Source organism: Streptomyces sp. NPDC002536 (genome assembly GCF_053594995.1).
The window spans coordinates 1-55616 of the sequence record NZ_JBSFWU010000007.1; the positions used below are offsets into that span (position 1 = coordinate 1).

At 71.8% G+C, this 55616-nt stretch carries 53 protein-coding genes, 1 other RNA gene and 1 pseudogene (1 of these 55 running past the window's edge); 21 read left to right on the forward strand and 34 right to left on the reverse strand.

Going from position 1 to position 55616, the window contains the following annotated elements; translation table 11 throughout:
- Positions 1 to 123 precede the first annotated feature (123 nt).
- From ACWD4B_RS04390 to ACWD4B_RS04400, 3 genes are read right to left on the reverse strand one after another with little or no spacing between them, the layout of a single operon-like run.
- Positions 124 to 2232 carry a PIG-L family deacetylase gene (locus ACWD4B_RS04390; RefSeq protein WP_451419335.1) on the reverse strand — a complete coding sequence of 703 codons (2109 nt, stop codon included), beginning with the start codon at positions 2230 to 2232 and terminating at the stop codon, positions 124 to 126.
- Between the two features lie 43 nt (positions 2233 to 2275).
- Entirely contained in the window at positions 2276 to 5146 is a 2871-nt protein-coding gene (locus ACWD4B_RS04395; protein ID WP_451419336.1) for a stealth conserved region 3 domain-containing protein, read from the reverse strand.
- A 43-nt stretch (positions 5147 to 5189) separates the two neighbouring features.
- A complete protein-coding gene (locus tag ACWD4B_RS04400) occupies positions 5190 to 6221 on the reverse strand; it encodes a hypothetical protein (RefSeq protein WP_451419337.1) in 1032 nt (343 codons plus the stop codon).
- Between the two features lie 406 nt (positions 6222 to 6627).
- Between ACWD4B_RS04400 and ACWD4B_RS04405 the strand changes: the two genes are divergently transcribed.
- Both ACWD4B_RS04405 and ACWD4B_RS04410 read left to right on the forward strand, forming a co-directional pair.
- The gene (locus ACWD4B_RS04405) at positions 6628 to 8475 is read left to right on the forward strand and encodes a stealth family protein (RefSeq protein WP_451419338.1); all 1848 of its coding nucleotides are present in this window, start codon (positions 6628 to 6630) and stop codon (positions 8473 to 8475) included.
- 112 nt (positions 8476 to 8587) lie between these two features.
- Complete coding sequence (locus ACWD4B_RS04410) at positions 8588 to 8926, forward strand: hypothetical protein (RefSeq protein WP_451419339.1); 339 nt, start codon at positions 8588 to 8590, stop codon at positions 8924 to 8926.
- Between the two features lie 64 nt (positions 8927 to 8990).
- Here the strand turns inward: ACWD4B_RS04410 and ACWD4B_RS04415 are convergent, their stop codons facing one another.
- Positions 8991 to 9392, reverse strand: a complete 402-nt coding sequence (locus ACWD4B_RS04415) for a YidB family protein (RefSeq protein ID WP_451419340.1) — start codon at positions 9390 to 9392, stop codon at positions 8991 to 8993.
- Between the two features lie 91 nt (positions 9393 to 9483).
- Complete coding sequence (locus ACWD4B_RS04420) at positions 9484 to 10026, reverse strand: superoxide dismutase family protein (RefSeq protein WP_451419341.1); 543 nt, start codon at positions 10024 to 10026, stop codon at positions 9484 to 9486.
- A 189-nt stretch (positions 10027 to 10215) separates the two neighbouring features.
- On the opposite strand from ACWD4B_RS04420, the gene ACWD4B_RS04425 reads away from it, so the two are divergent.
- Both ACWD4B_RS04425 and ACWD4B_RS04430 read left to right on the forward strand, forming a co-directional pair.
- Positions 10216 to 10779 (forward strand): ArsR/SmtB family transcription factor, encoded by a 564-nt coding sequence (locus ACWD4B_RS04425; protein WP_451419342.1) that lies wholly within the window; start codon positions 10216 to 10218, stop codon positions 10777 to 10779.
- 36 nt (positions 10780 to 10815) lie between these two features.
- Positions 10816 to 12225 (forward strand): alpha/beta hydrolase family protein, encoded by a 1410-nt coding sequence (locus ACWD4B_RS04430; protein ID WP_451419343.1) that lies wholly within the window; start codon positions 10816 to 10818, stop codon positions 12223 to 12225.
- Positions 12226 to 12586: 361 nt separating this feature from the next.
- Here the strand turns inward: ACWD4B_RS04430 and ACWD4B_RS04435 are convergent, their stop codons facing one another.
- From ACWD4B_RS04435 to ACWD4B_RS04445, 3 genes are all read right to left on the reverse strand, one after another.
- Positions 12587 to 13171, reverse strand: a complete 585-nt coding sequence (locus ACWD4B_RS04435) for a class I SAM-dependent methyltransferase (RefSeq protein ID WP_451419344.1) — start codon at positions 13169 to 13171, stop codon at positions 12587 to 12589.
- A 130-nt stretch (positions 13172 to 13301) separates the two neighbouring features.
- Positions 13302 to 13751, reverse strand: a complete 450-nt coding sequence (locus ACWD4B_RS04440; RefSeq protein WP_451419345.1) for a glycine-rich domain-containing protein — start codon at positions 13749 to 13751, stop codon at positions 13302 to 13304.
- Between the two features lie 249 nt (positions 13752 to 14000).
- On the reverse strand, positions 14001 to 14222 hold the full coding sequence (locus ACWD4B_RS04445) for a DUF7848 domain-containing protein (protein WP_451419346.1): 222 nt from the start codon (positions 14220 to 14222) through the stop codon (positions 14001 to 14003).
- Positions 14223 to 14427: 205 nt separating this feature from the next.
- On the opposite strand from ACWD4B_RS04445, the gene ACWD4B_RS04450 reads away from it, so the two are divergent.
- Positions 14428 to 15189, forward strand: coding sequence for an XRE family transcriptional regulator (locus tag ACWD4B_RS04450; RefSeq protein WP_451419347.1), 762 nt, complete (start codon positions 14428 to 14430; stop codon positions 15187 to 15189).
- Positions 15190 to 15357: 168 nt separating this feature from the next.
- On the opposite strand, the gene rnpB is transcribed toward ACWD4B_RS04450, so the two are convergent.
- Positions 15358 to 15759: RNase P RNA component class A (gene rnpB, locus ACWD4B_RS04455), an RNA gene on the reverse strand.
- Between the two features lie 110 nt (positions 15760 to 15869).
- On the opposite strand from rnpB, the gene yaaA reads away from it, so the two are divergent.
- Genes yaaA through ACWD4B_RS04470 form a run of 3 tightly spaced genes read left to right on the forward strand, consistent with a single transcriptional unit; the run spans position 15870 to position 17821 of the window.
- Positions 15870 to 16670, forward strand: coding sequence for a peroxide stress protein YaaA (yaaA, locus tag ACWD4B_RS04460; protein ID WP_451419348.1), 801 nt, complete (start codon positions 15870 to 15872; stop codon positions 16668 to 16670).
- A gap of 57 nt (positions 16671 to 16727) precedes the next feature.
- Entirely contained in the window at positions 16728 to 17369 is a 642-nt protein-coding gene (locus ACWD4B_RS04465; RefSeq protein WP_336414660.1) for a bifunctional 4-hydroxy-2-oxoglutarate aldolase/2-dehydro-3-deoxy-phosphogluconate aldolase, read from the forward strand.
- Between the two features lie 5 nt (positions 17370 to 17374).
- A complete protein-coding gene (locus tag ACWD4B_RS04470; RefSeq protein ID WP_451419349.1) occupies positions 17375 to 17821 on the forward strand; it encodes a hypothetical protein in 447 nt (148 codons plus the stop codon).
- Between the two features lie 61 nt (positions 17822 to 17882).
- Here ACWD4B_RS04470 and ACWD4B_RS04475 read toward each other — a convergent pair whose 3' ends face one another.
- The 3 genes from ACWD4B_RS04475 to ACWD4B_RS04485 are packed head-to-tail and all read right to left on the reverse strand — an operon-like array spanning position 17883 to position 20647.
- Positions 17883 to 19040 carry a bifunctional RNase H/acid phosphatase gene (locus ACWD4B_RS04475; protein ID WP_451419350.1) on the reverse strand — a complete coding sequence of 386 codons (1158 nt, stop codon included), beginning with the start codon at positions 19038 to 19040 and terminating at the stop codon, positions 17883 to 17885.
- Positions 19041 to 19047: 7 nt separating this feature from the next.
- A complete protein-coding gene (locus ACWD4B_RS04480) occupies positions 19048 to 19791 on the reverse strand; it encodes a zinc ribbon domain-containing protein (protein WP_451419437.1) in 744 nt (247 codons plus the stop codon).
- Positions 19792 to 19801: 10 nt separating this feature from the next.
- Positions 19802 to 20647: a Nif3-like dinuclear metal center hexameric protein gene (locus tag ACWD4B_RS04485; RefSeq protein ID WP_451419351.1), complete on the reverse strand. Its 846-nt coding sequence runs from the start codon at positions 20645 to 20647 to the stop codon at positions 19802 to 19804.
- A gap of 467 nt (positions 20648 to 21114) precedes the next feature.
- Here ACWD4B_RS04485 and ACWD4B_RS04490 point away from each other — a divergent pair, with 467 nt between their 5' ends.
- Together ACWD4B_RS04490 and ACWD4B_RS04495 are read left to right on the forward strand one after the other, a co-directional pair.
- Positions 21115 to 22026, forward strand: a complete 912-nt coding sequence (locus tag ACWD4B_RS04490; protein ID WP_451419352.1) for a hypothetical protein — start codon at positions 21115 to 21117, stop codon at positions 22024 to 22026.
- A 250-nt stretch (positions 22027 to 22276) separates the two neighbouring features.
- Entirely contained in the window at positions 22277 to 22447 is a 171-nt protein-coding gene (locus ACWD4B_RS04495; RefSeq protein WP_336414665.1) for a hypothetical protein, read from the forward strand.
- A gap of 34 nt (positions 22448 to 22481) precedes the next feature.
- On the opposite strand, the gene ACWD4B_RS04500 is transcribed toward ACWD4B_RS04495, so the two are convergent.
- From ACWD4B_RS04500 to ACWD4B_RS04510, 3 genes are read right to left on the reverse strand one after another with little or no spacing between them, the layout of a single operon-like run.
- Positions 22482 to 23465, reverse strand: coding sequence for a 3-oxoacyl-ACP reductase (locus tag ACWD4B_RS04500; RefSeq protein WP_451419353.1), 984 nt, complete (start codon positions 23463 to 23465; stop codon positions 22482 to 22484).
- Positions 23466 to 23476: 11 nt separating this feature from the next.
- Positions 23477 to 24559, reverse strand: coding sequence for a Zn-dependent alcohol dehydrogenase (locus tag ACWD4B_RS04505; protein WP_451419354.1), 1083 nt, complete (start codon positions 24557 to 24559; stop codon positions 23477 to 23479).
- Between the two features lie 37 nt (positions 24560 to 24596).
- Positions 24597 to 25460 carry a MaoC/PaaZ C-terminal domain-containing protein gene (locus ACWD4B_RS04510; RefSeq protein WP_451419355.1) on the reverse strand — a complete coding sequence of 288 codons (864 nt, stop codon included), beginning with the start codon at positions 25458 to 25460 and terminating at the stop codon, positions 24597 to 24599.
- Between the two features lie 196 nt (positions 25461 to 25656).
- On the opposite strand from ACWD4B_RS04510, the gene ACWD4B_RS04515 reads away from it, so the two are divergent.
- From ACWD4B_RS04515 to ACWD4B_RS04540, 6 genes are all read left to right on the forward strand, one after another.
- Positions 25657 to 26808 carry a sensor histidine kinase gene (locus ACWD4B_RS04515; RefSeq protein ID WP_451419356.1) on the forward strand — a complete coding sequence of 384 codons (1152 nt, stop codon included), beginning with the start codon at positions 25657 to 25659 and terminating at the stop codon, positions 26806 to 26808.
- The gene (locus tag ACWD4B_RS04520; RefSeq protein ID WP_451419357.1) at positions 26805 to 27410 is read left to right on the forward strand and encodes a response regulator transcription factor; all 606 of its coding nucleotides are present in this window, start codon (positions 26805 to 26807) and stop codon (positions 27408 to 27410) included. Before ACWD4B_RS04515 ends, ACWD4B_RS04520 begins: the two co-directional genes overlap by 4 nt.
- A 98-nt stretch (positions 27411 to 27508) precedes the next feature.
- Positions 27509 to 28156 (forward strand): class I SAM-dependent methyltransferase, encoded by a 648-nt coding sequence (locus tag ACWD4B_RS04525; RefSeq protein ID WP_451419358.1) that lies wholly within the window; start codon positions 27509 to 27511, stop codon positions 28154 to 28156.
- 122 nt (positions 28157 to 28278) lie between these two features.
- Positions 28279 to 29181, forward strand: a complete 903-nt coding sequence (locus ACWD4B_RS04530; protein ID WP_451419438.1) for an N-acetylmuramoyl-L-alanine amidase — start codon at positions 28279 to 28281, stop codon at positions 29179 to 29181.
- 137 nt (positions 29182 to 29318) lie between these two features.
- Complete coding sequence (locus ACWD4B_RS04535) at positions 29319 to 30239, forward strand: hypothetical protein (protein ID WP_451419359.1); 921 nt, start codon at positions 29319 to 29321, stop codon at positions 30237 to 30239.
- A gap of 120 nt (positions 30240 to 30359) precedes the next feature.
- Complete coding sequence (locus ACWD4B_RS04540) at positions 30360 to 31376, forward strand: LLM class F420-dependent oxidoreductase (protein WP_451419360.1); 1017 nt, start codon at positions 30360 to 30362, stop codon at positions 31374 to 31376.
- A gap of 264 nt (positions 31377 to 31640) precedes the next feature.
- On the opposite strand, the gene ACWD4B_RS04545 is transcribed toward ACWD4B_RS04540, so the two are convergent.
- Entirely contained in the window at positions 31641 to 32087 is a 447-nt protein-coding gene (locus ACWD4B_RS04545) for a DUF6083 domain-containing protein (RefSeq protein ID WP_451419361.1), read from the reverse strand.
- Between the two features lie 266 nt (positions 32088 to 32353).
- Here ACWD4B_RS04545 and ACWD4B_RS04550 point away from each other — a divergent pair, with 266 nt between their 5' ends.
- Positions 32354 to 32701 carry a hypothetical protein gene (locus ACWD4B_RS04550; protein ID WP_451419362.1) on the forward strand — a complete coding sequence of 116 codons (348 nt, stop codon included), beginning with the start codon at positions 32354 to 32356 and terminating at the stop codon, positions 32699 to 32701.
- A 12-nt stretch (positions 32702 to 32713) separates the two neighbouring features.
- On the opposite strand, the gene ACWD4B_RS04555 is transcribed toward ACWD4B_RS04550, so the two are convergent.
- From ACWD4B_RS04555 to ACWD4B_RS04565, 3 genes are read right to left on the reverse strand one after another with little or no spacing between them, the layout of a single operon-like run.
- Entirely contained in the window at positions 32714 to 33286 is a 573-nt protein-coding gene (locus tag ACWD4B_RS04555; protein ID WP_451419363.1) for a Uma2 family endonuclease, read from the reverse strand.
- Positions 33287 to 33847, reverse strand: coding sequence for a class IV adenylate cyclase (locus tag ACWD4B_RS04560; RefSeq protein WP_451419364.1), 561 nt, complete (start codon positions 33845 to 33847; stop codon positions 33287 to 33289).
- Between the two features lie 18 nt (positions 33848 to 33865).
- Positions 33866 to 34717, reverse strand: a complete 852-nt coding sequence (locus ACWD4B_RS04565; RefSeq protein WP_451419365.1) for a helix-turn-helix domain-containing protein — start codon at positions 34715 to 34717, stop codon at positions 33866 to 33868.
- Between the two features lie 1034 nt (positions 34718 to 35751).
- Between ACWD4B_RS04565 and ACWD4B_RS04570 the strand changes: the two genes are divergently transcribed.
- Positions 35752 to 36057 carry a hypothetical protein gene (locus ACWD4B_RS04570; RefSeq protein WP_451419439.1) on the forward strand — a complete coding sequence of 102 codons (306 nt, stop codon included), beginning with the start codon at positions 35752 to 35754 and terminating at the stop codon, positions 36055 to 36057.
- Positions 36058 to 36118: 61 nt separating this feature from the next.
- On the opposite strand, the gene ACWD4B_RS04575 is transcribed toward ACWD4B_RS04570, so the two are convergent.
- The 5 genes from ACWD4B_RS04575 to ACWD4B_RS04595 form a co-directional block, all read right to left on the reverse strand.
- Positions 36119 to 36910 carry a maleylpyruvate isomerase N-terminal domain-containing protein gene (locus ACWD4B_RS04575; RefSeq protein WP_451419366.1) on the reverse strand — a complete coding sequence of 264 codons (792 nt, stop codon included), beginning with the start codon at positions 36908 to 36910 and terminating at the stop codon, positions 36119 to 36121.
- Positions 36911 to 36962: 52 nt separating this feature from the next.
- Positions 36963 to 37523 carry a hypothetical protein gene (locus ACWD4B_RS04580; protein ID WP_451419367.1) on the reverse strand — a complete coding sequence of 187 codons (561 nt, stop codon included), beginning with the start codon at positions 37521 to 37523 and terminating at the stop codon, positions 36963 to 36965.
- 110 nt (positions 37524 to 37633) lie between these two features.
- On the reverse strand, positions 37634 to 38701 hold the full coding sequence (locus ACWD4B_RS04585) for a prenyltransferase (RefSeq protein ID WP_451419368.1): 1068 nt from the start codon (positions 38699 to 38701) through the stop codon (positions 37634 to 37636).
- Complete coding sequence (locus ACWD4B_RS04590; RefSeq protein WP_390777823.1) at positions 38698 to 39432, reverse strand: class I SAM-dependent methyltransferase; 735 nt, start codon at positions 39430 to 39432, stop codon at positions 38698 to 38700. The genes ACWD4B_RS04585 and ACWD4B_RS04590 overlap by 4 nt, the downstream gene beginning before the upstream one ends.
- A 58-nt stretch (positions 39433 to 39490) precedes the next feature.
- Positions 39491 to 40813 (reverse strand): glycosyltransferase family 4 protein, encoded by a 1323-nt coding sequence (locus ACWD4B_RS04595; RefSeq protein ID WP_451419369.1) that lies wholly within the window; start codon positions 40811 to 40813, stop codon positions 39491 to 39493.
- A gap of 209 nt (positions 40814 to 41022) precedes the next feature.
- On the opposite strand from ACWD4B_RS04595, the gene ACWD4B_RS04600 reads away from it, so the two are divergent.
- Both ACWD4B_RS04600 and ACWD4B_RS04605 read left to right on the forward strand, forming a co-directional pair.
- A complete protein-coding gene (locus ACWD4B_RS04600; RefSeq protein ID WP_451419370.1) occupies positions 41023 to 41655 on the forward strand; it encodes a TetR family transcriptional regulator in 633 nt (210 codons plus the stop codon).
- 339 nt (positions 41656 to 41994) lie between these two features.
- Positions 41995 to 42369: pseudogene (locus tag ACWD4B_RS04605) on the forward strand (LuxR C-terminal-related transcriptional regulator); the annotation flags it as partial.
- Here ACWD4B_RS04605 and ACWD4B_RS04610 read toward each other — a convergent pair.
- The 7 genes from ACWD4B_RS04610 to ACWD4B_RS04640 all read right to left on the reverse strand — a co-directional run bounded on the left by ACWD4B_RS04610 (position 42295) and on the right by ACWD4B_RS04640 (position 52935).
- Positions 42295 to 44187, reverse strand: coding sequence for an ATP-binding cassette domain-containing protein (locus tag ACWD4B_RS04610; RefSeq protein ID WP_451419371.1), 1893 nt, complete (start codon positions 44185 to 44187; stop codon positions 42295 to 42297). The pseudogene ACWD4B_RS04605 and the gene ACWD4B_RS04610 sit on opposite strands and share 75 nt — an antisense overlap.
- 2 nt (positions 44188 to 44189) lie before the next feature.
- Positions 44190 to 45938: an ABC transporter ATP-binding protein gene (locus tag ACWD4B_RS04615; protein ID WP_451419372.1), complete on the reverse strand. Its 1749-nt coding sequence runs from the start codon at positions 45936 to 45938 to the stop codon at positions 44190 to 44192.
- A 94-nt stretch (positions 45939 to 46032) separates the two neighbouring features.
- Complete coding sequence (locus tag ACWD4B_RS04620; protein ID WP_451419373.1) at positions 46033 to 46152, reverse strand: SapB/AmfS family lanthipeptide; 120 nt, start codon at positions 46150 to 46152, stop codon at positions 46033 to 46035.
- A gap of 93 nt (positions 46153 to 46245) precedes the next feature.
- Complete coding sequence (gene lanKC, locus ACWD4B_RS04625) at positions 46246 to 48795, reverse strand: class III lanthionine synthetase LanKC (RefSeq protein WP_451419374.1); 2550 nt, start codon at positions 48793 to 48795, stop codon at positions 46246 to 46248.
- Positions 48796 to 48933: 138 nt separating this feature from the next.
- A complete protein-coding gene (locus tag ACWD4B_RS04630; protein WP_451419375.1) occupies positions 48934 to 50265 on the reverse strand; it encodes a DUF1266 domain-containing protein in 1332 nt (443 codons plus the stop codon).
- A 57-nt stretch (positions 50266 to 50322) separates the two neighbouring features.
- A complete protein-coding gene (locus ACWD4B_RS04635; protein ID WP_451419376.1) occupies positions 50323 to 51363 on the reverse strand; it encodes a hypothetical protein in 1041 nt (346 codons plus the stop codon).
- A gap of 240 nt (positions 51364 to 51603) precedes the next feature.
- On the reverse strand, positions 51604 to 52935 hold the full coding sequence (locus tag ACWD4B_RS04640; protein ID WP_451419377.1) for a tetratricopeptide repeat protein: 1332 nt from the start codon (positions 52933 to 52935) through the stop codon (positions 51604 to 51606).
- Between the two features lie 162 nt (positions 52936 to 53097).
- Here ACWD4B_RS04640 and ACWD4B_RS04645 point away from each other — a divergent pair, with 162 nt between their 5' ends.
- Positions 53098 to 53343, forward strand: coding sequence for a DUF7848 domain-containing protein (locus tag ACWD4B_RS04645; protein ID WP_451419378.1), 246 nt, complete (start codon positions 53098 to 53100; stop codon positions 53341 to 53343).
- A gap of 187 nt (positions 53344 to 53530) precedes the next feature.
- On the opposite strand, the gene infA is transcribed toward ACWD4B_RS04645, so the two are convergent.
- The 3 genes from infA to ACWD4B_RS04660 form a co-directional block, all read right to left on the reverse strand.
- Positions 53531 to 53755, reverse strand: a complete 225-nt coding sequence (gene infA / locus ACWD4B_RS04650; protein ID WP_390777832.1) for a translation initiation factor IF-1 — start codon at positions 53753 to 53755, stop codon at positions 53531 to 53533.
- Positions 53752 to 54543: a GNAT family N-acetyltransferase gene (locus tag ACWD4B_RS04655; protein ID WP_451419379.1), complete on the reverse strand. Its 792-nt coding sequence runs from the start codon at positions 54541 to 54543 to the stop codon at positions 53752 to 53754. The genes infA and ACWD4B_RS04655 overlap by 4 nt, the downstream gene beginning before the upstream one ends.
- Positions 54544 to 54755: 212 nt before the next feature.
- Positions 54756 to 55616, reverse strand: partial view of an aldehyde dehydrogenase gene (locus ACWD4B_RS04660; protein ID WP_451419380.1) — the 3' portion only. 588 nt of this gene lie beyond the right edge of the window; the window shows 861 of its 1449 coding nt (coding positions 589-1449); its start codon lies beyond the right edge, outside the window; it ends in the stop codon at positions 54756 to 54758.

The window sequence follows — 55616 nt, forward strand, 5'->3', positions numbered from 1 at the left end:
CGCGCCCCGTCAGGGGCGCGGGGGAAGCGCGGTGCGTGATCGCGCCCGGAAGGGGCGCGGGGAACTGCGCGACCAGCCCCCAGACGAGCCCGCAGACGGCGCACGGCGCTCCCCGCGGAGCGCTCAGCGGCGCGTCACCCGCAGCGTGCCCTCCGGAGTGAGGGCGGCAACCACCAGCCGCCCCTTGGCGTCCGCGGCGATCGCCGGTGCGCCCACGGCCTGTTCGCCGAAGGTCGCCCACTTCGGGTGGGTGCCCTCGCCGAGGCCGCTGGCACTGAGACTTCCGGCGTTGTTGCGGCTGACGAGCAGCGCCCGGTCGCCCTTCGCCGGGTCCGCCGCGGCGGCCATCACGCCGTAGCCGCGGGCCGCGAGGCCGAGGGCGAGCTCCTTCCACTGACCGTCCTTGCCGTCCTTGCCCTCCAGGCGGTAGGCCAGCGGCTTGGCCGTCTTCGGCTGCCGGAACGCCAGCAACAGGCCGCCGTCGGGCTGGGGCAGCAGCGTCGGCGGGTCGGCCGGCACCGGCAGCTTGCCGTGCTCGGCCAGGGCGAAGTCGCCGCCGGGACGTTCCTGCGCCCAGTGGTGGACGGTGTCGTGGCCCGAACCGGCCACGTGGATACGGCCGTCGGTGCCCGTGACCGCGCTGAGGCCCTCCTGGACCTCGGCGCCGCCCAGGTCCGTCCACTTCTCGTCCCAACGCCCGTCAGCACCCTGGCGCTTGGTGCTCACACCCTTGGCCCAGGTTCGGACGAACACCTGCGCGCTGCCGTCCTCGTTGCGGGCGACCACGGGCGCACCCACACGGCGGCCGCGGACCGGGTCCGCCTCGGGGTTGCCGAGGGAGGTCCAGGAGCCGAAGCGGCCTCCGGGGCTCTCCTGCTCCAGGGCGACGATCTCGCGGCGGTTGCCCGCCGCGTCCCCGCCCAGTCCGGCGAACCGCTCGGCGAACAGCTGCCAGCGGCCGTCCTTGGTCTGCGAGACGGCGAGGGCGGGCGCGAGCATGCCGCCGCCGAGCAGCTGGGGCGCGCCGAAGCGGCCGCTGCCGGGGGCGGTCTCGGTCCACATCGCGGCCTGCTGGTCGAGCACGCCGAACGCGGTCAGCCGGTCGTCGCGCCCGCGCTGCAGCCACGTGGTGGTGCCGGGGTAGCAGACGGTGGTGCTCTGCAGCCAGCCGGTGCCGTACGAGCGGTCCCGGCCGACGTCGTAGTCGCCGCAGCCCGCGGCGAAGCCGCAGCCGAGGGAGGGGTCGCCGCCGTAGGCGTTGAGGACGTCCGCCTTGCCGCGCACGAGGCCGGGCGGCAGATTGAACGGCCAGCGCTCGTTGTAGTAGCCGCGGTGGGCGGTGACGGTGAAGTGCTTGCCGTCGCCCGGGCCGCGGTAGCGCTCCAGGGCCGCGTAGGTGAAGAGGGCGACCGCCGTGTGGTCCGGGTGGTCGGAGTAGCCGGCCTGGTCGTGGTGCTGGCGGTGCCTGTGGTCGTGGACCTGCATGTCCGGGTCCGGGTCCATGGTGCGCACCAGGGTGGGCTTGAACCGGTCCAGTACGCCCGCGAGTGCGTCGATGAGTCCGGCGCGGGTGACGGGGCGGGCGTCGCGGACGGTGGAGCCGGTGGACACGCGGGTGCGGGTGGCGGCCTTCGGTTCGGACCACAGGTCCGACAGGCTGGTGTCCTTCTTGCCGGGAGGGTCGTCCTGCGGGACGGCTCGGTTCTTCCCGGCCGGGCCCTCGCCGGTGTCGGCCTGGTCCGCCGTGTGCTGGGCGACGCCGAGGAAGACCAGGGTGACGCCGGGGTGGTCGGCCAGGCTGTCCATCTCGCACTGGATGCCGCCGGGCAGGTCCAGGACGGTGCGCTTCCACTCGGCGAGCGGCTTGCCGGCCGCCATCAGTGCGTAGGCCTGGCGCAGGCCCTGCTGGCGGGAGCCGGCGTAGCCCGCGTAGTCCGGCTTCGGCTTCTCCTTCTTGCCGGGCACCTTGTTGAGGCCGTCGGCCTCGCCGCTGGTCACGTAGACGCTCACCACGCGGTGGTTGGCGTCGATGGAGTGACGGACGTCGGGGTTCATGAAGTACAGGTCGTCGTCCGGGTGGGCGATGATCTGCATCGTGACGGCACCGCCGGTGCCGTCGTCGCCGGCCGTCACCTTGGCGCGCACGGCCGGTTCGGTCTTCGCCGCCTCGGGCTTCTTGCCGTGGCCGGACGTGCAGCCTGCTGCGGTCAGGGCGACCATCGCGGACAGCACCAATCTTCTGCTGGGGCCGGAACCTTGACGTCCCGTCACTCGATCATCCGTCCTCTCGGGCGAAGCGCCGGTTGCGCACCGAGCCCTTCTCGTACTGGGAGGCGACGGGGAAGTAGCCGTCCAGGAAGACCGCGAGCGCGTCGGCCTGCTCGTCCTCGGGGACGTCACCGTCGTGGTAGTCGTTGATGCAGAACACGTCGTGGGAGCGCAGCGCCAGCAGGCGGTGCAGGCGCACGTGGTGCTCGCGCAGGCCGACGTTGACGAAGGCGGAGCTGACCGAGCCCGGCATGCTGGTGCCGGTGAAGAGCCCGTACCAGTGGTGCAGGGACGAGGGGATCGCCAGGTCCTCGCGGCTGCGGAACTGTGCCTCGGCGGTGCGCGCCACCTCCTCGGGGAAGCGCTCCTCCAGCTCCGCCAGGACGCTGCGGCGCAGCGGGTGCGGGGCGTGCAGGAAGGTGTTGGCGATGGTCTTGCCGAACTCCCGCTCCATCAGGGCCCGGTTGTTCTTCGCGGCCGCGAAGACGAGGTCGCTGTCGAGCGACGGGTCGCCGGCCGGGATGGCGGTGGGCGAGATGAAGCACTTGGCCTTGCCGGAGCCGTGGAAGAAGGACTCGGGCTTCATCGGGCGGCCGAGGAAGACGTCGTCGTTGAAGTAGAGGATGTGCTCGGCGATGCCCTCGATGCGGTGGATGCGGCTCTCGATGGCGTGCGAGTTGAAGGAGGGCAGGCGCCCGGTGTCGCCGAAGATCTCCCGGTGGCTGACGACGTGCACCCGGGGGTGGTCGGCGTCGAGCCAGTCGGGGGTCTGGTCGTCGGTGACGAGGTAGATGTTGCGCACCCACGGGGCGTGCAGGTCCAGCGAGCGCAGGGAGTAGCGCAGTTCGTCGCGGCTGCGGAAGCGGGCGGAGCTGCCGGCCGACTCGGCGGCGAGGATGCCGTGTTCGGCCTGGGTGCGGGCCTTGCGCTCCAGCCAGGCCTCGTCCGTGCCGTCGACCCAGGTGTAGACGACGTCGACGGGGAAGTCGATGTCGTCGACGAAGGTCTTGGTGAACGCCTCGACGGTGCGGTACTTGCGCTCGCCGATGGTGGTGTCGGCGGTGCGCTCCAGCTCGACGCGCGGGAAGGTGGCGCCGTAGCGGGTGCCGGCGGGGACGGTGACGGTGGTCTCGTCGTCCTCGGTGTCCTGCCAGAACACGATGTTGCAGCCGTAAATACCGCTGATGCGCAGCTGCTCCTTGCCGGTGAGCACCGGCCGGAAGACGCGGACGATGTTGCAGTCGCCGGGGACGGCCGTCGAGGTGGCGAACGAGGCGAGGACGGTGCGCAGCACGGCGCCGCGGTCGTTGAGGAAGCCGGCGTAGACGGGTTCGTCGCGGTAGCGCTCGGCGAAGGCGCGCAGGAACGCGTTCCGGTGGGTGCCGTCGACGAGGACGGAGTGCCGCAGCTGCGGGTTCGGGGTGAGGACGTACGGGATCCCCAGCTCGTCCAGCACCGCCACCGTGAGGTCGAGGTTGTCCTGCATGACCTCGAACGGCGTGGTGTTCTCCCGGATCAGGGAGATCTGGCCGCCGGCCCGCTTGACGTCGGGGCGGGCCGCCTCGATGCGGACCTCGTGGGCCTTGTGGGCCACGTCGGAGTGCGGGCGGTCGATGCCCTGCGGGACCGCGGCGCCGGTGATGCCGCCCTGGGCGTCGGCGGCGGCCTGGAGGGTGCGGCGGCGGGCCTTGTCGGCGGTGCGCGTGCCGCCGGCGCGGTGGGCGGCGAGCTCCTTGAGCAGGCCGTTCCACTCGTCGGCGACCTCGCCGTCGGTGTACCGCTCGGAGGTCTTGAGGGCGGCGGCGCCCATCTGCTTGCGCAGCTCGTCGTCGTCCATCAACTTGGCGAGCGCGTCGGCCAGTTCCGTCTCGTCGCCGAGCGGGACGAGGAGCCCGTCGTGGCCGTCGGTGAGTATCTCGGCGGGGCCGTTGGGGCAGTCGTAGGCGACGACCGGGACGCCGGCCGCCTGGGCCTCGACGAGCACCAGGCCGAAGGCCTCGACGCGGGAGGTGAGCATGGCGACGGACGCCTTCGCCCACTCCTCGGTCATGTTGGGGGTGCTGCCGACGAGTTGCACCTGGTCGGCGATGCCGAGCTGGTTGGTGAGGTTCTTGAGCGCCCGCATGCGGGGGCCGTCGCCGAGGATGCGCAGGGTCCAGCGGGGGCGGTCGAGGGCGACGGTGGCGAAGGCGCGCACCGCGTGCTCGATCTGCTTCTCGGTGGCCAGGCGCGCGCCGAGCACCACGGTGCGGGTCTGCAGCGTGGACTGCGGGCGGTAGCCGCTGGGCAGGGCGTTGCCGATGGCGGCGAGGCGGGGGGCGCAGGCGCCGAGGGTCTCGGCGAACCAGTCGCGGGTGGCCCCGGTGAGGGCGACCAGGGCGTCGATGGCGGAGCTGTACATCCGCAGCGGCTCGCCGGAGGGGCCGCGCAGCTCGGAGACGCGGTGGTCGAAGTGGACGGTGAGGACGTGCGGCGGGGCGAGCTGGGCCATGTAGGCCATCAGCGCGGGCGTGCTGGAGATCAGCACGTCGCTGTCGATCGTGCGCAGGGCCTCGGTGAGCTCGACGTCGGTGAGGCGGCTGAAGTCCGACTCCCAGGAGGCGTCGACCAGTTCGCTGGGGGTGGCGGCCAGGCGCTTGTAGGCGGCGGCCATGCCCTCGGCGGTGTCGGGCTCGACGGGGCGCTGCTGGTCGCCCTTCTTGTCCACGAGGTAGCGCACGGGCACTGCGCCGCTGCCGAAGAACGTCTCGCCGGTGGTGCGGAAGATGCTGAGGATCTCCACGTCGTGCTGCTTGGCGAGCAGCTCGGCGAGGGTCATCGTGGCGCGTTCGGTGCCGCCCATCAGGTCGGCGTAGGTCAGCAGAAAGGTGATTTTCACGTGCGGCCTTCGTGGTCTGCGGCGGTCCGGGTGGCTGGGGCCGTCATGGGGTGACGGAGGTGCGCGGGGTACAGACGAGCTGGAGCGCGCCGCGGCGGGTGTACTGAGGCTTGACGCGGACGAAGGTGCCGTCCGCGGCGCGCACGGTGAACGCGGCCGGGGTGAGCACCTTGCGGGGCGTCCGCAGGTCGTGGTCGTGGCGGCCGAGGTCCAGTGCCCGCCCGCGGCGGTTCCGGCCGGGCAGGCGGAACGTCCAGACCTGGCGGCCGGAGGTGCCGGTCATCTCGGCGAGGGGGACGGAGACCCGCCAGGCGCTGTCGTCGCCGGGCAGGGGTTCGGCGGTGCGGCGCAGCACGCGGCGGCGCTGCTGCTCGACGACCTCGACGACGGGCCGGGCACCGCGCGCGGTGTCGGCGGCCGGGCCGTGGACGGCGAAGAGCAGGCCGGCCCCGGTGAAGGAGCGCTCGATGCGCAGCACCTCGGCCCGGGAGAGGGCGGGGGCGACGGTGAGCCGCAGCTGGCCGGAGGCGGTGATGCCCATGTGGTGCCGCCGTCCGGTGTGCGGGCACACGGCGAGGGCGCGGGTGGGGCCGGAGAAGCCGGGCGCGCCGTCGCCGAGCAGGCGCAGGCGGACAGGCGTGGCGGCGTCCAGTTCCAGGGCGAGGGTCCAGCGGCCGGTGCCGAGGGGCAGGCCGCCGATCGTGTCGCCGAGCAGCACGGTCGCGCTGACGCAGGGCCGGCCGGCGTCGTCGCGGTGGGCCCGGGCCTCGGCGCGCAGCTCCGTGGCGCCCTGGGCGAGGACGAGCCGGACAGGGGCGTCCTCGGGGGCGCCGGCCGGGAGCTCGGCGTGCAGGTTCAGGGTGTGGCCGTCCAGGACCGCCGCGTAGCGGACGCGGGCGGCGGAGCCGTGGGCCGCGGGCATGAGCACGGAGTCGACGAGGGTGTCGCGGCCGGTCGCGACGCCGGAGCGGACACCGTCGCGCACGGCGGCGCCGACCTTCAGGACGGGGCTGCGGCGCAGGGCGATGCGCGCGGACTTCTTGATCACGCGCAGGGCGTGGCGGGGGGCGCTCACGGGCGTACCCCGCGCGCGCTCGGCCGGTCCTCGGGAGTCATGATCTGGAAGTCCACCCCAACAGGGTAATCGGACCCCCGAAGTGGAGCGGAGCGGTTCCGGCCGGGCGGCCGAGATCCGTTACGGGTCTACAATCAAAGGAAAGGTAAATTTTTCGGACGGGTGCCGCAGCCCGCGAAACCCCGCCGCAACGCATCCGCCCTTGCCGCGACAGCTGATCGTCATTCCGGGGCCACTACAGTGCGCCCCTGGGGGATCCCCAAGGAAATTGCACCCAGTTGAGCATCTCTGATAGTTACTTGGAGATCTGTTTGCCGACATAGACCGCTTTGGCATGCCGGTAAGCAAGAGAGGGTGCCCCCACAGCGCACGACCGCGGCTCACCACGGGAAGATCTGGAACGGCCATGACATCGGAAGCCCAGTCGTCACTGCCCGGACGTGGTGAAGCTCTCGTCCCCGCAGCCCGCGCGAACCCCGAGAAGTCCGGCCTGGTCAAGGCCTACCGCCGTCTCCTGCCCGCGAGCACCCGGCGCGCGATAGCCCAGCGGGTCTCCGTGGAGACCCGCGGCGCCCTCATGCAGCACATGGCCAATTCGCTCGACCTCCAGCAGCGCGGCCAGAAGCTCCGCGGCAAGGTCCTCCAGCGCCGCTACGCCGCCCACCTCGACGAGGCCCTGCCCCGTGTGGTGCTCGTCGACGGCAAGGCCCGTATCGCCCTGGTCGACCCTGCCCCCACCCCGCAGGCCGCCCGCGCCGACGCGCTCGCGCTCGTCTGCACCACTCTTGAGCACGCCGGCATCGACCACTTCTGCGTGCGCACGGAGCCGGGCGAGGCCCCCTCCGTCGCCGTCTCCGCCGCCGACCGCGGCCGGGTCCAGCAGGAGCTGGCCCGCCTGTGCCGCCGCATCCCCGGCTACGCCGCCCCCGTCGGCCGCGAGGGTGCCCCCGGCCTGCCGCACCCCGGCTTCGTCCACGGCACCTGGCGCCGGCTGCAGTCCGCCCCCGTGACCCGCGTCACCTGGTACCGCACCCTCGCCGACGGCGAGCTGGTGCTGGGCCAGGAGCACGGCTGCGACATCGAGTACTGGAAGCCCGAGAACGGCCCCGAGGGCGCCTGGCTCGTCGCCCCGCGCCGCAACGTCGTCACCGCGGAGGTCGCGGCGGACGCCGCCCCCGTGGACGCGCCCGCCGAGCTCTTCACCGGACCGCTCGCCCTCGGCGGCGAGGACGCCGCGGCCCCCCACCGCACGGTGCACACCCGCCCCGAGTTCACCATCCGGCTGCCGCAGGACATCCCCTTCCCCATCGACGTCGTCTACACCTGGGTCGACGGCGCCGACCCCGCCTGGGCCGAGCGCCGCTCCCGCGCCCTGCGCGAGGCCGGCGGCAGCGAGTCCCACCACGAGGAGGCGGTGAACGCCGCCCGCTTCCTCAGCCGCGACGAGCTCAAGTACTCCCTGCGCTCGCTCCACCAGTACGCCCCCTGGGTGCGCAAGGTCTTCCTGGTCACCGACGACCAGACCCCCGCCTGGCTGGACACCTCCCACCCGGGCATCCAGGTGGTCGGCCACAAGGAGATCTTCTCCGACCCCGAGGTGCTGCCGACCTTCAACTCGCACGCCATCGAGAGCCAACTGCACCACATCGAGGGCCTGTCGGAGCACTTCCTCTACTTCAACGACGACGTCTTCCTCGGCAACCCGCTGACCCCGCAGACGTTCTTCCTCTCCAACGGCCTGACGAAGTTCTTCCTCTCCCCCGCCCTCGTACCGCTGGGCGACCGCAGCCCCGCGGACGCCCCCGTCGCGGCGGCCGCCAAGAACAACAGGGCCCTGGTGGAGGAACGCTTCGCCACCACCCTCACGCAGAAGATGCGGCACGTCCCGCACGCGCTGCGGCGCTCCATGCTGGACGAGATCGAGGACCGCTACGCCGAGGCCCACGCGGCCACCGCAGCGGCCCGCTTCCGCAGCCCCGACGACCTGTCCGTCGCCTCCTCGCTGCACCACTACTACGCGTACCACCAGGGCCGGGCCATACCGTCCGACCTGCGCTACATGTACATGGACCTGGCCCACCCCAACACGTCCCGCCGCCTCAACCGGCTGCTGGCCCACCGGGACCTGGACATCTTCTGCATCAACGACACGGTCTCGACGGAGAAGGACCTGCAGCGCACCAACGCGCTCATCAGCCCCTTCCTGGAGGGCTACTTCCCGGTGCCGAGCCCGTTCGAGAAGCAGGGCAGCTAGCCGGACGGAGGGGCTCACCCGATCGGGTGGTCGTATAGCAATACTCGGGCGCGGCCCGCGCGGAAGATCCAGCCTGCTGGAGGACGCAGCCGCCGAGGAGAGCCCGATCCCGATGTCGCCCGAGACCCGCACCCATCCCGACATCCTGATCTCCAAACGCGCCGCCGACTTCCTCGGCCGGACGCCGGAGACCCAGCTGACGCCGAAGCAGGTGCAGAAGGCCCTGCAGATGTCGCACGACACGGAGGGCCGGATCACCGGCCCGCTGAGCGTCGCGCAGTTCCGGCTGCTGCTGGTGCAGCCGCCGGAGTGGCTGCTGGAGCATCACCGCGGGCTGGTCGCCAAGGGCATTCCGCAGCAGGGACGCCCGGCGGCGGCGCCGCGCCCCACGGCCTTCGGGCCGCTCTTCCGCGAGCCGGAGTTCGCGGAAGAGGATTCGATTGCCGACTGAGCGGTCCGTCGGCTGCGAGCCGTCTGTGGTTGCTCGCGCAGTTCCCCGCGCCCCTTACGGGGCGCTAGAGCTGCTGCTTGATCAGGTCCTCCAGCTCGCCCTGCGGCACCTCCCCCTGCGGTGTCAGCCGGTCGACGGCCCTCGGCAGGGCCTCGGCCAGCCGGTCGGCGGCCTGCTCCGGGGAGCAGCCCGCCTGCTGCGCCACGTGTTCGAGCGTCTGGTACGGCAGCGCCTGCGCGACCTCGGGCCCGCTGACGGCCGTGTTCGCGCCCGGCCCCACCCACGACCGGGCCTGCTCCCCCAGCCCGCCCTCGGTCAGCTCCCTCACCAGCCCCTGCAGCGGATTCCCGCCGAGCTGCCCGCTGTCCCCGAGCGTGCCGAGCAGGGTGGCGAGCAGCTTCCCGGACCCGCCCTCCCCGTCACCGATCAACCCGCCGAGCAGGCTTCCCAGGTCGTTCCCAGCCATAGCGGTTGCCTCTGCCTTTCGTGGACGCGGTGACACCAAGGGGAAGGCCTACCCCTTGCGGGGCCGGACGGCGGGGCGTGCCCCGGCAGGTTCACCCGAAGGGCACGTTGACGCAGGCCAGGCGTGCGCCGGCCATTCCGGCGTGACCGGGGCTGGTTTCGGTGGCGTGCTCATGGATGACGACCGAACGTGCCTCTCCTGCACGGAAGAAGAAGTCGACGGACGACGTGGCAGAGCCGTTTCCCCGCCCGTCGGTGGTGAAGTCCAGCCACACCTCGTTGTCCGGGTTGGCGTACTTCGGATCGGCCGAGGGCTGCTTCGGATCCACGATGTCCTGATAGTGCGCGCCGGAGTCGGCAGGCTTGGTGCCGCACGGCTTCTGGTGGACATGGGCGCCGAACGTACGGTCCGGCTGGAGACCGTGCAGGCGCAGCTCGATCTCGGTGCCGTCGCGGTGGGTGCTCTCCAGCACCACGACGCGGCTGCCCTCGGGCACGGCCTTCGCGTCGAACGTCACCGCCTGGTACGTACCGCCACCGGCTGCGGACTCGAACCGGCCGTGCACGGCCGTTCCGTCGCACGTCACGCCGGTCATGGACGAGGCCACGGCCATGGAAGAGGCAAGCACTGACATGAGAAAGGACATCTTCCGCCCCTTTCAGCGCAGTTCCCGCTGTCGACCCCTCGCTTTGCGAGGGCTGTCGCACAGCCTTGCATCACTCCCCGCGAACCGGACCCTTGTCTCCACGATATCCGGCCAGCTGCTCTCCGGGAGTTGCAAGGACTGCTTGCAAACACTCTTTGCAACTCGTAGCCTTCCGGCATGGCCGAACAACCGCCCGCCCGGGAGATCACCGATGCCGAGGCGCTGCGCACCTTCGCGCACCCGATGCGGCAGAAGATCGAGCGATGCCTGCGCCGGGGGCCGGCCAATTCGGCCGCGCTCGCACGTGAGTTGGGCGAGAGTACGGGGCTGGTCAGCTACCACCTGCGGCAGTTGGCCAAGCACGGCTTCGTCGAGGAGGTCCCGGAGCTGGCGAAGGGGCGGGAGCGGTGGTGGCGGGCCGTGCCGGGGGACCGGCGGTTCCCGCCGTACAGCCGGCAGACGCCGCAGATGCGCGAGGCGCTGACCGAGATGCACCGGCACAGCCTCGCCGAACTGGTCGACTCCGCCCGGCGTTTCGAGGAGGCACGCGACACACTCGGCCCCTGGGCCGACGCGGCACTCTTCTCGCGCGCCACGCTCCGGGTCGATCCCGGTCAACTCCGTGCGTTCTTCGAGGAGTACATCGCGCTTCTCTACCGGTACTCGGCCCCGGAAGGAGAGGAAGCGCCCGAGGCGCGAAACGTGCTCGTCCGGCTGCTCGGAATTCCCGAGACCGACTGACTCGGCAGACGACCGACCACGAGGGGGACGCACACCGTGTCCGCATCACTGATACGCACCGTACTGGCCGCCCTGTCCGCGGCGTTGGCCGGCGTCCTCCTCCTGCTGACCGCGCCAGGGGCGCACGCCGCCGGGGACGGTCTGGTCCGCCAGGAGGTCACCTTCCGGGGCGGCGGCGGGCTCGTCCTGCACGGCACCGTCCTCGGCAAGGACGGAGCGCCCGGCCCGGAACCCGGCATCGTGCTCGTCGGCGGCTCGGGCCCGGGGCCCCGGGTCGAGTACCGCCAGGAGGCCGAGGCGTTCGCCCGGGCCGGGATCACCACGCTCGTCTACGACAAGCGGACCGTCGACTACTCCCGGCTGCACCGGGACTTCGGCCTGCTGGCCGACGACGCGCTCGCCGGAGTGCGGCTGTTGCAGGGCAGGAGCGGGGTGGACCCACGCCAGGTCGGGCTGTGGGGGCTCAGCGAGGGAGGCTGGGTGGCGCCGCTGGCCGCGTCGCGCTCGGCGGACGTCGCCTTCGTCGTCACCATCGGCGGGCCCGGCTACGACCCGCTGCGCACCCAGGCCTGGAACCTCGCCACGCATCTGCACCACCGCGGGGTGGGCGGACCCTTCCGTCGCACCGTGACCGGCCCGGCCGCCCGATTCATGGGCGCCACCGGCCTGTTCGCCGCGGCCGGTTACGACCCCGTGCCGGTACTGGAGCGGCTCCACCGGCCCCCGGTGCTGGCGCTGTGGGGCGATCACGACACACAGGTGCCGCCCCGGGAAAGCGCACGGATCTTCCGCGAGGCCCTGGCCCGTGCGGGCAACCGGCACTCCGTCATCGGCTTCGTCACCGACGGCGCCCACAACGGGCACCGCACGTCGGACGGGTTCGACCGGATCGGCGGCCCCCGCTTCCAGGGCAAGAAGCTGGGGGACATGCCCCCGAGCTATGTGCAGACCATGACCTCATGGGTACGGGCCGTCGCCACCGGCCACCCACCGGCGTCGAGCGCCGCCCCCGCACCGGAGCAGGCACTCGCCACGACCCCCGTACCGGGCCACGCCTGGTACGCCTGGCTCGCCCCGGCGCTGCTGCTCCTCGGCTTCGCCGCCTACCCGGTGAGCGCCCTCCTGCGGCGGGACCCGGTCCTGCGCCCGGCGCGGTGGACGGCCGGGCTCGGCCTGCTGGCGGTCGTGGCGACGGTGGCCTGCCCGTTCGCCGTCTACGTGGCGGGAGACGGCGCGGCGACACCCGTCGTGTGGGGCCGCCCGGCGGCGTGGCTGGTGGTACAGGGCCTCGCCGTCGCCGTGGTGGTGTCCGCCTGCGCCTCGGCCGCCGCACTCCGCCGCCGACGACCGGCACCGAACCGGGCGTCCTGGCTGCGCCTGGCCCCGGTCGGGCTGGCCGCGGTCGGGTTCGTGCCGTGGGCGGTGTGGTGGGGCGTTGCTGCGTGAGGACCGTCGTCGGTCGGTCAATCGACGGGCCGCATCCCCGGAGACCGCCGCTCACGCAGCCTCTCCGTACTCCTCCACCTCCACCACGGCGGGCGGCGGCACGAAGCGGGTGCCCGTGAGGGTGAAGACGCTGTCCAGGAACTTGCGCCCAGCCGTTGCCCCGGGCACACAGCCCGAGCCCCTGCAGCGTCCGCACCTCCGGCTGGTCCCCTCTTCCGCCCCCACGCCCAAGAAGCGGTCAACTGGTCACGCCCTTGGTGACAACCCGTTCCTCGCTCTCCTCTGACTCAGTGAAGAAGCCCCCGGCTTTGATGCAGCCGGGGGCGTATTCGTTGCTTGTGCAGGGGGCGATCCGTGCCCCTCATGTCTCGGCGCGTACGACCAGCGTCCCTTCACGTTCACTGGCTGGGGGTCCGATGATCTCCGCTGTGATGTCGGTGAAGCGGGCTGAGGACAAGAGAGTTGCCCACTCCTGGGGCGAGTAGTCCCAACGCGACACTGCCCGTGCTTCTCGGAGTGATCCCCTTGGTTTCTGATCAGGTCGGGCTGGCCGTTGCGAAAACGCGAACACGCCACCGGGTGACAGGCTTTGCCGAACCAGTGGCAAGAGGGTGGCCGGGTTGGTGAACCACACAGGGCCGAAGATCGACAGCACCACGTCGAAGCTGTCGGGGTGACCGGTCAGAAACTCCGTCGCCTCTGCCGTCTGGAACGTGAGGCCAGGAAGGTCCCCCCAGCGCGCCTCCGCCTTGGCTCGTTGACTGGGTGCGATGTCGATGCCGACACAATCGGCTCCCAAAGTCGCAAGGTGGGCAAGGTTGCAGCCCGTACCGCAGCCGAGCTCCAGCACTCGACGACCATGCACTGAGCCAAGCAGGGATTCGCTGGGGCCGTGGTCCGGGTACTGCGTCCAGTTCAGCCACGTGGTGGCTCCCACAGCGTTCATGGTCCTTCTGGGCGCCCTCCCTGCCGCGTACCGTTCCCACGCTGCGGCGACTGCTTCCATGCGGTTCCTTTCACGCGTGATGGCTCCCCCCGGTCCCGGAGGGAGCCACCTCACCTGGCGGATCGTGCTGTTACTTGCCGCCGACCGGGCTGTCGCTGCACCCGGCGTGGCACTGGGAACAGTCGGATTCGCTGGCGTTCCACAGCTCGTGGTCGATGGCGAACCCGGCATTCTTGATCGCCTGGACGGTGTCCCTCAGCGACGGCGACTGGCTGCCGTTCTCCTGGGGAAGGTGCGGGACGTGGTGAATGTAGTGTCCGGCGACCGCGTTGCAGAAGGCCGCGTAGTTGATCGTGTCGAGCACGAACGAGTGAACACCGAGGTCGACGCTCGGAGCCGGGCCCATGTGAACGTCGGGGCGTTCACCGGACGTTACGAGGTAGGCGACGGTCTGGCCGAATGTGCGATCGGCGAGATCACGGTCCATCTCGTGGTCGCGCATGATGAGCCGTACCACGCGCTCCCAGACGTCCGGGGCCACACAGGCCCTGGGGTTCCGGGTTTCGACTGCTGTTGCCATCGTGCGTCTCCTTCTCCTGTCGGAGTGGTGCACTGCAGTTGCCAACCCGGTCGGCTGGGGTCTCCCGGGCCGCCGGGGGTATGGGGGCGCCTGCTCTCCGCCAAGGGGCGCCTCAGCCTCGCTCGGGGAGAGGCAGGAGTCAGTGGTGATACGGGTCGCTGATGATCGCGAGCGGGATCACCAGGACGACGGAGACGACCACGGCTGCGGCCCGGATGGGCCCAGCCCACCGGAGGACCGCGCGGCGGATCACGACTGCCTCACCACCTGGGCGAAGGACGTGCGGATACGCCGAAACCCCTGGTGGTCGCTCTGGCCCGCGTGCTTCAGGCACTCCACGTCCACCGGATCGGGGTTATCAGCCGGTATCGCCTTCCAGTTACACCACGGGCACTCGGCTTCGTATGTGACATCGGTGTCCGGGTGCTCCCTGATGGTGTGGTCCACGTGACGGAACCTCGCCCGGCTCACAGTCTGACCTCACTGCGTCTGTTCGCCTCGCGGACCTTCCTGATGAGTTCCGCGTCACACTCACCCGTGTTGGGCTCCGGCTCCTCGGTCGTCTCCATGCCCGGAGCATGGCCCGCACTCAGGGACGTTTCCATCGACGTTCCGCGGACGTGGCGGCCTTCTCATCGGTAACGTCAAAAACGCCCAAACGACCGGGGAGGGTCCCTTGAACTTAGCCCTGCGCAACGCTATGGCCGACAAGAAACTGTCACCCCGTCAACTAGCCACCCGCGTAGGGGTGTCAGCCAAGACAGTGGAACGATGGATCGCAGATGGGGAGCTGATCCCGCACGCGCGAAACCGTGTGGACACGTCAGGTGTGTTGGGAGTTGATGAAGCGATGTTGTGGCCCAAGGCAGTCGGATCGGTCGTGAAGACCGGCCCGGATCGAGAGATCATCTCCGCTTATCCGTACCGTTCAGCATGCCCATCGTCGGTGTGGCGGCAGCTCATCAGCGAGAGCAAGCGGGACATCGTCCTCGCCGGGTACACGAACTATTTTTTCTGGATCGAGCAGCCAGCTTTCCACGCCACACTTCGCGCCAAGGCCGACGCGGGTTGCCGGATCCGCTTCCTGCTCGGCGACCCCGACGGCCGGGTGACCGGGCAGCGCGAGGCCATCGAGGATGTGGCCTTCAAGGTGTCCACGCGCATCCGCATCAGCCTGGACGAGCTGGCCAAGCTCTCCGGCCTCTCCGGCCTCTCCGGCCTGGAGGTGCGCTTCTCGTCCGAAGAGGACGCCACCAACCACGTCGGGCTGTCCGTCTTCCGGTTCGACGAGCAGGCCCTTGTCACACCGCACCTCGCCCGGCTTGTCGGCCACGATTCGCCGATGCTGCACCTGCGCAGGCTCCAGGAAGGCGGTCTCTTCGACCGCTTCACGGAGCACGTCGAGGAGCTTTGGGAGCGCGGGCGAACCGTCAGCTGAGCCAGGAGGGAAGACGGCTCCCCCACCGCCACATCATCGCCACACGACGGGCAGAAAAGGGCTGAAACGGCCATGATCACTCAGGAACAGCGAGGTGGGCAGCTCAACAGCAAGAAGCCCCCTGACCTGCGATTTTGCAGATCAGAGGGCCTGCCGCTAGATGAGCGACGGACGAGTCGGCTTATACGCCGGGTTCTGTCTCCCGGGGGCCTTGCGGCCCTCGGGGAGGCGGCCATCCATCTAGGCCTGCCGTTGCCGACAGGCTCGTGCGGTCTACCCGCGGACTCGGGCGGGCAGCCCTCGATCATCCGCGCAGGGACACCGGGGTGTCCCCTCTTGACCTTGCTCCGGGTGGGGTTTACCTAGCCGGCCGGGTCACCCCGGTCGCTGGTGGTCTCTTACACCACCGTTTCACCCTTACCGGACGCCTTGCGGCCTCCGGCGGTCTGTTTTCTGTGGCACTGTCCCGCGGGTCACCCCGGGTGGGCGTTACCCACCACCCTGCCGTATGGAGCCCGGACGTTCCTCGGGGGACCGAAAACGATCCCACGCGGCCGCCCGGCCGGCTCGTCCGCCGTGACGACCATGCTACCGGCAGGCTGCGCGGGGACGAACCACACCAGGACCGCACTAGGCTCGGGAGGGTTCCGCCCCCGACCCCCGAAGGAGACCGATCCGCCGTGCTCGTCCTGCTGCCGCCGTCCGAGGGGAAGGCCACCGGAGGCGCCGGTGCCGCGCTGACGGTGGGGTCGTTGTCGCTGCCGGGGCTCACGGAGGCCCGGGAGGCCGTGCTCGCGGAGCTGGTCGAGCTGTGCTCGGGCGACGAGGAGAAGGCGGCCGAGGTACTGGGGCTGAGCGCCGGTCTGCGCGGCGAGGTCGCCAAGAACGCCGGGCTGCGCACGGCCGGGACCCGGCCCGCCGGGGAGATCTACACCGGCGTGCTCTACGACGCGCTCGGGCTCGCCACCCTCGACGGCCCGGCCCGCAGGGCGGCCGAGAAGTCGCTGCTGGTCTTCTCCGGGCTCTGGGGCGCGGTGCGGATCACCGACGCGATCCCCTCCTACCGCTGCTCGATGGGCGTCAAGCTGCCGGCGCTGGGGGCGCTGGGCGCGTACTGGCGCGAGCCGATGGCGCAGGTCATGCCTGCAGTGGCGGGTGACGGGCCCGTCCTCGACCTGCGCTCCGCCGCGTACGCCGCCGCCTGGAAGCCGAAGGGCGAACTCGCCGAGCGCACGGCGACGGTGCGGGTGCTGCACGCGAAGACCGTGAACGGCGTGGAGAAGCGGTCGGTCGTCAGCCACTTCAACAAGGCGACCAAGGGGCGGCTGGTGCGGGACCTGCTGACGGCCGGCGCACAGCCCTCGGACCCGGCCGAACTGGCCGTGGCCCTGCGCGACTTGGGGTACGCGGTGGAGGGCGACACCCGGCCCGCGAAGGGCGGCAGGCCCTGGGCGCTCGACGTGGTGGTGTCCGAGCTCTAGCGCATGCCGTTGCACCCTGTGCAACGGCCGTTGCGACGGGTGAGACCCGGCGGCAGGATGACCGCCGTGACCGTACTCGACCTGGCCCCCGTGCTCCCCGTCGTGGTGATCGACGACGTGTCCAGGGCCGTGCCGCTGGCGCGGGCCCTGGTCGCGGGCGGGCTGCCGGCGATCGAGGTGACGCTGCGCACGCATGCCGCCCTGACGGCGATCCGGGCCGTCGCGGAGGAGGTCCCCGAGGCGGTGGTCGGCGCGGGGACCGTGCTGCGGCCCGCCCAGGCGGAGGCCGCGGTGCAGGCCGGCGCCCGCTTCCTGGTCAGCCCCGGGTGGACGGAGCGGCTGCTGGACGCCATGCGGGCCTCGGGGGTGCCGTTCCTGCCGGGGGTCTCCACGGCGTCGGAGGTACTGGCGCTGCTGGAGCGCGGCGTGCGGGAGATGAAGTTCTTCCCGGCGGAGGCGGCGGGCGGGGCACCGTATCTGAAGTCCCTGGCCGCGCCCCTGCCGACCGCCCGGTTCTGCCCCACGGGCGGCATCGGGCCCGGTGCCGCCCGCGACTACCTGGCCCTGCCCAACGTGGGCTGCGTGGGCGGTACGTGGATGGCGCCCCCGGAGGCGGTGCGCTCGGGCGACTGGGGGCGCGTCACGGAACTCGCGCGGGAAGCCGCACAGTTGCGGCGACCCGGCGCGGTAGCCTGCTGACCGCCATGAACGATTTCGTTGACGAAGCGCGTTCGCGGGTCGCCCACCTGCTGCGGATGGCCAATACGACGGACGACCGCGTCCGGGCGCGGATCATCGAGTACGCCGACTCCACCCCCGAACCCCCGGTCATGAGCCGGGCCGGGATCGCCACCACCGGCTGCCCCCAGTGCCGGCGGACGGCGTGGCGGCAGCAGGACGCGGAGGGGCCGGTGTGGGTGTGCGCGTCGTGCGGGCACGTGGAGGGGATCACCGTGCGGTGTCCGCAGTGCGACGTGGCGATGGACCCGCCGGCCGTCGGGACTCCCGACCGCTGGCAGTGCCCGTCCTGCCCCAGGGTCGCGGCAACCGGCGAGAGTGCAGGGGAAATCGAGCAGCGGGAGGCGCAGCGCCTACGGGCGATTGCGCTGCTGGACAAGGTACTTGCGGCAAGAGCCCGCCGCGCCCCGTAGGGGGGCGCCCCGAAGGGGCGCGGGGAACTGCGCGACCAGCCACAAACGACCCGCACCCGACCTACCGCAGATGCCCCGTATCGTTCAGCAACCGCAAACTCGCATTGCCGTCCGCGTAATACGCCACCGCACTCAGCGACGCCGCCGACAGCTCCATGCGGAACAGCGACTCGGGCGGCGCGCCCAGCGCAAGCCGCACCAGTGTCTTCACCGGCGTCACGTGCGACACCAGCAGCACCGTGCGCCCCGCGTACTGCTCCAGCAGCCGGTCCCGGGCCTGGGACACCCGTCGCGCCACCGCGGCGAAGCTCTCGCCGCCGCCCGTGGGTGCCGCCTTCGTGGAGGCGAGCCAGGCGTCCAGGTCCGCGGGGTGACGCTCGCGCACCTCGGCGAAGGTCAGCCCCTCCCAGGCGCCGAAGTCCGTTTCGCGCAGGCCCTCTTCGGCCCGGACCTCCAGGCCGAGCCGGGCCGCCACCGTGGCGGCCGTCTCGCGGCAGCGGCGCAGCGGTGAGGTGACGACGGCCTGGATGGTGCCCCGGGCCGCGAGCGCGGCGGCCACCGCGTCCGCCTGGCGGCGGCCGGCGGGCGACAGTTCGGGGTCGCTGCCGCCGCTCCCCGAGAACCGTTTCTGCGGGGTCAGCGCCGTCTCGCCGTGCCGCAGCAGGACGAACGTCGTCGGCGCCCCGAGGTCGGCGGGCGCGGCCCACCCCACGGGCGCGGCCTTGGGCTGCCCGGCAACGGCAGCGGCAGCGGCAGCCGCAGCCGCAACAGGCTCGGGAGCAGCGGCCCCCGGCTCCCACTGCTCGCCCCGCTTGCCGGCGTCCATGGCCTCGTTGGCCAGCCGGTCCGCGTGCTTGTTCCGCTCGCGCGGGATCCACTCGTAAGTGACCTGGTCCGGCGGGAAGACGGTCTGTGCCCGGGCGGCGAGCGGCCGCATGTCCGGGTGCTTGATCTTCCAGCGGCCGGACATCTGCTCGACGACGAGCTTGGAGTCCATCCGGACCGCGATCTCGGCGTCCGGGTCGATGGCCCGGGCCGCCTCCAGCCCGGCGATCAGGCCGCGGTACTCGGCGACGTTGTTGGTCGCCGTGCCGATGTACTCGGCGGCCTCCGCGAGAGCCTCGCCCGTCGCCGCGTCCAGGACGACGGCGCCGTAGCCGGCGGGACCCGGGTTGCCCCGGGAGCCGCCGTCCGCTTCGACGATGAAGCGATGGGCCACCGCGGGCCTACAGGCCCGACTCGGGCGTACGGACCAGGATCCGGCGGCAGTTCTCGCACCGCACGACCTCGTCGGCGGCCGCGGCCCGGACCTCGTTGACCTCGGTGATGTTGAGCTCCAGCTGGCAGCCCTCGCAGCGGCGCTGGTACAGGCGGGCCGCACCGATGCCGCCCTGCTGGACGCGGAGCTTGTCGTAGAGCTTCAGGAGCGCGTCGGGGATGGTGCCGGCGACGAGCTCGCGCTCCTTGGTCACGGTGGCGACCTCGGCGTCGATGGCCGCGGTGGCGGCGTCGCGGCGCGCGGCGGCGTCGTTGACCTTGGCCTGAACGGACTCGACGCGGCCGGTCAGCTCCTTGACCCGCTCCTGGGCGGCCTCGCGGCGCTCCATGACCTCGAGGACGACGTCCTCCAGGTCGCCCTGGCGCTTGGCGAGGGAGGCCACCTCGTGCTGGAGGTTCTCCAGGTCCTTGGGGGACATCCCGGCGCCGGAGTCCAGGCGCTGCTGGTCGCGGGCGGCGCGCTGGCGGACCTGGTCGACGTCCTGCTCGGCCTTGGCCTGCTCGCGGGCGGTGTCGCTCTCCTGGGTCTGCGCGGCGACGAGGAGGTCGCGGTGCTGGGCGAGGTCGCCCTCGAGCGCCTGGATCTCGGCGTGCTCGGGCAGGCTCTTGCGCTTGTGGGCCAGCTGGTTGAGGCGGGTGTCCAGGGCCTGGAGATCGAGGAGGCGGATCTGGTCGGCGGGCGCGGCGTTCAGTTGGGGGCTCCTAGGAGTGATGAGAAACGGTGGCGGACGCCGCGTGGGCGGTCCAGGGGTCGGTGACCGTCCGCGAGACGTGGGTGCGCAGGCCCCAGCCGTGGCGGTCGGAGATCTCGTCGAGCTGGGCGGCGGCCTGCTCGGTCCAGGGCCACTCGGTGGCCCAGTGCGCGGCGTCGACGAGGGCGAGCGGACTGTGCTGTTGCGCCTCGGACGCGGGGTGGTGGCGCAGGTCGGCGGTGACGTAGGCGTCGACGCCGGCGGCACGCACCTCGGTGAAGAGGGAGTCGCCGGAGCCGCCGCAGACGGCGACCGTACGGATGGTGCGTGCGGGGTCCCCGGCGACGCGGATGCCCTGGGCGGTGGCGGGCAGCCGCTTGGCGGCGCGCGCGGCGAAGTCGGCCAGGCTCATCGGCGGGTCGAGCTCGCAGATGCGGCCGAGGCCGCGGCGGCCCGCGGGGTCCGTCGGGTCGGGCACGAGCGGCCCGGTGACGCGCAGGTCGAGGGCGCCGGCGAGGGCGTCGGAGACGCCGGGGTCGGCGCGGTCGGCGTTGGTGTGCGCGACGTGCAGGGCGATGTCGTGCTTGATGAGCGTGTGCACGGCACGGCCCTTGAACGTGGAGGCCGCGACCGTCGTCGTCCCGCGCAGGTAGAGCGGGTGGTGGGTGACGAGCAGGTCGGCGCCGAGCTGTACCGCCTCGTCGACGACCTCCTGGACGGGGTCGACGGCGAAGAGCACGCGGCCGACAGGGGCATCGGGCTCGCCGCAGACGGTGCCGACGGCGTCCCACTGCTCGGCCCGCTCCGGGGGCCAGAGAGCGTCGAGGGCGGCGATGACTTCAGACAGTGCGGGCACGGAGGAAAGGCTACCTGTCCCCCGGCCCGGGCTTCACTGCCCGGACACAAGGCTTTGCGGCGTCGTGGCGGCGGGGAGGGCGGCGGGTCAAGGGGGCTCGTCCGGCCAATGAGGTGTGCCTCCCCTCACCAACCCCCCGGAGACAGAGCACACCTGCTTCTCGTCCCTCAGGCGAACCGGACAAGAGCCACCCTTACGCGTGAAGCACCCCCGCCCGGAGGGTTCGGATCGCGGGCCGAAAACTACGTTCTGTGCCGGAGGTGACGTTTCTCATGACGGTCTGTGCCCCACAGAGCAGTCCTCAGAGCGCTCCGGCCGGCATTCCACCGGGTGCCCGGACGGACGGACGACATACGCCATTCACGGTCACAGCGGACGGATCGTACGCGGCGTGGCTGGCCCTCGGGCGGGGGACGGATGGCTGGTTTCCGGAGCGCTGGACGCTCGACGGCCCCGAGCCGTACACGGTGCCGCTGCCCGGCAAGCAGCCGGAGGAGCCCGACAGCCAGGTCCTGCCGCTCAGCGACGGCCGCGTGCTCATCCGCCGCCGGGTCGCCGAGCGGTTCGCGCTCGCGCTGCTCTACCCCGCCGGGCCCGGCACCGGCGAGCTGCCGCTGGGGGCCATCGAGTGCCCGCAGCTGACGCTACTGCCGCCCGCTCCGGACGGCACATCCGCCTACGCCCTGGTGCACGGCGCCGAGTCGACCACGCTGTGGCAGGTGCACGGCAGCACCTCCTGCCCCGACCTGCTGGCCACGGTGCCCGGCCGCTGCGAGGGCGGCGCCTGGCTCGACCGCTCGGGCCGGCTGCTGGCACTGGACCGCGAGCTGGAGGGAGTGACCAAGACCGTCGTCGTCGACCTGGGGCGCGGCGGCGAGACGAGTCCGCTGCTGCAGATCACGGAGCAGAGCAACGACCGGCTGCTGCTGGCCGAGCCGGACAGCGGGCTGCTCGTCGTACGGTCCGACGCACCCGGTACGGACCGGCTGGGCTGGGGCGTCCTCGGCTCGGCACGGCCGGTGCGGTTCCCCGAGTGCCTGGTGCCCGACGGCGTCTCGCTGCGGCCGATCGCGGCGCAGCCGGGGCAGGGGCTCTCGCCGGAGGGGTGTGCGGTCGCCTTCGCCGTCCATCGTGACGGGGCGGCCGGGCTCGGGGTGTGGCGGCCGGTGACGAAACGGTTGCGGCAATTGGCCGCGCCGGAGGGGTGGTTGACGGGGGCGGGGCTGTGGACGGCGGACGGGGGGCTGCGGTTGCCGTTCGTGACGGCGGCCGTGCCGTGCGGGTTGGCGCACGTGGCGTGCGCCGAGGAGGAGGCGGAGGCGTTAACGCCTCCGCGGCCGGTGCCGTTGCGGCTGGCGCCGCAGGCCAGGGCGCGGTAAGCGCGGGGGCCGCTGTGTGACGGGTGCGGGTCGTCCGTGGCTTGTCGCGCCCACGCGGCGGAGCCGCATGATGTAACAGCCCCGCGCCCCTTACGGGGCGCCCCAACACGCCACTGCCCCGATTGACTCCGGTGATCAAGGCCCCGTTAAACTCGGGCGGGGGCTGCGCCGACGTATGGTCACGCGCGGAAAGCGAAGCTGTCCCCCACGCGCACAGCCCGCATCCACATCCGACGGAGTGACTTCCCACATGCCCGATGTCCGTACCGACACGACCGAGGCGCGCCCCGGGGCGTCCGCCCAGGCCGCAGCCGCCGGCACCGGCAGGCACCGCGGTCCGCAGGCGTCCTCGGACGACGACCGCGCCCCCGCCCACGGCAAGCACCGCCGCAACGCCGAAACGGAACAGGCGGCGGCCTGAGCGCAGCGCCACCGCATCCGACCGGCCGCCGGGCTCATCCGGCGGCCGGTCGGCCTTTGTGCAGTCCCAGCACCTCGACCGCCGCGAACGTCTCGTGCGGCGGCCGCCCCGCGTAGTACGGACCGAGCACGGACTCCAGCTCCGCGACGCTGAACGCCCCGTCCTCCGCGTCGAACTGCGCGGCCACCCGGGGCCGTTCGACCACGGCCACCATCCCGCCGTGCACGACGAAGACCTGACCGCTCACCTGCGCCGCGCCCGGCGAGGCGAGGTAGGCCACGAGCGGAGCGACGTGCTCCGGCGCCAGCGGATCCAATGCGCCGTCCTCCCCCGTCTTCCCCGGCTCTCCGGTCCCGGCGAAGACGTCCGCGGTCATCCGGGTCCGGGCCCGCGGGCAGATGACGTTCGCCGTGACCCCGTACTTGCGCAGCGCCTCGGCCGTCGACGTCGTCAGCCCGACGATCCCGCCCTTGGCGGCCGCATAGTTGGGCTGCCCGGCCGAGCCGGCGAGGAACGCCTCCGAGGAGGTGTTGACGATCCGCCCGTAGACCGGGCGGCCGGTGGCCTTGGCCCGTTCCCGCCAGTGCGCGGCGGCGAAGCGCGTGGTGGTGAAGTGCCCTTTCAGATGGACGCGGATGACCGCGTCCCACTCCTCCTCGGACATCGAGAAGACCATTCGGTCGCGCAGGATGCCCGCGTTGTTCACGAGGATGTCGAGCGAGCCGCCGAAGCTGTCGAGGGCGAGCCGCACGAGGTCGCGGGCCTGCTCGAAGTCGGCGACGTCGCCGAGGTGGGCCACGGCCCGCCCGCCCGCCACGCGGATCTCCTCGGCGACGGACTCGGCGGGCCCGGCGGACGCCGCGCCGGTGCCGTTGTGGCTCTCCTGCCCGTAGTCGTTGACGACCACGGCGGCGCCGAGCCGGGCCAGCTCCAGCGCCTCGGCCCGGCCGAGGCCGCGCCCGGCGCCGGTGACGATCGCGGTCCGGCCCTGCAGCGGCCGGGGGTTGACGGGCTTCATGGCGGCCCCCTTCACAACTCGATGCAGGTGCGCAGCGCCTGCCCCGTCCGCATCTGCTCGACGGCGTCGTTGACGCCCGCGAGCGGGACGCGGTGGGTGATCAGACCCGCGAGGTCGATGCGGCCCGCCCGCCAGAGGGCGATGGCCCGTTCGTAGGAGCGCAGCACGTCCCCGCCGCCGTACAGCGAGGGCAGGATCCGCTTCTCGTCGAAGAACAGCTCGAACATGTTGATCTGCAGGTTGTCGTCCATCGCCCCCGCCCCGACCACGCACAGCGTGCCGCCGCGGCGGGTCGTCTCGTAGGCGGTGCGGGCGGTGGCGGAGGAGCCGACGACCTCGAAGACGTAGTCGAAACCCTCGCCGCCGGTGACCCGGGCCTTGGCACCGGGCAGTTCGTCGGGAACGACGGCCTCCGTGGCGCCGAACCGCAGCGCGGCCTCGCGGCGGGAGGCGACCGGGTCGACGGCGACGATCTGTGCGGCACCCGAGAGCCGCGCGCCCTGCACCGTGGAGATGCCGACGCCGCCGCAGCCGATCACGGCGACCGACGAACCGGCCGCCACCTGCGCGGTGTTGAGGGCGGCGCCGAGCCCGGTGGTGACGCCGCAGCCGATCAGGGCGGCGATGTCGTAGGGCACGTCGTCGGGGACGGGCACGGCGCACCCGGCGTCGACGACGGCCTCCTCGGCGAAGGTGCCGGTGCCGGCGAAGCCGAAGACCTCGCTCCGGGGGGCGGCGCGGCGGAAGTTGGGGGTCGCGGAGTTCATGAAGCCGGCGAGGCACAGGTGGCCCTGGCCGCGCCGGCAGGCCCTGCAGTCCCCGCACGGCGGCAGCCAGCAGACCAGGACCCGGTCACCGGGCTTGACGGAGGTGACGCCCTCGCCCGCCTCCAGCACGTCGCCCGCGCCCTCGTGCCCGGGGACGAAGGGGGCGGGCTGCGGCAGGACGCCGGACATGGCGGAGAGGTCGGAGTGGCACAGCCCGGCGGCCCGGATGCTCACCCGGACCTTGCCGGGGCCGAACCCCACGGCCTCGACGTCGTCGAGGACTTCGAGCTTGTCCCGGCCTGTCTCGAGCTGAACGGCGGCACGCATGACGGTGCTCCCTTCGCAGCAGTACGGGCGGTACGGCTCAGGTGTGCTCGACGAACGTGTCGGTGAGGACGGACGCGTCCGCACGCTCCACGGCACCGGCCGTCACCCGGATACGGCCGTCTCCCTCGCGCCACATGCGGATCCGCAGCGTCTCGCCGGGGTAGGCCACGCCCGCGAAGCGGGTGGCGTACGTGCGTACACGCGTGACGTCGCCGCCGAGCGCGGTGTCCACGACGGCCTTGAGGACGATGCCGTACGAGCACAGGCCGTGCAGGATGGGGCGTTCGAAGCCGGCGAGCCGGGCGAACTCCGGGTCGGCGTGCAGCGGGTTCCAGTCGCCGGAGAGCCGGTAGAGGAGGGCCTGGTCCTCGCGGATACCGCGCTTCACGGTGAAGTCGGGCGTCCTGGCGGGCGGTTCGCGGCGCTCGGCCTGCGGCCCGCGATCGCCGCCGAAGCCGCCTTCGCCCTTGACGTAGATGGAGGCCTCGGAGGTCCACAGCGGCCCGTCGGCGTCGGCGGCGTCCGTGCGCAGGACGATGACGGCGGCCTTGCCCTTGTCGTACACGGCGGCGACGCGCGAGGTCTGGGTGACGTCCGTGCCGCGGACCGGGATGGGCCGGTGGAGCGCGACGCTCTGCCCGCCGTGCAGCACGGCGGCGAGGTCGACGTCGATGCCGGGCGCGGAGAGCCCGCCCGCGAGGGCCATGCCGCCGCCCGCGACGGTGGCGAAGGAGGGGAGCACGTGCAGCCGGCTCTCCAGGGTGTAGCGGAGTTCGCCGGGGTCGGTGGCGGGGGTGCCGGCGCCGATGCCGAGGTGGTAGAGCTGGACGTCCTTGTGGTCCCAGGCGAGGGGAACCGCCTGCGGCGGGGCGGAGACGGCCTTGACGGGGTCGATGGGCATGGCGGAGGTGCCCTTCAGGTCGTGCCCCGTAAGGGGCGCGGGGAACTGCGCGATCAACCACGAACGACCCGCAGTGTAGAACGCGTTCTAAACAGGCGGAAGCCTGCCGGCACCCGGCTTTGGGACAAATGTCACCGGCACCTCGTCGACATTCACATCTGCCCAGCTCAGCACACCTTTTCGTACAGTCTCCGGTATGAGCAGCGGAGCAATGAAGGCGATCGAGCGGATGAACGCGCCGACGTGGCGCACGTTCACCCCCTGGCTCCTGGCCCTCACCGGGGACGTCATCGACATCTTCCGGGGCAGGATGCCCCTGCCGTGGCTGGCCGGCGCGGGCGTGGTGGCCTTCGTCGCCTGCTACGTCACCGCGATCGTCACCAGTCTCGACGAGCGCCGGCGCGAGACCCGCACCCCGTTCGCCGCCCTGGCCGGGCTGGTCGTCGTCAACTACGCGCTGACCATCGGCTACGGCGGCGACTGGATGCTGTGCTTCCCGCTGCTCTCCCTGGCCATGGGCGTCGTCCTGCGCCTCAAGGGCCCCTGGCTCGGCGGCGCGTTGGCGGCGACCGGGCTCTCGGTCTGGGCGATCACCACGTTCCAGGACCACCCGCAGAACACGCTGGCCATCGCCTGGGGCACGTCGCTGTCCGGCGTCGTGGCGGCCACGCTGCTGAACTTCTTCGAGACCGTCACCCGGCTCAAGGCCACGCAGGAGGAGCTGGCCCACGCGGCCGTGGAGCGCGAACGGCTGCGGTTCTCGCGGGACTTGCACGACCTGCTCGGCCACACCATGTCCGTCATCGTCGTCAAGGCCGAGGCGGTGCGCCGCCTCGCGCCCCGCAACCTGGAGGCGGCGCTCGGCCAGGCCGCGGACATCGAGGCGGTCGGCCGGCAGGCCCTCACCGAGATCCGCGAGGCGGTCACCGGCTACCGCGAGGGCAGCCTGGCGACCGAACTCGACCGCGCCCGCTCCTGCCTGGACGCCTCCGGCATCACGACGGACATCCGCCAGTCGGGCCCGCCGCTGCCGCCGCAGACCGCGGCCCTGCTGGGGTGGGTGGTGCGCGAGGGCGTCACCAACGTCATCCGGCACAGCGGCGCGGCCCGCTGCGCGATCGAGGTCCGGGGCGAACCCGGCCGCGTCCACCTGGAGATCACGGACGACGGCCGCGGCGTAGGCTCGGACCAGGGCGCCGGCAGTACCGGTGGTACGGGCCTGAAGGGCCTGACCGAGCGCCTGGCCGCCGCCGGCGGCTCCCTGACCACCGGCCCCCACAGCAAGCGCGGCTTCCGGCTCGTGGCCGAACTGCCCGTGGACGACGAGGAAGAGGGACGCGCGGCATGATCAAGGTACTGCTGGCGGAGGACCAGGGCATGATGAGAGGAGCGCTGGCGCTGCTGCTCGGCCTGGAGGAGGACATCGAGGTCGTGGCCCAGGTGGGCAACGGCGACGAGATCCTTCCCGCGGCCCTCGACGCCCGCCCCGACGTCGCCCTGCTCGACATCGAACTCCCCGGCCGCAGCGGCCTGGACGCCGCCGCCGATCTGCGCACGCGGCTCCCCGGGTGCCGCGTCCTGATACTCACCACCTTCGGCCGCCCCGGCTACCTCCGCCGCGCGATGGAGGCGGGCGCCTCCGGCTTCCTGGTCAAGGACGGCCCCGTGGAGGACCTCGCGGCGGCGATCCGCCGTGCCCTGGCCGGCGAGCGCGTCATCGACCCGGCCCTCGCGGCAGCCGCCCTGAGCGCCGGCCCGAACCCGCTCACCCAGCGCGAACGCGACGTCCTGGCCGCGGCGGTGGACGGTGCGACGGTGGCCGACATCGCGGCGAAGGTGCACCTCTCGCCGGCGACGGTGCGGAACTACCTGTCGGCGGCGATCGGCAAGACGCAGACCCGCAACCGCATGGAGGCGGTGCGGGCGGCCCGCCAGAACGGGTGGCTGTGAGCCCCGTAAGGGGCGCGGGGAACTGCGCGACCAGCCACGAACAGCCCGCACTTAAAGTGTCACGAGCCACACCCACCCGCGCAAAGGACGCAACCACCATGCCGCCCAAGCCCGACATACTCGCCGCCTTCGAGGCAGCAAAGGGTTTCATGCCCGTCGACGAGGGCCTCGCCCTCTACGCCGCCGCCGAGCAGGCCGCAGGCCTCGGGCTGCCGCTGCTCGAAGTCGGCACCTACTGCGGGCGGTCCACCATCCTGCTCGCCGCCGCCGCGCGCGAGGCGGGGACGACGGCCGTGACCGTCGACCACCACCGCGGCAGCGAGGAGCAGCAGCCGGGGTGGGAGTACCACGACGCCTCCCTCGTCGACGGTGGCGACGAGGGCGTGGGCCTGATGGACACGCTCCCGACGTTCCGCCGCACCCTGCACCGGGCCGGGCTGGAGGAGCACGTCGTCGCGATGGTCGGGCGGTCGCCCCGGGTGGCCGCGCTCTGGCGGGCGCCGCTGGGGCTGGTGTTCATCGACGGCGGGCACACCGACGAGCACGCCACCGCCGATTACGAGGGGTGGGCCCCGCACGTGGCGCCGGGCGGGCTGCTCGTCGTCCACGACGTCTTCCCCGACCCCGCGGACGGCGGGCAGGCACCGTACCGCGTGTATCTCCGGGCCCTGGAGTCCGGGGCGTTCACCGAGATCTCGGTGACGCACTCGCTTCGCGTTCTGCAGCGCTCGGGCACCGGGATCTGAACCTGTGCGCCCCGTAAGGGGCGTAAGGGGCGCGGGGAACTGCGCGACCAGCCTCAACGGACCTGCAGCCGCAGTACCGCGCTCCCGGCGGAGCGCCTAGCATCGCGGGGGTGTCGAGTCGTATGCGCCGCCCCGCTGTCGTGTTCCCGGCCCTGACCGTGACCCTGCTGTCCCTCGGCCTCGCGGGCTGCTCGGACAGCCCGGCCAAGGCCGGTCCCGGCTCCGCGGCGCCCTCCGTTCCGACGGGCGGCGCCTCGGTCGCGTCCAGGCCCAAGCCGTCGGAACGGCAGGAGCCGTCGTCCGCCGCCCCGTCCCCGACGACCGCGTCGGCGGCGACACCCGCCGCCGACGGGCCCCTCAAGGGCAGGACCGTCGTCATCGACCCCGGCCACAACATCCACAACCAGGATCACCCCGCGGAGATCGACCGCCAGGTCGACGTCGGCAACGGGCACAAGGAGTGCGACACCACCGGCACCTCCACCAACTCCGGTTACGCGGAAGCCACCTTCAGCCTCGACGTCGCCCACCGCCTCCGCACGATCCTCCAGGGCCGCGGGGCCACCGTCGTCCTCACCCACGACGGCGACCGGCCGTACGGGCCGTGCGTGACCGAGCGCGCCGAGATCGGCAACAAGGCGCACGGCGACGCGGCCGTCTCGATCCACGCCGACGGCGCCGCGGCCGGCGACCGCGGTTTCCATGTGATCCTGCCCGCAGCCGTCCACGCCGGGAGCGTCGACAACTCGGCCATCGTGGCGCCCTCCAAGGAGCTGGGCGCACGGATTGCGGGCAATTTCGTCCGGGCGACCGGAAGCGCGCCCTCCAACTACATCGGCGGCGGTACGGGACTGGATACGCGCAGTGACCTCGGCGGTCTCAACCTGTCCACCATTCCGAAGGTTTTTATCGAATGCGGCAATATGCGCGACTCGCAGGATGCCGCTCTGCTCACCGACGGATCATGGCGCGAGAAAGCGGCGCAAGGGATCGCGGACGGCATCACGGACTTTCTGCACGGGTAAGAGCAGCAGGCCACAGGCGTGTCACGAGGGTGATACGAACCGGGCGCCCCGGGCGACCGGGCGATAGGTTCACCCGTACGATGGGGGGCCGCCACCCCCGAGCGACGATTACTGACAGCACTGACAAAGGATTTTAGGTGAACATCCGCTCCCTCACTCGAGGTGACGGCGGGGTGATCGGAGCAGCGGTGTTGCTGTTCATCGCCTCGTTTCTCAGCTTCTACTCGTTCGACTGTGGATCGGCCACGATCGGCTGCCCCAGCGAGCCGAACGGCTGGAAGCCCGATTACTTCCCTGCGCTGCCGTCGATCTTCCTCGCCGGAATCATCGCCGCTGCTCTCATCGTCGCCTCCCGTTTCCAGCCCGAGGGCCGCAAGCTCGTGGGCCTGAGCCTGGACCAGTGGGGCAGCGCGCTGGCCGTGTTCGCCGCGTGGTCCTCGCTGTGGACGATCTTCGGCGGGCCGTCCAGCGACCGCATCTCCCCCGGAACCGGCCAGATCCTGGCGCTGATCGCCAACCTGGTGCTGGCGGCGATCGCCCTGCTCACCCCGCGTACCCCGGCCCTGAAGGCCCCGCTGATGCCGGCCCCGTCCGCGCCGCAGCCGGTGCCGGGCCCGTACGGCATGGCCCCGCAGCAGGGTTACGGCTACCCGGGTCCGGGTGCCGTGCAGCAGCAGCCCGGCGCGGGTGCGCCGTCCCCGTACGGTGCGCAGCCCCAGCAGCCGTACGGTGCGGCGCAGTCCGGTGAGACGCGGGTCCAGCCGCCGATCGGCGGGCACGACGCGGCGGCCCCGGCCGCCGAGGGCATGGGTGCCGGTGCCGCCGCCGCGGCTCCGCAGCCGGCGGCTGCCGCGCCCGCGGACTTCGCCCCGTTCTGGTTCGCGGTGCCGGTGAACCGTCCCCTCTACGCGGAGGACGGCTCGCCCACGCCGATCGCCGAGCTGGCGCCCGGTACCTGGTACCTGGCGGTCGACCAGCGCGGCCAGGCGCTCGTGGCGCAGACGCAGGACGGCCGGCGCGGCGTCCTGCAGGACACGACGGGCATCCAGCGCGGCTGACCGTTCCTCCACCTCTCCAGGGCAGCGGCCCGCCGGCTCCGGCCGGCGGGCCGCTGTCTTGTCCCGGGCCGCCTGCCTGACGTACCGTCAGTTCCCTGCCGCCGCCCGGGAGGAGCTCCCATGCGACTCGGCCTCGCGCTCGGCTACTGGGGCCGCCGCCCCGACCCCCGCCACCTCGAACTCGCCCGCCACGCCGAGCAGCTCGGCTACCACTCCGTGTGGACCGCCGAGTCCTGGGGCTCCGACGCCTTCACCCCGCTGACCTGGATCGCGGCCCGGACGCGCCACATCCGGCTGGGCACCGCGGTGGCCCAGATGGCGGCCCGCACCCCCACGGCCACGGCCATGCACGCCCTCACCCTCGACCACCTGTCCGGCGGGCGCCTGCTGCTCGGCCTGGGCCTGTCGGGCCCGCAGGTGGTGGAGGGCTGGTACGGACGCCCGTTCCCCGCAAGCCCGTTGACGGCGACGCGGGAGTACGTGGACGTCGTCCGCCAAGTCCTGCTCCGCCAGGGCCCGGTGGTCCTGAACGGCCGCTTCCACCGGCACCCGTACCAGGGCCCGGACGGCACGGGCCTCGGCAAGCCGCTCCGCTCGATCACCCACCCCCTGCGGCGCGGCCTCCCGCCGGTGCTGCTGGGGGCGGAGGGCCCGAAGAACGTCGCACAGACGACCCGCATCGCGGACGGCTGGCTCCCGCTGTACTGGTCCCCGACACGGGCCGACGCTCTGTACGGGGACGCCCTGGCGACCGCGCCCGCGGGGTTCATGGTGGCGCCGATGGTACGGGCGCAGGTGTGCGCGGACGTGGCCGAGGGCCTGCTGCCGGTCAAGGCGATGCTGGCGTTCTACGTGGGCGGCATGGGACACGCGAGCCGCAACTTCCATGCGGAGCTGATGGCCCGCATGGGCTTCGAGGAAGCGGCCCACCGGGTACGGGAGTTGTTCGCGGAGGGCCGCCGGGCGGAGGCGGTGACGGCCGTACCGGATGCCTTCGCGGACGAGATCTCCCTGGTGGGCCCACGGGAACGGATCGCGGAACGCCTGGAGTCCTGGCGCCGGGGCCCGGTGACGGACCTGCTGGTGGTGGCACCGGACCGGGGGACGTTGCGGGTGCTGGCGGAGGTGAACGGGTAGAGCCTGTCCGGCGGATCTTCGCTCATCGGTGCGGTGCGCCCCGTCAGGGGCGCGGGGAACTGCGCGCCCAGCCGCCGACGGCCTGCAGCCGAGTGTCTCCAGGGTCCGGGGCGGAGCCCCGAGAACCTCGGCTGCGGGCGCGTCGTGGCTGGTCGCGCAGTTCCCCGCGCCCCTGACGGGGCGCTGCGGTACCGGGACGACGGCACGGACGCGGATGTGCGCGGATGCCGGTGGCGACGGGCACAGTCATGCTGCCGACGCTGGTCAGGCGCCGGGAGCAGCGGCCCGGCGATTCATTTCCCAGATTTCGAGAATCTCTGTGCCCACATGTACCGGTGAGTCCGCACGACCACAGACTGCGTCATGAGGGATGTGACATTCGGAGTCCGCACAGGCCCAGTTGACGGCGCGCTCCTCGGAGTCGACGGTCCAGCGGAGTTCTACGGGCACGAGGTTGACATGCAGAAGGACGGGCTCAAGGAAGATCCACCATCCGTACCAGGTCTCGAACCGATCCTGCCGCAGGCCGCATGTGGAACAGACCGGCGGATCATCCGGCCAAGGAGCCGTGGCCCCTTCGCGTATCGCCCGCGTAAAGTACAAGGAGCGCCGGACTCCGGTCCAGCACTCCGAGCAGAGCGGCCCGCAGCCTCGCTTTCGCTCCGTGACCTCTGCGCCCTGCGTGCGGCATACGCAGCAACAACCCCCCATGCTCGAAGGTTGCGCGTGCAGACGACCCGTGAACAGGGCCTTTGCCGGACGTCCGCCGAGACACTGCGGCTGCGGAAGGGGCAGGGAACGCCAAACGGGGCGCCAGCAGCCTCGCCCGTCGGCAGAGGTGACGGCTGGGCCGACGGCCTTGACGGCCACGGCTTGCCCGGGACCGTTGACCGGCAACGACCTTTACACCGTGCCTGGTTGGCCCCTCAATAAGCAATGGCGAACAGTACGCGACCGGATCGGCAAGGAGGCCGGCCATGAAAGCACGCAGACGCACCGCCGCAGTGCTGACCACGCTGACGCTCGCCGCGGCCGCTGCCCTCACGAGCACCTTCGCAAGCGCGGCGGCTCCGGCGTCGGACCTGTGCCCCGAAGGGAACCTCTGCCTCTATTACAGTGGGATCGGCATCCCCGAACCCTTGCCGATCCCGCAGTGCGAAGGCAGGACCTTCGACCCGCCCTTCCCGGCAAGGGCGGTGGAGAACAACACCCACACACTCGCACAGCTCGGGTTCACCACGGGCTCCTTCCTGGTACTGATGCCGGGCCGGCTCGTCGACTTCTCACCGGAGATGCAGATCTCGTCGGTGAAGCAGGCCTGTTAGGGCGTGCGCACCTCAGTGGGTGAGTCGCACGAGGTCGATGTCAATATCGAACGGCACAGAGGTTTCGATCCGTTCACGGTGGATGCCGGTGGCGACGTAGGCCTGGGTCGTCTCGTCCAGCTCGTAGGAGTGGACGACGGGAAGACCGTGCTCTTCCTCAACGCGCCAGAAATGAGGGATGCCCGCTCGGGCGTACTTGAACGGCTTGGTCTCCCGGTCGCGCTCCTGCGATTCGTCGGACACGACCTCGACGACGAGCGCGACTTCTTCCGGCAGGAAGCACGTCCGGTCGGGGTCGTAGGGGACGCTCGCGGCGATGACGTCCGGCCCGGGGCGGCTTTTCACGCTCAACCGGACGGTCATCTGCGCCTCGACGGTGTGCTCCTGCGGCGTCTGGTCCTCCAGGGCGGAGGCGAGGCGATGGGTGACACGACCGTGCCAGGATCGCTGCGGGCACGACCTGAAGACCAAGGCACCGTCGATGAGTTCCGCATGGCGGGGAAGACCGGGGACGGTGTCGAGGTCGTCGGCTTCCCAACCGCTGTCGCGCGGCGGGCGGAGCCACTCGGGGAGTGCGGCGGTCAACTATGGCCTTCCGCGCTTGGCCGCGACAGCGTCTGAGTACAGCTCGGTCGTCACGTCGTGGCCGGCAAAGCCCAGGTCCGCGAGAACAGCTCGCACGTCATCGAGCGCGGGGCTCAGCCCGTCCTCCTTCGCCATGGTCTCCACCTCGAGGAACGTACCGTCGAGCTCCGGCACCCGGACCAGGGTGGCGAGCATATGGCGGCCGTACGCCTCGAACTCATAATTGCGGCAGTGCTTTTCGAACGCGATCGAGACCACGTACCCGAGGCCACGGAGCATGGCATCGACCGCTTCCGGGGCATCTACGCGAGTCTCATGCTCGGGCTTCGACCCTGATGCGTCGTCGACGCGCGCTTCCTTGTAGGTGAGGATCGAGCGAATGCCATCGGGCCCCTCGACCGTACGGAGGCGCAGCTCCCGGTCCTCTGCGGCGAGGGTTCCATCACCAGTGTCGTAGTACGTGTCCTGGTAGACCTCGACACGGCCAACGGCTCGTTGTCCGAGGCGGTCCAAGGCGTTCTCCGGGTTCTGCACGCGAACCTTCAACTCCGCTTCGATCACCAGCTGACCTCTTTCCGCTCAGGCGGTGCAGACCGCCTCGACCGCGATGGATTCGAGCATGCGTCGAAAGCCCCGGTACAGCGGACCCTGCGACGTCTCCACCAGCCTGTACGTCGCCGATTCATGACCTTCCCACCCGGCATCGAAGGCAGATACGAACATGGTGGTGTCGAGGCGGATGATGCGCCATGTCGGGAGCATCCGGTACCGATAGAGCTCGAGTTCGCATGTCTCCGCAAGCTCACGCAACCGTGACTCCGCCAAGTGCACGCCACTGGACAAGGATTCCGGAGATTCTCCGATTTCGGCCGCTCGTTGCGCGATGGCAGGTGCGTCAGGGGCAAGCAGAAACACTCTCACCTTCTTCCGAATGCCCTCCGGACGGCTGAGCAGTCCCCGCAGCAGCGAGTCGTTGAGACCCAGCAGGCCGAGGCCACGCACAGCCAGGACGTCCAGCTCTGATGCGGTCTGTGCTTCCCTCCGAATGTCCTGCGCAGCTGCAGCCTGGGACGGGTAGACCCGGACAACCTCGGGAAACGCGTCGAGTTCGAACGTCACACCGGCCGGATGCGGCCGCCTGGCGGAGGCCAGACCCAGCAGGTGACGCGCCGCGTCCGGCATGTCGAGTCCGTCCGCGATCCGCTCGTACACGTCGAGCCGGGACACCTCACGCCGTCCGTTGATGACCTCGTTCACCCGGGGCTGTGCCATGCCGGTGGCCGTGCCGATGCGCGCCTGGCTCGCCCCGGTGCACTGCTGTACCTGTCTGAGCACGGCCCCGATGTCGCGCGATCGCAGCGCCTGTCGCATGTCTGCTCTCTGCCAAGCCCACTCGGGCAGTTCGATCGGCACCAGTGCCACCGATGTCACTCGGCCCCACCTTTCCCACAGCGGGATGACAAGTCATCTCACGGTGAGATTACCGTCGGGGTATCGAGCACGTGCGGCGAATCACAAGATCCTGCACGCATGAGACCGATGACAACGGCAGCGTTGCCCGGAGCTTCCACGAACCCTGATACGAAGGCGTGGAAGGCAAAGTCGATCCGCTGGCTGTACAAGGCGGCGTCCGACCCGAAGCTCGTCATCGAGCTCTGGGCTGCCGGCAAGACCGCGCCACTCGTTACCGGGCGGCAGTGGGACCTGGCCCGGATCGACTTCACGTTGGCCACTGCGGCCATCACCCAGCTCAGGGCCGGAAAGCGACACATCGGCCCATACGTGATGGGTGGACTGGAACGATCCACATGGTGGCTGGCTACCAGTTGGAGCCCGAATCCATCTGGCCAAGACACCAGGGCTCAGCGTCTACCCCTCTGGTGCCGAGCTGTTCGTACCACCGCCAGGCAGGTACCTCGGGGACCGCGTGTGGGTCGTCCCGGAACAGGACGACGGCAGGACGACACCCACCCTCACATCTCCCGAAGACCTTGGTGATGCGGTCAGGGCTGCCGTGCGGGAGATGGAGCGTAGGGCCAGGAACCAACCATGACCGCGTTGCTCGCAACTCGCGGGTAGAGAGCCAACGTTCAACGAGACCACAACGCGGGCCGGAACCGCCGTCCGGCCCGCTGCATGGGCGAACCGCGAATCTCTCAGCACGCAGAAAAGGTAGTGTACTTACCGGCCTTGCCTCGCTGGGAGTGCAACGACGCGACGTAGACCAAGCGCTTGGCTGTGCCAACGCCGCGATCGAGCTGGCCCACCAAACGGGGTCAGATTACGTGGCGCGCAAGTTGAACGGTCTGCGCGCCCAGCTGGAATCGCTGATGCCGGACAGTCGCGTCTCTGAACTCATCTTTCGCATCTCAACATTGAATGTCGCTGGATAACCCAGGAGAGGAATCACCGTGCACGAGGAGCAAGGTCGCGCATTCCGTGAGGCATGGATCGCCGGGGTCAAGATGCACTATCCGGGCGAGCCCAAGCCCGGATACGTCACCCCCTGGGAGGAGACTCCCGACTGGGAACGGCAGTCCGCCGCCGCCGTGTACGGGCAGGTAGCAGCGTTCGTCGACGTCAGCGCGGGCAACACGGCCAAGCTCACGCGCGAACAGAAGGGACGGTTCGTCGCGACGTGCTGGATCGCCCAGATCCACAAGCACATTGACGACCCGAAGCCCGGCTACGTCGCCGACTGGGACCAACTGCCCGCATGGCAGCGCGAGACCGATTCCGACATCTTCGAGGCCATCGAGCGCACGATGTGACGGCAGCCCCGGCCGGGCGCTGTGCTCGCCGCCCGGCGTAGGGGCAGCGAGCACACCAGGCTCAGAACCGCGCCTTCTCCAGCCAAAGATCCAGCACCCCGCGGTCCCCCGCGACCGTCACCGTGTCGAAGTCCACCGGCAGGCGGCGGTAGAGGACGCGGAGGACGTCCGCGACCGGGCCGCGGACCGCCACCGCCGCCTTCTCGTGGGCGTGGCGCCAGGCGATCCCGTCGCCCGTCAGGTCGAGGAACCACTCGCCCTCCGCCTCCGGCGGAGTGTCCGTGGTGTGCAGGTGGATCGTGCGGCCGGGGCCCAGGAGGTCCTTCAGTTCCGGGCGGATGCCCAGGGTCATGATCAGGGAGACCATCTCCAGCCACTCGTCCAGGCAGTCGGCCGCCAGCGCCGCATCCACCGTGTAGTCGGCGCCCGTCGTCGCCGCCGCGTCCGCCCGGTGGATCACCGTTTCGTGGGCAGCGCGACGGGCCCAGAACGCCGCGCTCCGGTCGATGCCGAAGGGCTGGATCCGGGCGTCCGGGCCCGCGTCGCGCAGGGTGCGCGCCAGTGTCCTGGCGCCGTCCGCCAGCCAGACGTCGAGGGCGTCCGCATCGGCGGGGTCCGGGCCGTCCGCGGGGGTGAGGGGGATCGCGTCGGCGAGAGGCTCGCGGGCCCGCTCGCGGGCGGCCTTCTCGATGTTGCGGTGGGCCGTGCCCAGGTGGAGCAGGAGGTCCGCCAGGGTCCAGTCGGGGCATGTGGGGACGGGCGCGGAGAGGTCCGCGCCCTGGAAGGCTGCCCTCAACAGGCCCGTCTGGGAGACGATCTCCGAACAGTAGCGTTCATACGGGAAAGCGCTCATGGGCTCCACTGTATGGGGCGCCTCTGACAACGCCCCTGCCCGGACCGGCCGTTCAGCCCTTCTGGACCTCCGAGTACGACGGGACCTTGTCCTTGACCTCGGCCCCCGCGCTCTTGCCCGCGTCCTTCACCCCGTTGATGACGTCGCCGAACGAGTTCACGTCGGCGTCCGACGCATCTCCCTTGCGGATCTTGGTGGAGAGGTTCTTGAGCGAGTCGATCCCCGCGGTGAGCGGTGCCAGGGCCTTCGTCAGCGTCGGGTCGCCCTTCGCGTTCTCCGTGGCGGCCTTCAGGCGGTTGTACGCGAACGTGCCGGCCAGGCCCGCCTTGACGAGGGCGACCGTGCGGCCGTCCGCGCCCTTCTTGAACGAGCCGCTCTTGAAGGGCTTGATGATCCACTGATAGGTGGCCCCGGCCGCGAGGCCCGCGTTGGCGACGAAGCGGGTCTTGGCGAACTTCTGCTTCTCCGCCGAGCTCGTCGGCGTCGCCTCTTCCCCGGCCTTCTCCTTCTTCTTGCCGCCGCAGGCCACCGCACCGCCGAACAGCAGGCAGCAGGCGAGCAGGGCGGCCAGGGCGGTGCGGGCGCGGCGGTTCACAGGTGCCACGGATGCCACGGGTGCCTCCGGCGGGGCTCGGGGACAGGGACGCGTCCCTCAGCCTTACCCACGCCGCGGGCCGCCGCCATCCGGAACGGGCCGTTCGGAGGAGGCATACGGGAGCACTCTCAGCAGCAGTCCGGCTCCAGGCCCGACGGCAGCCGCTCTCCCCCGAACACCGTCACCGTCGCCTCGTCCCCGCCCAGCGCCGCCACCGCCAGCAGCAGCGAACCGGCCGTCCACGACGTGCACTCCCGCGGCCAGATCGCCTCGTCGTCGAAGACGTAGCCCGTCCAGTACATGCCGTCCTCGGCCCGCAGGTGCTGGATCCACTGCAGGATCTGCACCGCGCGGTCGGACTCGCCCATCGCCCAGAGGGCCAGGGCGAGTTCGCAGCTCTCCCCGCCCGTCACCCACGGGTTCGGCACCACGCAGCGCACGCCCAGGCCGGGGACCACGAAGCGGTCCCAGCCCTCCTCGATGCGCTCCTTGGCAGCCGGGCCGGTGACCGCGCCGCCGAGCACCGGGTAGTACCAGTCCATGGAGTAGCGGTTCTTGTCCAGGAACCGCTCCGGGTGGTGCCGTATCGCGTGCGCGAGCAGGCCGGCCGCCAGCTCCCAGTCCGGCTGGGGCTCCTCGCGGTGCTCGGCGATGGCGAGCGCGCAGCGCAGGGCCTGGTGGACGGAGGAGGAGCCGGTGAGCAGGGCGTCGGTGACGGGCGTGCCGTCGTCCTCCCGCTTCCAGCCGATCTGCCCGCCGGGCTGCTGCAGTTGCAGCACGAACTCGACGGCGGCGTAGACGGTCGGCCACATGCGGTCGAGGAAGGCGTCGTCGCCGGTGGAGAGATAGTGGTGCCAGACGCCTACGGCGATGTATGCGACGAAGTTCGATTCGCGGCTGCGGTCGGTGGGTTCGTCGGCGTCGCCGTCGGCATAGGCCGCGTACCAGGAGCCGTCGGGGTTCTGGTGCCGGGCGAGCCAGGCGTACGCGGCCTCGGCGCGGGCGTGTTCGCCGGCGGCGTCCAGCGCCATGGCGGCCTCGACGTGGTCCCACGGGTCGAGGTGGTGACCGCGGAACCAGGGTATGGCGCCGTCGTCGCGCTGGGTCGCGGCGATGCCGGCCACCGTGCGGGTGGCCTGTTCCGCGGTGAGGACGCCGGGCAGGACCAGGCGTTCGGTGCGTCCGGGGCTGGTCATTCGGCGGCCTGCGCAGGGAGGTGCGGCTTCGTGGCGTAGGCGACGAAGCTCTTGCCGATGACCGGGTTGAGGGCCTGTTCGGCGAGCCGGGTGGCCAGCGGCTTCTTCATGATGTCCCAGACCAGCAGCTTGTGGTACGCGCGGACCGGCAACACCTTGTCGTTGTCCACGCCGAAGGCGCACTTGAGCCACCAGTAGGGGCTGTGCAGGCCGTGCGCGTGATGGGTGCCGTAGGGCTTGAGGCCGGCCTCCTCCATCTTGCGCAGCAGTTCGTCGGCCTTGTAGATGCGGATGTGCCCGCCCTCGACCTCGTGGTACGCGTCGCTGAGCGCCCAGCAGACCTTCTCCGGGCCGTAGCGGGGCACGGTGACGGCTATCCGGCCGCCGGGCTTGAGGACGCGGACCATCTCGGCGAGGACGCCCTTGTCGTCCGGGATGTGCTCCATGACCTCGGAGATGATGACGACGTCGAACGAGGCGTCGGGGAAGGGGAGCGCGAGGGCGTCGCCCTCCATGGCCGTGGCGGTGGCCCCGGCGGGGGCCTCGCCGGCCTCCTTCATGGCGGCGAACCACTTGGCGACCTCGCGGATCTCCTCGCTGCTGCGGTCGAGGGCGACGACGCGCGCTCCGCGCCGGTAGCACTCGAAGGCGTGGCGGCCCGCGCCGCAGCCCAGGTCGAGGACGCGGTCGCCCGCGGCGAGCGGGAAGCGGGAGAAATCGACGGTCAGCACGGGTCCTTGCCTTCTGGGCTTGCCGCCCGGGAGAGGGTTGCGGTTCGGGTCCAGCACCTCAACGGTTCGCCCTCAGGGCGGCACGGTACTGCTGCACCGTCCCCAACGCCGCCTGGCGCCACGTGAAGTGCGCCAGGACCCGCTCCCGCCCGGCGGAGCCGAGCCGGCGGCGCAGCTCCTCGTTGTCCAGCAGGCGGGCGAGGCCCGACGCCAGGGCGCCGGGGTCGCCCGGCGGGACGGCCAGGCACGTCTCGCCGTCGGGGCCCGCGACTTCGGGGATGGCCCCGCCCGTCGTGGCCAGCAGCGGCGTACCCGTGGCCATGGCCTCGGCGGCGGGCAGCGAGAAGCCCTCGTACAGCGAGGGCACACAGGCGACCTGCGCGGAGCGCACCAGGCCGACGAGTTCCGCGTCGCTGATGCCCTTGACGAACTCCACGGCCCCGTCGAGCCCGCAGCGCCGGATCGCCGTGGCGACCGGGCCCTTCTCGGGGCGCTTGCCGACCACGACCAGGTGGGCCTGCGGGTTGCGGGCCCGTACCACCGCGAGGGCCTCCACCAGGTGGACCAGGCCCTTGAGGGGGACGTCCGCGCTGGAGGTGGTGACGATGCGTCCGGGGACCTCCGGCACCGACGGGTCCGGCGAGAAGAGGTCGGTGTCCGTGCCGATGTGGACGACGTGGATCCGTTCCCGCCGCACGCCGAGGTGCTGCACGATCTCGTCGCGCGAGGAGCCGGAGACGGTCAGGACGGACGGCAGCCGCCGGGCGACCCGCTTCTGCATGCGCGTGAAGCCGTACCAACGGCGCACGGAGGCGCGCCGCTTCCAGTCCGGCGCGGCGGCGAGGTCGAGCTGCCGGTCGACGGTGATGGGGTGGTGGATCGTGGTGACGAGCGGGGCGCCCAGCAGGTCGGGGCCGCCGAGGAGGCCGTAGCCCAGGGTCTGGTTGTCGTGGACGACGTCGAAGTCGCCGCGCCGCGCGGCCAGATGGCGCCGGGCGCGCAGGCTGAAGGTGAGCGGCTCGGGGAAGCCGCCGGTCCACATGGTGGAGACCTCCAGCGCATCGATCCAGTCGCGGTACTCGTCGCGCGCGGGGGTGCGGAAGGGGTCGGGCTGCCGGTAGAGGTCGAGGCTGGGGAGTTCGGTGAGGCGCACGCCCTCCTCGGGGTCGAGGACGGGGTACGGCTGGGAGCCGATGACCTCCACCGTGTGGCCGAGGCGGGCGAGTTCGCGGGAGAGGTGGCGTACGTAGACGCCCTGGCCGCCGCAGAACGGGTTCCCCTTGTAGGTGAGCAGCGCGATGCGCAGCGGGCGGTCGTCACCGCCCCCGGCCGGGAGGTCGCCGCCCCGCGTGAACGCTGCCTCCGTGGCCTCAGCGGTCACTCCGGCCTCCTTGTCGCTGCTGTTCCGCCGGAGCGTAACCGGTCGCGCTAATCTAGAACAAGTTTCAGACTGAGTCGTCCGGAAGCCCTGAATCTACCGGCACGACGGGCGGCCGAAAGGGCGCCGCCGGGTGATTCGCGCCACGGCCCGGCCCCTGCCATGCTGTGCCGTCCGGGCCGTACGGAGAACCACCGCAGGGCTGGAGCGGAATGGGACACATGACTGCACACCGCACGCCGCCCGCCGGGCCGGCCGCGCCGCCCGGCACCGCCGCCGTGCCCCTGACCGAGCGTCAGGAGGAGCGGCGCCGCCGCATTCTCCAGGCGACCGCCCGGCTGGCCGGGCGCGGCGGTTACGACGCGGTGCAGATGCGCGAGGTCGCCGAGTCCGCGGGCGTCGCCCTCGGCACCCTCTACCGCTACTTCCCCTCCAAGGTCCACCTGCTCGTCGCCACGATGCAGGACCAGCTGGAACAGCTCCACGCGACGCTGCGCAAGCGGCCGCCGACGGAGGAGGACCCGGCGGCCCGGGTCGCCCAGACGCTGATGCGGGCGTTCCGCGCGATGCAGCGCGAACCGCACCTGGCGGACGCCATGGTGCGGGCCCTGACCTTCGCCGACCGGTCGGTGAGCGCCGAGGTCGACGCGGTGTCCCGGCTGACCACGGCCATCATCCTGGACGCGATGGGGCTGACCGGGGCGCCGGGCGCCGAGCAGCTCTCGGCCGTGCGCGTCATCGAGCACACCTGGCACTCCGCGCTGATCACCTGGCTGTCGGGGCGGGCCTCCATCGCCCAGGTCAAGATCGACATCGAGACGGTGTGCCGGCTCATCGCCGGGTGACATCACCGGGTGGCACCCCGGTAGGCGCAAGCCGCTCGCGCGCGGGGCACACGTGGCCGATTCGGTACGTCCTCGCGCCCCCGGGCGTCCTAACTTCCCTACCCAGGACAGTGGTTCACGTCGGTATGAATTGACCGACGTGACCGGGATGGTTCGTCACAGGGAACGGGGAGGGACGGAAACGTGATCCGAGTCCTGCTCATACACGACACCCACCTACTGCGCACGGCGCTGGCGACCGTGATCGGCAGAGAGCCGGACCTGGAAGTCGCCTCGGCACCCTGGCAAGGAGCAGCCGCCGGTCACCGGACACTGCGGCCGCACGTGTGCGTGGTCGACATGGACGGCCCCGAGGCGGGCGGCCCGCGCGGCATCGGCGACCTCGCGCACCGATGTCACGCGCCGGACGGCGGGGGCGCCGCCCTGCTCGCCCTGGCGACGCCCGGGCGGCCGGGGCCGCTGCGCCGGGCCTTCGAGGAGGGCGCGTTGGGATACCTGAGCAAGAACACCTCGCCGGACCGGCTGGTCGAGGGCATCCGGCACGTGGCCAAGGGCGAGCGGTACATCGACGAGTCGCTCGGCCACGGCTTCCTGGAGGCCGCCGCCATGCCGCTGACCCGAAGAGAGCTGAGTGTGCTGTCACTTGCCGCGGAAGGGGCCTCCATCGGGGAGATCGCCCGCAGCCTGCACCTGTCGAACGGGACCGTACGCAATTACATGGCCGCCATCACCCGGAAGACCGGGGCCCGCAACCGGGTCGATGCGATCCGCATATCGCAGGGGGCGGGCTGGCTGTGAGACGGCCGCAGCCTCTGCGTCCCCCATGAGGTCACGGTAGAACGCCGAGCGCTGCAGCAGCTCGGCGTGCGTCCCGGCGGTCGTCCGCGCACCGTCCATGACGAGGACCCGGCCCGCGCGCCGGGCCGAGCCCGCGCGGTGCGCGATCACGACGAGGGTGCCGCCGGGGCGCGCCGCGAAGGCGCGCTCCGCGCGCGCCTCGGCGGCCGGGTCGAGGTGGCAGGCCGCCTCGTCCAGCAGCACGACGGGGGCCGGGGAGAGGTAAGCGCGCACCAGGGCGATGTGCTGCCGCTCCCCCGCCGACAGCTCGCCGGGGACGAGCGGTGCGGACAACCCGCCGAGCCGGTCCAGGAGTTCACCGGCCCCCACCGCGTCGGCGGCGGCCAGCACCTCGCGGTCGGGGACCGCGTCGGTGCGGAGGTAGCGGACGTTGTCGCCGACGGTGCCGGAGAAGACGTACGCCTCCTGCGGGATCAGCGCCCGGAGGTCGCGGGCCGCCCGGGCCCGCGCCGGGATCCCGCACACCTCGACCTCGCCCCGCTGCGGCTCCAGCACCCCCGCGACCAGTGCCGCCAGCGTCGACTTGCCGATGCCGCTGAGGCCGACGACGGCGAGGTGGGAGCCGTGCGGGAGGTCCAGGTCGAGGCGGTCGACGACGGGGTCGGCGTGGGGGCCGTGCGCGAAGGTGACGCCGCGCAGGGCGACGGCCGGGGCGTCCGGGGCGGCGGTGGCCGGCAACGGGGGCGCCGGCTGCGGGGGTTCGGCCGTCAGCCGGCGGAGGACGACGGCCAGCCGGGAGCCGTTCGTCCCCAGACCGCTCATGAGGTTCTGCAGGCCCGGCAGGAGGGACTGCGTGAGGTAGGCGAGGGCGCCGACGAGCGCGCCCGCGGACACGCCGCGGTCCAGCAGCCAGGGCGCGGCGGCCAGCAGCAGCACGACGGGCAGCCGGCCCGCGACGGCCAGTGCCGCCACGCGCAGCACGGACCAGCGGGCCAGGGCCCGCGAGGCGTCCCGCTCGGCGTCGACGAGCGCCCCGGTGCCGGCGTGGACCTGTTCCTCGGCGCCCGCGGCCGCGACGTCGCGCAGGCCGGCGCAGACGTCGCCGAGCGACTGCGCCACGGCCTCGTCGGCGTCGAGGAACGCCTCCTGACGGCTCACGAGCGGGCGCAGCGTCGCGGCGAACAGCGCCAGCCCCGCGAGCAGCGGCGGCAGGACGAACGCGAGCAGGACGGGGGCCAGGAGGCAGAGCCCGGCCAGCACTCCGACGGCGGTGAAGACGAACGTCCGCGCGACCATGACCACTCCCGCGAACGTGTCGCGGGCGATCTCGACCTGGTGCGTGAGCCGGGACACGGCGGCACGGTCGCCGTCGTGCAGGGCGCGGGCGACGACGCGCCGCACGAGGGCGTCCCGCAGGGGCTCGGCGAGGGCGGCGGTGCCGCGGTAGGTGCGGCCGGTGCCGTAGGCGCCGACGAGGACGGCGACGGCCGCACCGGCCAGCCAGGCGAGGCCGGTCGCCGACCTCCCGGCGAGGAACCCGGCGTCGAGGGCCCGGGCGAGGGCGTATCCGGTGGCGAAGGTGTACGCGGCCTCGGCGACCGACCACCCGGCGAGCGCGGCGACGGCGCGCCGCCTGCGCCACAGGAACCGGGCGCCCTGCCGGGTGAGGGTGCGGGGGGTTCGGGCTCCGCCCACGGGCCCCTCCTCGGGCTTCTCCTCGGGTTCGGGGTCCACGGCTATGACTCCGCGCCCCGCGGAACGGGCGGTTCCGGAGGCTCGAAAACCGCACAGTAATCCGGCAGCTCGCACAAGTGCGCATGGGTTCCCACCGCTCGAATCCGGCCATCCTCGAGCCAGGCCACCCGGTCCGCGCGGGCCGCCGTCGTGGGGCGGTGGGCCACGACGAGACAGGTGCGGGCGGGGCCTGCGGCGGTCAGGAGGGTGCGGGTGATACGGCGTTCCGTCACCGCGTCCAGGCTCGACGTCGCGTCGTCCAGGACGATCAGGCGGCTGTCCGTGCGGGCGAACGCCCTGGCCAGGCCCAGGCGTTGGGCCTCGCCGCCCGACAGCGGCGCCGCCGCGCAGGGCGTGTCGTAGCGCGCCGGGAGGCGGCGGACGAATGCGTCCGCGCAGGCGGCCCGCGCCGCGGCGGCGACCGTCTCCGGGGCGGGGGGCTGCGGGCCCAGCCCGATGGTGCCGGCGATCGTGCCGCCGAGCAGCGCGGGGCGGGCGAAGGCGTAGGTGATGCGGGAGCGCAGCGCGGTGCGGGTGAGGTCGCCGAGGGGGACCCCGTCCAGCTCCACCACCCCCGCGTCGGGGTCGGCGAGCCGGCCCGCCAGTTCGGCGAGGACCGACGTGCCCGTGCCCGAGCGGCCGACGACCGCCAGGGTCGTACCGCCCGGCACCACCAGGTCCAGCCCGTCGAGGACGCGGCGGCCCCCGCGGACCGCGGTCACCCCGCGCAGCCGCAACGTCCCGTCGCCCTCGGGCGGTTCGCGCCGCCCGTACCGGGCCGGCGGCTCCGCGAGGACCTCCGCCAGCCGCCCGGCGGCCGTGCGCGCGTGCACCAGGGCGTTGAGGCGGCCGACGATCGCGCCGATCCCGGCGGCCAGCACCGCGTAGCGCGAGGCGGCCAGCACGTCGCCGACGCTGAGCGCGCCCTGCGCGAGGCGCAGGCCGGCGACGGCCAGCACCACGATCTGCAGCAGCGGCAGCACGGTGGCCGCCTGCGCGGCCGAGCGGCCCTGGACCTGCCACATGCGGTGGCCCTCGCGGGAAAGACCGGGGAGCGGCTGCAGGATGCGGTCCGTCTCGCGGCGGGCCGTTCCGGCCGCGGTGATGGTGCGCACGCCGTCGAGGGCCTCGACGAGCCGGCCGGCCAGGTCGCCCTGGAGGCGCTGGTAGGCGGCGAGGCAGTCGGTGGAGGCCCGGGTGAAGGCGCGCAGCAGAAGGAAGAGGAGAGGGGCTCCGGCCAGGAAGGCGACGGCGAGCCAGGGGTCGACGAGGCCGAGGGCGACGATCCCGCCGAGCGGCGCGGCGACGGAGGCGAGGGCCGAGGCGAGGCTGCCGGGGGCCGTGCCCACGTAGGCGGCGTTGCCGACCAGGCGGGCGACGAGGTCGCCCGGGGCGAAGCGGGCGGTGGTCCGCGGCCCGACGGCGAGGACGTGTCCGAGCACCCGGTGCCGCAGCCAGGCCGTGGCCCCGGCGGCGGTGGTGCCGGTGAGCAGGCCGTCGAGTGCGTCGACGACGGCCGGTGCGCACAGCAGCAGCGCGCACAACACGATCCAGCGGCCCGCCTCGCCGCTCTGCCGCGCGAGCAGCAGGTCGACGGTGTGGCCGAGGACGGCGGGCAGCAGCAGGGCGGCGCCGGTTCCTGCGACGGAGGTCAGGCCGAGGGCGAGCGTACGGGCGCCGACGTGCCGGGTCGCGTCGGCGACGAGCCGGTCACCGGGACCGAGACAGGATCGGCGATGCCTCGCGGCCATGGGCACAAGCCCTTCCGTGCGGTCGAGCGGGCCCTCCCGCCAAGGGGAGAGCCCGCCCGGAGCGGTCACCGGTTACCGATCACCAGGGCGTGTGTCAGAGGCACAGCAGGACGCTGGCGACGCTGTCGCAGAGGAGCAGGCTGACATTGCTGCCGCCGCCACCGTCGTGGCCGATCTCTTCGGATTCCATGCCCTGGAGGTCGAGAAGCGCCATGGTTCTTCCTTTCATCACGTTCTTTGGGGACTGGGTTGAACAGGGTTGAACAGGGTGGTGCCACGGCTCCTCCGCATCGGCGGGGGAACCGGCTCAGGGGCGCCCGTGCGGGCGCGGGAGGAACGGCAGTTGTGCGGTGCGGTCGCCCAGGGCGGTGCCGAGGGCGAGCAGGCAGCCTGCGGTTCCGGTGGCGAGGTCCATGGACAGCCGCATCATCTGGTGGCCGGGGAAGGCCAGTTCGCCCTGGTAGGCCATGCCGTACCAACCCAGTGCGGCGACCTGCCGCGCCAGGTGGTCCGGGGCGGCCCCGGGGGCGGTGGTGCGGGCCAGGTGCCAGATCATCCCGGCCCGGCCCTGGAACAGGCCGGGCTGGGCGTAGAAGCGCGAGCCGGCGGCGGCGAGGATCCCGGAACGGGCCTCGGCCAGATCGGATCCCGGCACGTGCCCGAGGTAGTCGTCCAGGACGGCGCCGATGCCGACGCTGCCGTCGCCGAGGTAGGGCATGGTGCGCCAGCCCTCGTCGACGGCCAGCGCGCCCCCGGCCGTACGGACGCACCGTTCCAGGTCAGCGCGCAGGGCGGCCCCGGCGAGTTCGAGCAGGGCGGGGGCGCCCGTCCGCTCGTACAGCCGCAGGAAGAACAGGGCGGGCCCGGTGGCACCGTGCAGCAGCCCGGCCCGGACGGGCCCCGGCGTTGCAGGGGCGGCCATCCGGTCGGCGAGCAACTGGGCTGCTTCGACGGCCCGTTCGTGGAAGTGCCGTTCGCCGGTGGTGCGGGCGAGGTGGTCGAGGACGAGCCCGATGCCGGCGACGCCGCCGTGCAGGCCGGAGCCGAGGCGCTGCCACCGCTCGCCGAGGACCGTCCCGGCGAGGTCGAGCGCGCGGTCGCGGTGGCCGAGCCGGTCGAGGACGAAGGCGACACCGGCCAGCCCGTCGTAGAGGCCGGGCGGGGTGCCGGGCGGCGCGGGGTCGGTGTGGTCGAGCAGCCACTGCTCGCCGGTCTCGTACCGCGGCGCACCGGTCTCGGCGAGGGCGTAGAGCACCCCGGCGGCGCCGTGCGCGAGGCCGAGGCCGCCGCCCTCGGTGAACTGGGCGACGTCGCCGGGGAAGAGCCGGTCGTCGCGGTCGGGCGTGGCGGAGGCGAGCAGGGCGCGGACCATGGAGTCCCGGCTGCGCGGCCAGTCGCCGGGTTCGGGCAGGGCGGTGACGTCGCCCTCGTCGCGGGTGATCTCGGCGACGGCCTCGTCCAGGAACTCCCGTGGCACGTCCGGGAATTCGGATGCGACGACCTCCGCGAGGTGGACGGCCTTGCCGCGGTCGACGGCGAGGAGCGTGGTGATGGGCAGGAACAGGGCGAGCCGCAGGCAGGCCAGCGCGTACCGGTCGGTGTCGGTGCCCGTGCGGCCGGGCGGGGCGCAGAAGCCGGGGTGGGCGACGACCTGGCGGCTGCCGTCGGAGACGTCCGCGGCGGCCTCGAAGTCGATGAGGACGACGGACCGTTCGTCGGGCGCGACCATGATGTTGAACATGTGCAGGTCGTTGAAGACCACTCCCCTGCCGTGCACCGCCTCGACCGCCTCCTCGACGGCACGGTGGATCCGCAGGGCCCAGGCCGTGTAGTCGGCGAGCGCGGCGGGGTCGGGGTCGGCGGTGAGCAGCGGATGGCGTTCGGCGAAGTAGGAGTTGAGGGTGCGGCCCTCGACGAAGTCCATGACGAGGAAGCGGTGGTCGCCGAGGGTGCACCAGTCGCGCACGGCGGGGGCGACGCCGAGTCCGGAGAGCCGTTCCAGCGCCGTCCTCTCCCGCTCCAGCCGGGCGATGGCGTCGGCCCCGTCCGCGGCGAGCCCGGCGTACGGGCGGCCCTCCTTGAGGACGACCGCCCGCCCGTCGCGGGTGCCGGTGCCGCGGTAGACGCCGCCGCCGTTGGAGAAGTGCAGGGCCTTCTCGATGCGGTACGGGAGTTCACCGACGGTGGTGGCGTTGCGTGCGGCGAGGTGAGGTGCGAGGAAGTCCGGAAGGGTCACCCACGCGGGCACCTGGAAGGCAGGGTTCCGGGCGTCCGGGACGAGCAGGCCCTCGCCGTCCTCGACGGCGGGCACGAGCGTGCCGCGCCCGTCCAGGCAGTAGCGCCGCTCGAAGGCCCCGTACCGGACGTACAACGGCCCTTCGTGCCAGCGCAGATCGGTGAGGATGTACGGCCCCGGCCGCCCGCCGACGATCTCGTGCAGCTCGGTGAGCACGGTGTGCAGCTGCTGTTCGTCCCGCGGGTAGACGGTGACGAACTTCCCGCTGCCGTCGCGGGCCGCGTACTTGCTGTTGCGCAGGTGCAGGAGGGGGCGGCTGGGCACGAACTTGAAGGAGATACCGCGCGGGACGCAGTAGTCCCAGACATCGGCGGCCGTCTTCTCCGCGGTGTCGGCGGTGGCCGAGACGTGGATCTTCCAGCCCTGGGGCGGCAGGTGCCGCCCGTCGGGGATCAGATGCAGCCAGTCCCCACTGCGCGCGGTGCGCCACCCGCCGGGGGCGGGGCGGCGGGCGGGCTCGAAAAGGGCGGCGCCGTCCTCGGCGCCGGGGGCGGCCAGACGGTCCGGGGTCTCGTAGAAATGCCGGTCGACCAGGCAGTGGACCTCGTACCGCTTGTCCATCGTGAGCGTTCCCCCCTCGGCCTGTCCGCTGACAGGACGAGATTTCCACGGCGGCCGGGGGCGGAACAGTCACAGGTGTCATGACGTGACCATGCGGAACGCATGAGTAACTTCATGCTGGTCCAGGCCTTTTGATGTTCACGCCCCCTGCCCGAGCATGCTTCTCTCGCGCCCCCAGGGGATGTTGAGCCAAGGGCTGCCCGGGTCCGTGGTGAGGATGCGATGCGCCTGCAGAACCTCCTCGTACCACGAGCCGAACTGCTCCTCGTCGAAGTGGAGGCAACGCCCCAGGGCGTACGCGGCGGAGAACTCCTCCCAGGAGGAGTAGGCGGACCTGGCAGCGATACCGGCGCGCAGGACCGCCTCCTCGGCCTCGTGCAGAGTGCAGTACCTCGCGGCCAGACCCCAGCGGGCCATCCCGGAGGCCCGCCCGTGGTCCCAGGCCTGCGTCGTGCGCACATACGCGTCCTCCGCCAGCAGACCGTCCGCGCGGAAACGGGCCTCGTAACGCGTGATCAGGCCGATCAGCCGGTGGAGTTCGGCGACGTGCTCCTCGATCTCGTCCTCTGCGAGGGTCTTCCCCCGGGTGACCCCGTCGGGCGTGATCCGGGTCTCGCCCGCCTCTGCGATCCTCCTGCGCAGGACGTTCTCCGCCGTCCGGCGCCACTGCTCCACGTCGACCGGCCCGACGAAGTCCTGCGCCATGGCCCGCCGGACCCCGAGCGCGAACTCCCATACACCACCGACCATGTCGGCGTTCAGCAGCCGCTCCTGGGCGTCGCGCCACCCCTCCGGGTCGCCGACCCCCCACCAGTCCTCGAGCCGGTCCTTCTCGTGGAAGTAGCCACCGCCGTGATAGGCCATGGCATTCCACGGCTCGCCGTTCTTGACGAAGAGCAGCGCGCCGCACGCGAGCCCGTGGGCGAGCGGGCCGTGCAGGGGGCCGCCCACGTACAGGGCGCGCAGCCGGCCGTGGCGGTCCGGACATCCGCAGGCGCTGGTGCGCACGCGGTCGGCGTGCTCGCTCCAGACAGCCCGGTGCGCCGCCGTCGCCGGGATGATCGCCTCGCAGGGGCTCCCGGGGTTGACCGCGAGATACGGCGGATCGGCGTCGTTCCACTCCCGCGCGTACCAGCCCAGGGAGTACCCGCAGAAGACGGGGTCGGCGACCGGCGCAGGCAACATGCCCTCGGTGAAGACCGCCAGACAGACGATCCCCGTCCGGGGATGCCGGTAGGGGGTGAAGACCACTGAGGGAGGCTCGGCGTCCGCGCGTTCCCGCGGGACGGCCAGGAACAGCCTCGTCTCGGCCAGCACATGGAAGTACGCGTCCCAGTCACCGCGGAGCAGTGCGTCGTACAGCCCCTGCTCGACGTCGCTCGGCGCCTGCCATGCCACGGCCGCCCGCGGATCCCGGACGGCCGGCTGCGCCCAGCCGACGGGACTTCCCCCTGTGTTCCACAACCCCATGGGCCGATTTTATCGATCACTCATCGAACATCCGCATGCCCGCCCGCGGGCCGGGCGTCAGGGGCGCGCTTGGAAGTGTGCGTCGCGGCCCATGGCGGCGAGGGCACGCTGCGCGGCGGCGTCGCTGCCCAGGGAGTAGTCGCAGGAGTCGTGATGCGCGTGATCGTTCCAGTACATGACCGCACCGATCTGCGGGTGGGCCGCCACGTAGCCGGTCATGGCCTGGATGTACGAGGCCCGTACCTCCGGTCCGGCGAACGGGACGCTGCCCCACTCCGGGATGAACACCGGCTTGCCCGGGGCGTGGGCGGCACTCCAGGTCAGCGCCGCCCCGAACACGGTGCCGGGCTTGGGGGCGGTCTTGGACGGATCCGTGTAGGCGCCGGTGGCCTGCTTCGAGCAGCCCCCGGAGACGTATCCGTCGACCCCGACGACGTCCACGTTCTCGGCACCCGGCCAGTAGCGGTCGGCGGTGCCGTGCTGGTGGAAGCCGTTCGCGGTCAGGATCCACACCCAGCGGAGGTGGCCTCCGTCCTGGCTGTCCAGGTGGGCGCCGGCGGCCAGTTGGTGCACGTGCCGCCAGGCCGCGACGAACTGCGCCGGGCTCCCCTTCTTGGCGTCTTCCTTCGCGTTGGGCTCGTGGTTGAACGACACGTAGACAGCGCTCAAGTGGTGTGTCGTGGCGGCGTTGTCGACCGCACGCAGATATCCGAGCACGGCGGTGTCGGACTTGCCCGCGGCGATGGACGCCCAGTCCCGGCCGGGCCCCGTACCCAGACTGGCCAGCAGGGTTGCTCCGGCGTTCAGGGCCCGGGTCTCTTCCGCGGTGGGGAACGAGGCGGCAGTGTCCACGGTGTCGTAGGTGCGCACGATCGCCGGGGAGCGGCCGAGACCGGACAGGCCGGAGAACTGCGCGTCGCCGCCGAACAGCACGCCGCCCGAAGTCGCCGTCGACGCGTGGGAGGCACCGGGCTTCGCCGCACTCGAACCGGCCAGCTGCGCGGTCGACTTCTGGCTCGAACAACCGGCCAGGGCCAGAGTGACCGCGGCCAACGACGCGGCCGCAGCCGCAGCCGCTCGCCGACGGGCAGGGAACATCCGGGACAAGGTCACGCCTCACCATCCTCTTCTGGCGCGACTGCCACAGCCGCACCGTTCAGATCGGAGGACGACGCCCTTCGGCGGGGAGTTTCGCCGACCTTTCTCGGATTCCCCAAAGGGTTGGGCCGGAATTGGCAAAACGGCACGGGGTGCGTGTGATCGCACGAAGCGTCTTGTGTCTCACTACAAAACCTTCCGTCGAGCGGAGCGCCCGGCTCGCGAAGGCGGAGTGCTGTATCAGGAGCGAATCAGCGACGCGGGAATGATCTGCCGCGCACGATCGTAAAGCTCACGAGCGAATGCATTCTTCACATGCGGACGGAGCAGGCCGATCATGCGTTTCATGCGTTCGTCCGCACGCCCGGACTGAACCAGTGGGTAATCGTCCAGCGCCATGCCCCAGGTGCGACAAGCCGCCTCCAGGTGCCCGACTTCCAGCTGCTGTTCGGCCAGTAGACCTCGACGGTGAACACGCGAACGCCTGTAGACGCCCTGACGTTCACGGTCGGACATCAGCATTGCCTCCACTGCGCCCGGCCGGTCTCCCAGCTCGTACCGGACCTGACTGACGTGGTAGTGAAGCGAAGCCGGGTCGTAGGACCCAAAGGCCTTCCCGCGCGACTCCGCCCTGTCCATAGCCGCCTCTGCTTCACGGATGTACTTGAGCGCATTGCTTCTGTCACCCGTCTGTGCCGCAGCATGCGCTTGTTGGCCGGTGAGGAAAGCCTTCATACGCGGTCCCGCCTTGGGAGATGCCTCGGAGGCAGCATCTGCAAGCTCTACGGCCTTGCCCCCGTGACGAAGGTCCACGGCCTGCACCGACATTCCGCGCAGCGTCGTGCAATAAGTCAAGTGATCCTCTGCGGCGCCCGCCAGCTCCAGAGCCTTGACGTAGTACTGCTGGGCAAGTCCGTGCAATCCCTCATCCACCGCCATATAGCCCGTGAGATAGAGGAGGTCCGATGCTGCGGAGAGTATTGCTTGTCGCACTTCACCAGTTGCCTCTGCCCGTAGGTATGGGGCAACTGTGTTGACCATGAACGACGCTGCCATGGGACGCGCGTGCCGACCGCCGAACTCGTCGTCGAGGTCCGAGACACGTTCAGTCATCGCTTTGACCGTCTTGACTTCATTCATGCCGATGCGGGTCATCCGGCCCGACTGCACCGCCTCGGCGCGCCCCACGACGTCGGGCCATCCCGGGATGGTCAGGGCGACCGAGAAGAGTCCGGCCCCGAGGACGCCTCTGCGCGACGGGTCCATGTCGCCCCTCCCCAGCTCGATCACCCCTTCCACCGCATCCAGCTGCTGCCCCGATTGATCGATCGAAAGCGCGAACCCTGCTTCGCGATGCGTGACGGGGCGCTGAAGCCGCCGTGAGAACGCTTCGACGATGTAGTGCCGCACCCCCTCCTTGGGGGTCGTCCCGGCCAGCCAGTGATGAACTGCGGATGCGTTGTAGCGCAGGGGGGTTCGGTCCTCGGCACCCACCAGGTTCACAGCACGCGCGCACTGGCTCAGAGTCCAGCCGGTTTCCTTGAACAGTCCTTGCAGGGACTCGTTCGGCATGATCGCTCAACTCCTGGCGCCCCGTGGTGCGTTAAACGCTTTAAATCCGCCGCTCCACTGCAACGGTACCGCCGCGCGTGACCCCACGGTTACGTAGAGGCAGGAGAGATCACCGAGAACAGAGGGAGCGCTGCTCCCCGACGACGAGCCGAGGTGGAGCAAGTGACCCGTTCCGTACAGGGATTCACCCGCTGGAAGATCACGTCCGTCAAGGTGCCGGGCAACCCCCTGGTGACGCACGAACTGTACTGCGCCGCCTGCACCAACAGCTCGGGTCCATGCGCGGAGATCGACAGCGCCCTCGACTGGGCCAGGCGGCACTCCGGCACCAACCCCGACCACACCGGCTACCGGGAGATCGCACACCGGCACTGGAAGACCACCCCCGAGGCGCCGATCACTTTGTAGGCCGCCTCCCGCCCGGCCGTCATCGGTCACGATCGGCCGGGCGGGTTCACCTGAGCGGGCTTGGCGAAGTGCGGTGCGTGATCGCGCCCCGAAGGGGCGCGGGACAGTTACATATGCGGCTCCGCCGCGTGGGCGCGACCAGCCACGACGAGCCCGCAGTCGACGCACCACCCCTCCCGCGGAGCGCCTAGTTCCGGTACCGGAACACGATCCGGCCGCGCGTCAGGTCGTACGGCGGGAGCTCCACCAGCACCCGGTCCTCCAGCATGACCTTGATGTAGTTCTTGCGGATCTTCCCGCTGATGTGCGCGAGCACCTGATGGCCGTTTTCCAGCTCCACCGTGAACATGGCGCTGCGCAGGCACTCGACGACCTTGCCCTCGACTTCGATGACGTTCTTGTTCTTCGTCATCGCACCAGCTCCAGGTTGCTGCTCATCGGCCGGGCGCCGATGCCCTCGAACAGCGCCGAGGCCGCTCGGTTGGACTCCTGGACTTCGGTCCAGGCCTCGGCGAACCCGGAGCGGTGCAGCGTCCCCAGCGCGTGGGCCAGCAGCGCCCGCGCGATGCCGCGGCGCTGCTCGCCGGCCCGGACCGCGACCAGCCCGATGCGCGGCCGGTTCACCGTCACCACCCGGATCAGGCCCAGGTAGCGGTCCGGCGCCGCGGCCACCGCGTACTTCGACGGGTCGACGACGGTGTCGCCTTCGGGGCGGGGAATTACTTCCGCGGGCATCGACTGCCACCCGACGGTCGCCTCGACCTCGTCACGGATCGCGCGGTCCACCGCCCGCAGCAGACTCTCGTCCGCCCGGCCGGCGGGCACGATCGTCACGCCCGAGGGTGGCAGGACTTCTTCAAGCCCCGTGATCCGCGGGTCGGTCGGCACGACGTACTCCCGCTCGCGGCGCCGTATCGTGAAACCGGCCCGGCGCCAGCCGGCCGTCAGCTCGACGTCCGCTTCGTCGACCACCGTGTACAACGGCGCCGGCAGTTCCGCCAGCATCGCCTCGGCGAGCCGGTCGAAGGCGGCATCGTGCCAGGCGTCGATACTGACGAACAAGCGCCCGTCGGGCCGGTGTTCCGCATGTCCGCGGCCGACCACCAGGTCGTCATCCAGTGCATGCCATTGCCTGTCCGCGACGCGCGTGATCATCACCGCGTTCTCGCTCAGGCCGGATATGAAAGGCTTCGTGTTCATCGGAGTCCCTTTCCAGGAGTGCCTCGGTCTCAGGCGCTCCTGGCGACACCGAACGTCAGCCGCCGGACCGTGACGGGTTGAGGGAGCACCCATGGGTAACTGTGTTCACGGGTCTCACCTCCATACGACGACTTCACGGTCCACCGCGAAAGTAGCAGCGGGGCGCCGCCTCGCTCAAACCCTTTTCCTGTGAGCTCGTAACGCCTCACCCTTCACCCCGCCGGCAGGTGAATCGTCTTGTGCTCCAGATACTCCGCAAACCCCTCCGGCCCGAACTCCCGCCCCATCCCGGAGGACTTGTAGCCCCCGAAGGGGCCCATCATGTCCAGGCTGAAGGTGTTCACGCAGTACGTCCCCGTACGCACCCTGCGCGCCACCTCCACACCCCGCTCGACGTCCGTCGTCCACACGCTGCCCGACAGCCCGTAGTCCGAGTCGTCGGCGATCGCGACGGCCTCCTCCTCGTCCTCGTAGGGCAGCAGGCAGACGACAGGGCCGAAGATCTCCTCGCGGGCGATGCGCATCGCGTTGTCCACGTCCCCGAAGAGCGTCGGCTCGACGTACCAGCCCTTCTCCCGGCCGGCCGGACGGCCGCCGCCCGCGAGGATCTTGGCTCCTTCCTCCCGCCCGAGCGCGATGTACTCCAGCGAGCGGTCCCGCTGCCGCCGCGTCACCAGCGGGCCGACCGCGGTCGCCGGGTCGAGCGGGTCGCCGACGGTCAGCTCCGAGGCGGCAGCGGCCAGCCGCTCGGCGAGCTCCGCGTAGTGGACGCGCGGGGCCAGGATGCGGGTCTGGGCAACGCACGCCTGGCCGTTGTTCATCCAGGCGCTGGGCACGATGCCGGCGACGGCCGCGTCCAGGTCGGCGTCCGGCAGGACGATGGCGGCGGACTTGCCGCCCAGTTCGAGCGTGACGCGGGTCAGGTTGCGCGCGGCGACCTCCATCACGCGCTTGCCCGCCGCGACCGACCCGGTGAAGGCCACCTTGTCGACGCCGGGGTGCCCGACGAGGTACTCGCCGGTCTCCCGCCCGGCGGGCAGGACCGACAGCACGCCCTCCGGCAGCCCGGCCCC

What these genes read in the sequence shown, in the direction of transcription:
- ACWD4B_RS04405 (WP_451419338.1), top strand. Translation starts at nt 6,628, where the DNA reads ATGACATCGGAAGCCCAGTCGTCACTGCCCGGACGTGGTGAAGCTCTC.
- ACWD4B_RS04410 (WP_451419339.1), top strand. Translation starts at nt 8,588, where the DNA reads ATGTCGCCCGAGACCCGCACCCATCCCGACATCCTGATCTCCAAACGC.
- ACWD4B_RS04415 (WP_451419340.1), bottom strand. Translation starts at nt 9,392, where the DNA reads ATGGCTGGGAACGACCTGGGAAGCCTGCTCGGCGGGTTGATCGGTGAC.
- ACWD4B_RS04420 (WP_451419341.1), bottom strand. Translation starts at nt 10,026, where the DNA reads ATGTCAGTGCTTGCCTCTTCCATGGCCGTGGCCTCGTCCATGACCGGC.
- ACWD4B_RS04425 (WP_451419342.1), top strand. Translation starts at nt 10,216, where the DNA reads ATGGCCGAACAACCGCCCGCCCGGGAGATCACCGATGCCGAGGCGCTG.
- ACWD4B_RS04435 (WP_451419344.1), bottom strand. Translation starts at nt 13,171, where the DNA reads ATGAACGCTGTGGGAGCCACCACGTGGCTGAACTGGACGCAGTACCCG.
- ACWD4B_RS04440 (WP_451419345.1), bottom strand. Translation starts at nt 13,751, where the DNA reads ATGGCAACAGCAGTCGAAACCCGGAACCCCAGGGCCTGTGTGGCCCCG.
- ACWD4B_RS04465 (WP_336414660.1), top strand. Translation starts at nt 16,728, where the DNA reads ATGACCGCCGTGACCGTACTCGACCTGGCCCCCGTGCTCCCCGTCGTG.
- ACWD4B_RS04470 (WP_451419349.1), top strand. Translation starts at nt 17,375, where the DNA reads ATGAACGATTTCGTTGACGAAGCGCGTTCGCGGGTCGCCCACCTGCTG.
- ACWD4B_RS04495 (WP_336414665.1), top strand. Translation starts at nt 22,277, where the DNA reads ATGCCCGATGTCCGTACCGACACGACCGAGGCGCGCCCCGGGGCGTCC.
- ACWD4B_RS04500 (WP_451419353.1), bottom strand. Translation starts at nt 23,465, where the DNA reads ATGAAGCCCGTCAACCCCCGGCCGCTGCAGGGCCGGACCGCGATCGTC.
- ACWD4B_RS04505 (WP_451419354.1), bottom strand. Translation starts at nt 24,559, where the DNA reads ATGCGTGCCGCCGTTCAGCTCGAGACAGGCCGGGACAAGCTCGAAGTC.
- ACWD4B_RS04510 (WP_451419355.1), bottom strand. Translation starts at nt 25,460, where the DNA reads ATGCCCATCGACCCCGTCAAGGCCGTCTCCGCCCCGCCGCAGGCGGTT.
- ACWD4B_RS04515 (WP_451419356.1), top strand. Translation starts at nt 25,657, where the DNA reads ATGAGCAGCGGAGCAATGAAGGCGATCGAGCGGATGAACGCGCCGACG.
- ACWD4B_RS04520 (WP_451419357.1), top strand. Translation starts at nt 26,805, where the DNA reads ATGATCAAGGTACTGCTGGCGGAGGACCAGGGCATGATGAGAGGAGCG.
- ACWD4B_RS04525 (WP_451419358.1), top strand. Translation starts at nt 27,509, where the DNA reads ATGCCGCCCAAGCCCGACATACTCGCCGCCTTCGAGGCAGCAAAGGGT.
- ACWD4B_RS04530 (WP_451419438.1), top strand. Translation starts at nt 28,279, where the DNA reads ATGCGCCGCCCCGCTGTCGTGTTCCCGGCCCTGACCGTGACCCTGCTG.
- ACWD4B_RS04540 (WP_451419360.1), top strand. Translation starts at nt 30,360, where the DNA reads ATGCGACTCGGCCTCGCGCTCGGCTACTGGGGCCGCCGCCCCGACCCC.
- ACWD4B_RS04545 (WP_451419361.1), bottom strand. Translation starts at nt 32,087, where the DNA reads ATGGGGGGTTGTTGCTGCGTATGCCGCACGCAGGGCGCAGAGGTCACG.
- ACWD4B_RS04550 (WP_451419362.1), top strand. Translation starts at nt 32,354, where the DNA reads ATGAAAGCACGCAGACGCACCGCCGCAGTGCTGACCACGCTGACGCTC.
- ACWD4B_RS04570 (WP_451419439.1), top strand. Translation starts at nt 35,752, where the DNA reads ATGCACTATCCGGGCGAGCCCAAGCCCGGATACGTCACCCCCTGGGAG.
- ACWD4B_RS04575 (WP_451419366.1), bottom strand. Translation starts at nt 36,910, where the DNA reads ATGAGCGCTTTCCCGTATGAACGCTACTGTTCGGAGATCGTCTCCCAG.
- ACWD4B_RS04585 (WP_451419368.1), bottom strand. Translation starts at nt 38,701, where the DNA reads ATGACCAGCCCCGGACGCACCGAACGCCTGGTCCTGCCCGGCGTCCTC.
- ACWD4B_RS04600 (WP_451419370.1), top strand. Translation starts at nt 41,023, where the DNA reads ATGGGACACATGACTGCACACCGCACGCCGCCCGCCGGGCCGGCCGCG.
- ACWD4B_RS04615 (WP_451419372.1), bottom strand. Translation starts at nt 45,938, where the DNA reads ATGGCCGCGAGGCATCGCCGATCCTGTCTCGGTCCCGGTGACCGGCTC.
- ACWD4B_RS04620 (WP_451419373.1), bottom strand. Translation starts at nt 46,152, where the DNA reads ATGGCGCTTCTCGACCTCCAGGGCATGGAATCCGAAGAGATCGGCCAC.
- lanKC (WP_451419374.1), bottom strand. Translation starts at nt 48,795, where the DNA reads ATGGACAAGCGGTACGAGGTCCACTGCCTGGTCGACCGGCATTTCTAC.
- ACWD4B_RS04630 (WP_451419375.1), bottom strand. Translation starts at nt 50,265, where the DNA reads ATGGGGTTGTGGAACACAGGGGGAAGTCCCGTCGGCTGGGCGCAGCCG.
- ACWD4B_RS04635 (WP_451419376.1), bottom strand. Translation starts at nt 51,363, where the DNA reads ATGTTCCCTGCCCGTCGGCGAGCGGCTGCGGCTGCGGCCGCGTCGTTG.
- ACWD4B_RS04640 (WP_451419377.1), bottom strand. Translation starts at nt 52,935, where the DNA reads ATGCCGAACGAGTCCCTGCAAGGACTGTTCAAGGAAACCGGCTGGACT.
- infA (WP_390777832.1), bottom strand. Translation starts at nt 53,755, where the DNA reads ATGACGAAGAACAAGAACGTCATCGAAGTCGAGGGCAAGGTCGTCGAG.
- ACWD4B_RS04655 (WP_451419379.1), bottom strand. Translation starts at nt 54,543, where the DNA reads ATGAACACGAAGCCTTTCATATCCGGCCTGAGCGAGAACGCGGTGATG.